Annotated in this window: 51 protein-coding genes, 1 tRNA gene and 1 pseudogene (2 of these 53 running past the window's edge); 34 read left to right on the top strand and 19 right to left on the bottom strand. The window is 73.0% G+C overall.

Annotation, left to right across the window (positions count from 1 at the left end; all coding sequences use genetic code 11):
* Positions 1–10, top strand: the final stretch of a protein-coding gene (locus AQJ30_RS37480) for an Rv3654c family TadE-like protein (protein WP_107119747.1). 458 nt of this gene lie to the left of the window's left edge; only the last 10 of its 468 coding nucleotides appear in the window; the start codon falls outside the window, past its left edge; its stop codon occupies positions 8–10.
* On the opposite strand, the gene AQJ30_RS31870 is transcribed toward AQJ30_RS37480, so the two are convergent.
* Positions 1–2,429, bottom strand: the 5' portion of a protein-coding gene (locus AQJ30_RS31870) for a DEAD/DEAH box helicase (RefSeq protein WP_079084431.1). Its footprint begins 103 nt before the window's first position; the window shows 2,429 of its 2,532 coding nt (coding positions 1–2,429); its start codon is at positions 2,427–2,429; its stop codon lies beyond the left edge, outside the window. The genes AQJ30_RS37480 and AQJ30_RS31870 overlap by 113 nt on opposite strands.
* 82 nt (positions 2,430–2,511) lie before the next feature.
* On the opposite strand from AQJ30_RS31870, the gene bldG reads away from it, so the two are divergent.
* The 14 genes from bldG (at position 2,512) to AQJ30_RS31800 (ending at position 21,122) form a co-directional block, all read left to right on the top strand.
* The gene (gene bldG / locus AQJ30_RS31865) at positions 2,512–2,853 is read left to right on the top strand and encodes an anti-sigma factor antagonist BldG (RefSeq protein ID WP_009189842.1); all 342 of its coding nucleotides are present in this window, start codon (positions 2,512–2,514) and stop codon (positions 2,851–2,853) included.
* 105 nt (positions 2,854–2,958) lie between these two features.
* Entirely contained in the window at positions 2,959–3,390 is a 432-nt protein-coding gene (locus AQJ30_RS31860; protein WP_067240837.1) for an ATP-binding protein, read from the top strand.
* Between the two features lie 295 nt (positions 3,391–3,685).
* Positions 3,686–6,091, top strand: a complete 2,406-nt coding sequence (locus AQJ30_RS31855) for a sodium-translocating pyrophosphatase (RefSeq protein ID WP_067240835.1) — start codon at positions 3,686–3,688, stop codon at positions 6,089–6,091.
* 209 nt (positions 6,092–6,300) lie between these two features.
* Entirely contained in the window at positions 6,301–6,918 is a 618-nt protein-coding gene (locus AQJ30_RS31850) for a small secreted protein (RefSeq protein ID WP_079084430.1), read from the top strand.
* A gap of 111 nt (positions 6,919–7,029) precedes the next feature.
* A complete protein-coding gene (locus AQJ30_RS31845) occupies positions 7,030–8,556 on the top strand; it encodes a DUF7059 domain-containing protein (protein ID WP_067240832.1) in 1,527 nt (508 codons plus the stop codon).
* 321 nt (positions 8,557–8,877) lie between these two features.
* On the top strand, positions 8,878–9,075 hold the full coding sequence (locus tag AQJ30_RS31840; RefSeq protein WP_067240831.1) for a hypothetical protein: 198 nt from the start codon (positions 8,878–8,880) through the stop codon (positions 9,073–9,075).
* Positions 9,076–9,356: 281 nt separating this feature from the next.
* Entirely contained in the window at positions 9,357–12,194 is a 2,838-nt protein-coding gene (gene topA / locus AQJ30_RS31835) for a type I DNA topoisomerase (RefSeq protein WP_067240829.1), read from the top strand.
* Positions 12,195–12,358: 164 nt separating this feature from the next.
* Positions 12,359–15,670, top strand: coding sequence for a dTMP kinase (gene tmk / locus AQJ30_RS31830; RefSeq protein WP_067240827.1), 3,312 nt, complete (start codon positions 12,359–12,361; stop codon positions 15,668–15,670).
* Between the two features lie 115 nt (positions 15,671–15,785).
* The gene (locus tag AQJ30_RS31825) at positions 15,786–16,991 is read left to right on the top strand and encodes a DNA polymerase III subunit delta' (RefSeq protein ID WP_067240826.1); all 1,206 of its coding nucleotides are present in this window, start codon (positions 15,786–15,788) and stop codon (positions 16,989–16,991) included.
* 91 nt (positions 16,992–17,082) lie between these two features.
* Positions 17,083–18,702: an alpha/beta hydrolase gene (locus AQJ30_RS31820; protein ID WP_067240824.1), complete on the top strand. Its 1,620-nt coding sequence runs from the start codon at positions 17,083–17,085 to the stop codon at positions 18,700–18,702.
* An 87-nt stretch (positions 18,703–18,789) separates the two neighbouring features.
* Positions 18,790–18,866 (top strand) — tRNA-Thr (locus tag AQJ30_RS31815).
* Between the two features lie 303 nt (positions 18,867–19,169).
* Entirely contained in the window at positions 19,170–19,331 is a 162-nt protein-coding gene (locus AQJ30_RS31810; RefSeq protein ID WP_245727218.1) for a hypothetical protein, read from the top strand.
* A gap of 12 nt (positions 19,332–19,343) precedes the next feature.
* Positions 19,344–20,222, top strand: a complete 879-nt coding sequence (locus AQJ30_RS31805; protein ID WP_067240822.1) for a DUF2637 domain-containing protein — start codon at positions 19,344–19,346, stop codon at positions 20,220–20,222.
* A 117-nt stretch (positions 20,223–20,339) separates the two neighbouring features.
* Complete coding sequence (locus AQJ30_RS31800) at positions 20,340–21,122, top strand: TetR/AcrR family transcriptional regulator (protein ID WP_245727217.1); 783 nt, start codon at positions 20,340–20,342, stop codon at positions 21,120–21,122.
* A gap of 61 nt (positions 21,123–21,183) precedes the next feature.
* On the opposite strand, the gene AQJ30_RS31795 is transcribed toward AQJ30_RS31800, so the two are convergent.
* From AQJ30_RS31795 to AQJ30_RS31780, 4 genes are all read right to left on the bottom strand, one after another.
* Positions 21,184–21,969 carry an ABC transporter permease gene (locus AQJ30_RS31795; protein WP_067240821.1) on the bottom strand — a complete coding sequence of 262 codons (786 nt, stop codon included), beginning with the start codon at positions 21,967–21,969 and terminating at the stop codon, positions 21,184–21,186.
* Positions 21,966–22,955 carry an ATP-binding cassette domain-containing protein gene (locus AQJ30_RS31790; protein ID WP_245727216.1) on the bottom strand — a complete coding sequence of 330 codons (990 nt, stop codon included), beginning with the start codon at positions 22,953–22,955 and terminating at the stop codon, positions 21,966–21,968. Before AQJ30_RS31790 ends, AQJ30_RS31795 begins: the two co-directional genes overlap by 4 nt.
* Before the next feature lie 190 nt (positions 22,956–23,145).
* Positions 23,146–24,831 (bottom strand): bifunctional 3'-5' exonuclease/DNA polymerase, encoded by a 1,686-nt coding sequence (locus AQJ30_RS31785; protein WP_067240819.1) that lies wholly within the window; start codon positions 24,829–24,831, stop codon positions 23,146–23,148.
* Between the two features lie 80 nt (positions 24,832–24,911).
* The gene (locus tag AQJ30_RS31780; RefSeq protein WP_067240817.1) at positions 24,912–25,676 is read right to left on the bottom strand and encodes a Clp protease N-terminal domain-containing protein; all 765 of its coding nucleotides are present in this window, start codon (positions 25,674–25,676) and stop codon (positions 24,912–24,914) included.
* 79 nt (positions 25,677–25,755) lie between these two features.
* Here AQJ30_RS31780 and AQJ30_RS31775 point away from each other — a divergent pair, with 79 nt between their 5' ends.
* Complete coding sequence (locus tag AQJ30_RS31775; RefSeq protein WP_067240816.1) at positions 25,756–26,931, top strand: DUF2786 domain-containing protein; 1,176 nt, start codon at positions 25,756–25,758, stop codon at positions 26,929–26,931.
* Between the two features lie 106 nt (positions 26,932–27,037).
* Here AQJ30_RS31775 and AQJ30_RS31770 read toward each other — a convergent pair whose 3' ends face one another.
* The 4 genes from AQJ30_RS31770 to rpmB all read right to left on the bottom strand — a co-directional run bounded on the left by AQJ30_RS31770 (position 27,038) and on the right by rpmB (position 28,925).
* Entirely contained in the window at positions 27,038–27,574 is a 537-nt protein-coding gene (locus tag AQJ30_RS31770) for a DUF4232 domain-containing protein (protein WP_067240814.1), read from the bottom strand.
* 93 nt (positions 27,575–27,667) lie between these two features.
* A complete protein-coding gene (locus tag AQJ30_RS31765; protein ID WP_079084429.1) occupies positions 27,668–28,180 on the bottom strand; it encodes a hypothetical protein in 513 nt (170 codons plus the stop codon).
* Positions 28,181–28,383: 203 nt separating this feature from the next.
* Positions 28,384–28,689: a 30S ribosomal protein S14 gene (gene rpsN / locus AQJ30_RS31760; RefSeq protein WP_067240811.1), complete on the bottom strand. Its 306-nt coding sequence runs from the start codon at positions 28,687–28,689 to the stop codon at positions 28,384–28,386.
* Positions 28,689–28,925: a 50S ribosomal protein L28 gene (rpmB, locus tag AQJ30_RS31755; protein WP_067240809.1), complete on the bottom strand. Its 237-nt coding sequence runs from the start codon at positions 28,923–28,925 to the stop codon at positions 28,689–28,691. The genes rpsN and rpmB overlap by 1 nt, the downstream gene beginning before the upstream one ends.
* Before the next feature lie 118 nt (positions 28,926–29,043).
* Here rpmB and AQJ30_RS31750 point away from each other — a divergent pair, with 118 nt between their 5' ends.
* The 4 genes from AQJ30_RS31750 (at position 29,044) to AQJ30_RS31735 (ending at position 31,813) form a co-directional block, all read left to right on the top strand.
* Positions 29,044–29,298 carry a type B 50S ribosomal protein L31 gene (locus tag AQJ30_RS31750; RefSeq protein WP_067240808.1) on the top strand — a complete coding sequence of 85 codons (255 nt, stop codon included), beginning with the start codon at positions 29,044–29,046 and terminating at the stop codon, positions 29,296–29,298.
* Positions 29,298–30,539: a CobW family GTP-binding protein gene (locus tag AQJ30_RS31745; RefSeq protein ID WP_067240806.1), complete on the top strand. Its 1,242-nt coding sequence runs from the start codon at positions 29,298–29,300 to the stop codon at positions 30,537–30,539. Before AQJ30_RS31750 ends, AQJ30_RS31745 begins: the two co-directional genes overlap by 1 nt.
* 6 nt (positions 30,540–30,545) lie before the next feature.
* Positions 30,546–30,785, top strand: coding sequence for a 30S ribosomal protein S18 (rpsR, locus tag AQJ30_RS31740; RefSeq protein WP_067240805.1), 240 nt, complete (start codon positions 30,546–30,548; stop codon positions 30,783–30,785).
* A gap of 767 nt (positions 30,786–31,552) precedes the next feature.
* Complete coding sequence (locus AQJ30_RS31735; protein WP_067240803.1) at positions 31,553–31,813, top strand: DUF397 domain-containing protein; 261 nt, start codon at positions 31,553–31,555, stop codon at positions 31,811–31,813.
* A gap of 130 nt (positions 31,814–31,943) precedes the next feature.
* On the opposite strand, the gene AQJ30_RS31730 is transcribed toward AQJ30_RS31735, so the two are convergent.
* Positions 31,944–32,426, bottom strand: a complete 483-nt coding sequence (locus AQJ30_RS31730; protein ID WP_067240802.1) for an ATP-binding protein — start codon at positions 32,424–32,426, stop codon at positions 31,944–31,946.
* A 375-nt stretch (positions 32,427–32,801) separates the two neighbouring features.
* Here AQJ30_RS31730 and AQJ30_RS31725 point away from each other — a divergent pair, with 375 nt between their 5' ends.
* From AQJ30_RS31725 to AQJ30_RS31700, 6 genes are all read left to right on the top strand, one after another.
* Positions 32,802–33,626, top strand: coding sequence for a helix-turn-helix domain-containing protein (locus tag AQJ30_RS31725; protein WP_067240800.1), 825 nt, complete (start codon positions 32,802–32,804; stop codon positions 33,624–33,626).
* A gap of 244 nt (positions 33,627–33,870) precedes the next feature.
* Positions 33,871–35,331, top strand: coding sequence for an aldehyde dehydrogenase family protein (locus AQJ30_RS31720; RefSeq protein WP_067240798.1), 1,461 nt, complete (start codon positions 33,871–33,873; stop codon positions 35,329–35,331).
* Positions 35,332–35,476: 145 nt separating this feature from the next.
* The gene (locus AQJ30_RS31715) at positions 35,477–36,019 is read left to right on the top strand and encodes a DinB family protein (RefSeq protein WP_067240797.1); all 543 of its coding nucleotides are present in this window, start codon (positions 35,477–35,479) and stop codon (positions 36,017–36,019) included.
* 62 nt (positions 36,020–36,081) lie between these two features.
* Positions 36,082–36,723 (top strand): PadR family transcriptional regulator, encoded by a 642-nt coding sequence (locus tag AQJ30_RS31710; RefSeq protein ID WP_067240795.1) that lies wholly within the window; start codon positions 36,082–36,084, stop codon positions 36,721–36,723.
* Between the two features lie 76 nt (positions 36,724–36,799).
* On the top strand, positions 36,800–37,870 hold the full coding sequence (locus AQJ30_RS31705) for an ATP-binding cassette domain-containing protein (protein ID WP_079084427.1): 1,071 nt from the start codon (positions 36,800–36,802) through the stop codon (positions 37,868–37,870).
* Positions 37,867–38,628 (top strand): ABC transporter permease, encoded by a 762-nt coding sequence (locus AQJ30_RS31700; RefSeq protein WP_067240793.1) that lies wholly within the window; start codon positions 37,867–37,869, stop codon positions 38,626–38,628. The genes AQJ30_RS31705 and AQJ30_RS31700 overlap by 4 nt, the downstream gene beginning before the upstream one ends.
* Before the next feature lie 11 nt (positions 38,629–38,639).
* Here the strand turns inward: AQJ30_RS31700 and AQJ30_RS31695 are convergent.
* Positions 38,640–39,927, bottom strand: a pseudogene (locus AQJ30_RS31695) (ion channel protein).
* A gap of 144 nt (positions 39,928–40,071) precedes the next feature.
* On the opposite strand from AQJ30_RS31695, the gene AQJ30_RS31690 reads away from it, so the two are divergent.
* Positions 40,072–40,833, top strand: a complete 762-nt coding sequence (locus tag AQJ30_RS31690) for a MerR family transcriptional regulator (protein WP_067240792.1) — start codon at positions 40,072–40,074, stop codon at positions 40,831–40,833.
* A gap of 19 nt (positions 40,834–40,852) precedes the next feature.
* Here the strand turns inward: AQJ30_RS31690 and AQJ30_RS31685 are convergent, their stop codons facing one another.
* A complete protein-coding gene (locus AQJ30_RS31685) occupies positions 40,853–41,218 on the bottom strand; it encodes a YbjQ family protein (RefSeq protein ID WP_067240790.1) in 366 nt (121 codons plus the stop codon).
* Between the two features lie 134 nt (positions 41,219–41,352).
* Here AQJ30_RS31685 and AQJ30_RS31680 point away from each other — a divergent pair, with 134 nt between their 5' ends.
* Positions 41,353–42,414 carry a DedA family protein gene (locus AQJ30_RS31680; RefSeq protein WP_079084426.1) on the top strand — a complete coding sequence of 354 codons (1,062 nt, stop codon included), beginning with the start codon at positions 41,353–41,355 and terminating at the stop codon, positions 42,412–42,414.
* Positions 42,415–42,447: 33 nt separating this feature from the next.
* Here AQJ30_RS31680 and AQJ30_RS31675 read toward each other — a convergent pair whose 3' ends face one another.
* Both AQJ30_RS31675 and AQJ30_RS31670 read right to left on the bottom strand, forming a co-directional pair.
* Complete coding sequence (locus tag AQJ30_RS31675) at positions 42,448–44,118, bottom strand: threonine/serine exporter family protein (RefSeq protein ID WP_067240788.1); 1,671 nt, start codon at positions 44,116–44,118, stop codon at positions 42,448–42,450.
* Between the two features lie 127 nt (positions 44,119–44,245).
* Positions 44,246–44,737, bottom strand: coding sequence for an inorganic diphosphatase (locus tag AQJ30_RS31670; protein WP_067240787.1), 492 nt, complete (start codon positions 44,735–44,737; stop codon positions 44,246–44,248).
* 79 nt (positions 44,738–44,816) lie between these two features.
* On the opposite strand from AQJ30_RS31670, the gene dacB reads away from it, so the two are divergent.
* From dacB to folE, 6 genes are all read left to right on the top strand, one after another.
* Complete coding sequence (gene dacB, locus AQJ30_RS31665) at positions 44,817–46,577, top strand: D-alanyl-D-alanine carboxypeptidase/D-alanyl-D-alanine endopeptidase (protein ID WP_067240785.1); 1,761 nt, start codon at positions 44,817–44,819, stop codon at positions 46,575–46,577.
* A 171-nt stretch (positions 46,578–46,748) separates the two neighbouring features.
* Positions 46,749–47,873 (top strand): zinc-dependent metalloprotease, encoded by a 1,125-nt coding sequence (locus AQJ30_RS31660; RefSeq protein ID WP_067240783.1) that lies wholly within the window; start codon positions 46,749–46,751, stop codon positions 47,871–47,873.
* Between the two features lie 271 nt (positions 47,874–48,144).
* Positions 48,145–49,227, top strand: coding sequence for a tRNA lysidine(34) synthetase TilS (gene tilS / locus AQJ30_RS31655; protein WP_067240781.1), 1,083 nt, complete (start codon positions 48,145–48,147; stop codon positions 49,225–49,227).
* A gap of 50 nt (positions 49,228–49,277) precedes the next feature.
* Positions 49,278–49,838, top strand: a complete 561-nt coding sequence (hpt, locus tag AQJ30_RS31650) for a hypoxanthine phosphoribosyltransferase (protein ID WP_067240779.1) — start codon at positions 49,278–49,280, stop codon at positions 49,836–49,838.
* A 206-nt stretch (positions 49,839–50,044) separates the two neighbouring features.
* Positions 50,045–52,084, top strand: a complete 2,040-nt coding sequence (gene ftsH, locus AQJ30_RS31645; RefSeq protein ID WP_067240777.1) for an ATP-dependent zinc metalloprotease FtsH — start codon at positions 50,045–50,047, stop codon at positions 52,082–52,084.
* A 133-nt stretch (positions 52,085–52,217) separates the two neighbouring features.
* Entirely contained in the window at positions 52,218–52,829 is a 612-nt protein-coding gene (gene folE / locus AQJ30_RS31640) for a GTP cyclohydrolase I FolE (protein WP_067240775.1), read from the top strand.
* A gap of 93 nt (positions 52,830–52,922) precedes the next feature.
* Here folE and AQJ30_RS31635 read toward each other — a convergent pair whose 3' ends face one another.
* From AQJ30_RS31635 to folP, 5 genes are all read right to left on the bottom strand, one after another.
* Complete coding sequence (locus tag AQJ30_RS31635; protein WP_067240773.1) at positions 52,923–53,408, bottom strand: DUF3180 domain-containing protein; 486 nt, start codon at positions 53,406–53,408, stop codon at positions 52,923–52,925.
* Between the two features lie 61 nt (positions 53,409–53,469).
* Positions 53,470–54,081 carry a 2-amino-4-hydroxy-6-hydroxymethyldihydropteridine diphosphokinase gene (gene folK / locus AQJ30_RS31630; RefSeq protein ID WP_067240771.1) on the bottom strand — a complete coding sequence of 204 codons (612 nt, stop codon included), beginning with the start codon at positions 54,079–54,081 and terminating at the stop codon, positions 53,470–53,472.
* The gene (folB, locus tag AQJ30_RS31625) at positions 54,078–54,437 is read right to left on the bottom strand and encodes a dihydroneopterin aldolase (RefSeq protein WP_067240769.1); all 360 of its coding nucleotides are present in this window, start codon (positions 54,435–54,437) and stop codon (positions 54,078–54,080) included. The genes folK and folB overlap by 4 nt, the downstream gene beginning before the upstream one ends.
* A 239-nt stretch (positions 54,438–54,676) precedes the next feature.
* On the bottom strand, positions 54,677–55,180 hold the full coding sequence (locus AQJ30_RS31620) for a nuclear transport factor 2 family protein (protein WP_067240768.1): 504 nt from the start codon (positions 55,178–55,180) through the stop codon (positions 54,677–54,679).
* Complete coding sequence (gene folP / locus AQJ30_RS31615) at positions 55,177–56,055, bottom strand: dihydropteroate synthase (RefSeq protein ID WP_067240766.1); 879 nt, start codon at positions 56,053–56,055, stop codon at positions 55,177–55,179. Before folP ends, AQJ30_RS31620 begins: the two co-directional genes overlap by 4 nt.
* Positions 56,056–56,138 lie beyond the last annotated feature (83 nt).

Here is a 56,138-nt window from a genome sequence, read left to right as displayed (position 1 = left end):
AGTTCCGTGAGCAGCCGTACCGCGCCCCGCTTGTGCAAGGGATCGTTGCCGTTGCCGCACTTGGGGGACTGGATGCAGGACGGGCAGCCGGCGTCGCACTCGCAGGAGGCGATGGCCTCGCGGGTGGCGGTGAGCCAGGCGCGGGCGGTGTGGAAGGCGCGCTCGGCGAATCCCGCGCCGCCCGGGTGGCCGTCGTAGACGAAGACGGTCGGGAGCAGCGTGTCGGGGTGCAGGGGGATGGACACGCCGCCGATGTCCCAGCGGTCGCAGGTCGCGAAGAGCGGCAGCATGCCGATCGAGGCGTGTTCGGCGGCGTGCAGGGCGCCGCCGAGGATCTCGGGGTTGATGCGGGCCGCGTCCAGCTGGTCCTCGGTGACCGTCCACCACACGGCGCGGGTGCGCAGCGTACGAGGAGGGAGGTCGAGCTTGGTCTCGCCGAGGACCTCGCCGGTGATGAGGCGGCGGCGCAGGAAGGAGACGACCTGGTTGGTGACCTCGACGGAGCCGTAGCACAGGCGGCCGTCGCCCCAGGGGACCTCGACGTCGGTCTCCAGGACGGAGATCGCCGTGGTGTCGCGGGCGACCGTGGAGTAGGGCGGGGCGGCCTCCTCGACGAGCGCGACGGAGTCCTCCAGGTCCAGTGACCGCACCAGGTAGGTGCGGCCCTGGTGGAGGTGGACGGCGCCCTCGTGGACGGTGGTGTGGGCGGAGCCCGCGTCGACCGTGCCGAGGAGGCGGCCGGTGCCGGCCTCGACGATCTGGATCGGCCGGCCGCCCTCGCCGCGGATGTCGGCGAGGTCGGCGGCCCGTTCGCGGCGGGTCCAGTGCCAGGCCTTGGTGCGGCGGCGCAGCAGGCCGGCGGCCTCCAGCTGGGGCATCAGCTCGGCGGTGGCCGGGCCGAACAGCGGCAGGTCCTCGTCGGTCAGCGGGAGCTCGGCGGCGGCCGCGCACAGGTGTGGGGCGAGGACGTAGGGGTTGTCCGGGTCGAGGACCGTGGATTCCACCGGTTGGTCGAACAGGGCCTCGGGATGGTGGACCAGGAAGGTGTCCAGGGGGTCGTCGCGGGCGATCAGGACCGCCAGGGCGCCCTGTCCGGAGCGGCCGGCGCGGCCCGCCTGCTGCCACAGGGAGGCGCGGGTGCCGGGGTAACCGGCGATCAGGACGGCGTCGAGGCCGGACACGTCGACGCCGAGTTCCAGGGCCGTCGTCGCGGCGAGGCCGAGGAGCTCGCCGGAGTGCAGGGCGCGTTCCAGGGCGCGGCGCTCCTCGGGGAGGTAGCCGCCGCGGTAGGCCGCGACACGCCGGGCCAGGGAGCGGTCGACCTCGCCCAGCCGTTCCTGGGCGATGACCGAGATCAGCTCGGCGCCGCGCCGGGAGCGGACGAAGGCGACCGTGCGGATGCCCTGGACGGCGAGGTCGGTGAGCAGGTCGGCGGTCTCCGCGGTCGCCGTGCGGCGCACCGGCGCGCCCTTCTCGCCCTGCATCTCGGTGAGCGGGGGCTCCCAGAGGGCGAACACCAGTTCACCGCGTGGTGAGGCGTCGTCGGCCACCTCGACCACGGGCAGGCCGGTGAGGCGGCGGGCGGCCACGGACGGCTCGGCGGCGGTCGCGGAGGCCAGCAGGAAGACCGGCGACGCGCCGTAGCGGGCGCAGAGTCGGCGCAGTCGGCGCAGGACCTGGGCGACGTGCGAGCCGAACACGCCGCGGTAGGTGTGGCACTCGTCGATGACGACGTACTTGAGCGACTTCAGGAAGGAGGACCAGCGCGGGTGGGAGGGCAGGATCCCGCGGTGCAGCATGTCCGGATTGGTCAGCACGTAGTTGCCGTACTGGCGGATCCACTCGCGTTCCTCGAACGGCGTGTCGCCGTCGTACACGGCGGGGCGCACGGCGGTGCCGAGCGGTCGGGCGAGTTCCTTCACCGCGCGGCACTGGTCGGCCGCGAGGGCCTTGGTCGGGGCGAGGTAGAGGGCGGTGGCGCCTCGGCCGTTCGGGGCTTTCGACCCCTCCAGGAGGGTGGACAGGACGGGCACGAGGTACGCCAGGGACTTTCCGGAGGCCGTGCCGGTGGCGACGACCACCGAGTCGCCGTCCAGGGCGTGCTCGGCGGCCAGCGCCTGGTGGGCCCAGGGGTGCTCGATGCCCGCCGCCCGGACCGCCGCGATCACCTCGGAGTGAATCCGGTGAGGCCAGACGGCATGGCGGCCCGCACGCGGGGGCAAGTGCTCCGTATGAGTGATGCGCGAGGCCCGGCTCGGTCCCGAGGCGAGCCGGTCCAGGACAGTGCCCGGGGACGGGCGCTGCACGGTGTCCGCCGGGGATCGATCGGATCGGTGATTCTTGGCCATCGGCACCGAGTGTGTCACTGGCGTGACGGACAATGGAGCCAAGGCGTCGTGCACGCCTGCCGGTAAGTGATTGAATGCCATCGCGGCTGGCGAACCGTCCTGGGGGCTTCAAGCCGAGGTGACCCGAGGGGCGACCGCTCGATAGCAAGGTGCTGGAGGATCCGTGGACCTGTCCCTGTCGACCCGTACCGTCGGCGATCGTACGGTCGTCGAGGTCGGTGGCGAAATCGACGTATATACCGCGCCCAAGTTGCGCGAGCAGCTGGTCGAGCTGGTGAACGACGGGAATTTCCACCTCGTCGTCGACATGGAGGGCGTGGACTTCCTCGACTCCACCGGGCTCGGCGTGCTGGTCGGCGGCCTGAAGCGAGTGCGTGCCCATGAGGGCTCGCTGCGCCTGGTGTGCAACCAGGAGCGCATTCTGAAGATCTTCCGCATCACCGGCCTCACCAAGGTGTTCCCCATTCACACCTCGGTCGACGAAGCGGTCGCGGCCACCGACTGATCCGCCGCTCCGGGCCGCGCGCCCGGGCGGCATCAGGTGAACACCGGGGGACCGGGCCCTCGCGCCCGGCCCCCCGACAGCACGCCCGTAGTTCGGAGGGGATGCATGGCCACCGTTGAACTCCGCTTCAGCGCGCTGCCGGAGCACGTGCGGACCGCCCGTCTGGTGGCGGCGGCGGTCGCGCGCAGGTCCGGAGTGGACGAGGCCGTCCTCGACGAGGTCAGACTCGCCGTCGGTGAGGCCTGTTCGCGTGCCGTCGGACTGCATCAGCTCAGCGGGGTGACCGCGCCGGTGAAGGTGTCGCTCATCGAGGAGGAGAAGCAGTTCTCCATCGAGGTGGGCGACGAGGCGCCGCACGCGGTGCCCGGGGCGCGGGGTTCCGGCGGTGCCGAGCCCGACGCGGAGACCGAGGAGGACGAGATGGGCCTCGCGGTCATCAGCGGCCTCGTCGACGACGTCGAGGTCTCCACCGGGGAGCACGGCGGCCTGATCCGCATGACCTGGCCGACGACCCCGGTCACCACTCCACTGGCCTAATCCGTCCCGGACGGAGCAGTCGGCCGGAGTTCTTCTTTCCCAAGGGCCCCACCCACCGGGTGGGGCCCTTCGGCGTGTGCGGACCCGGGCCGGCGTGCTTACAGTGGTCCCGTGAAATGAATCATGGGAAGTGAATCATGGCGCGTGGAATATCGTGAAGCAATTCACGATCAATGCCTTTGAGGCATTACTTGACGCCGAGGCGAATTCCGTTTCCCGCGATCTGTTTTGATCAGGTTCCGGTACCTACAATCCGTCCACATCTTGAGCTCAGCCCAAGCGTCAAGGAGGACGAATGGCGGGGCTTTCTACCCCTCAACGGTTGGACCACACCACAACGTTCGCAGCCGCGGTGCTGACCGACGACAACCGCATCCTCGTGATGGTCATCGGCCTCGTGGCCCTGGCCGCCCTGGTGGTCGCGGGCCTGCTGCTGCGGCAGGTGCTCGCGGCCGGCGAGGGCACCGACAGCATGAAGGAGATCGCCGCGGCGGTCCAGGAGGGCGCCAACGCCTACCTGGCCCGGCAGCTGCGCACCCTCGGCGTATTCGCCGTGGTCGTCTTCTTCCTGCTCATGCTGCTGCCCGCCGACGACTGGAAACAGCGCGCCGGACGATCCCTGTTCTTCTTGATCGGCGCCGCGTTCTCCGCGGCCACCGGCTATATCGGCATGTGGCTCGCCGTGCGCAGCAATGTGCGGGTCGCCGCGGCCGCCCGGGAAGCGACACCCGCGGAAGGCGAACCGGAAAAGGATCTCACCGCCGTCTCGCACAAAGCGATGAAGATCGCTTTTCGTACGGGAGGCGTGGTCGGCATGTTCACGGTGGGCCTCGGCCTGCTCGGCGCCTCCTGCGTGGTGCTCGTGTACGCGGCCGACGCGCCCAAGGTGCTGGAGGGTTTCGGTCTCGGCGCCGCCCTGATCGCCATGTTCATGCGTGTCGGCGGCGGCATCTTCACCAAGGCCGCCGACGTGGGCGCCGACCTCGTCGGCAAGGTCGAGCAGGGCATCCCCGAGGACGACCCGCGCAACGCCGCTACCATCGCCGACAACGTGGGCGACAACGTCGGCGACTGCGCGGGCATGGCGGCCGACCTGTTCGAGTCGTACGCCGTGACGCTGGTCGCCGCGCTGATCCTCGGCAAGGCGGCCTTCGGTGACGCGGGGCTCGCCTTCCCGCTGCTGGTCCCCGCGATCGGCGTGCTCACGGCGATGGTCGGGATCTTCGCGGTCGCGCCGCGCCGCGCCGACCGCAGCGGCATGTCCGCGATCAACCGGGGCTTCTTCGTCTCCGCGGTGATCTCGCTCGTGCTGGTCGCGATCGCGGTGTTCGTCTACCTGCCGGGCACGTACGCCGACCTGGACGGCGTCACCGACACGGCGATCAGCGGGAAGAACGGCGACCCGCGGATCCTCGCCCTCGTCGCGGTGGCCATCGGCATCCTGCTGGCCGCCGTCATCCAGCAGCTGACCGGCTACTTCACCGAGACGACCCGGCGCCCGGTCCGGGACATCGGCAAGACGTCGCTGACCGGACCCGCCACCGTCGTCCTCGCCGGCGTCTCCGTCGGCCTGGAGTCGGCCGTCTACACCGCCCTGCTGATCGGACTCGGCGTGTACGGGGCGTTCCTGCTCGGCGGCACGTCGATCATGCTCGCGCTGTTCGCGGTGGCCCTGGCCGGCACCGGCCTGCTCACCACGGTCGGCGTGATCGTCGCGATGGACACCTTCGGGCCGGTCTCCGACAACGCGCAGGGCATCGCCGAGATGTCCGGCGACGTCGAGGGGGCGGGCGCCCAGGTGCTCACCAACCTCGACGCGGTCGGCAACACCACCAAGGCCATCACCAAGGGCATCGCCATCGCCACCGCGGTCCTCGCGGCGTCGGCGCTCTTCGGGTCGTACCGTGACGCGCTCACGACCGGCGCGCAGGACGTCGGGGAGAAGCTCAGCGGCGACGGCGCGCCGATGACGCTGATGATGGACATCTCCCAGCCGAACAACCTCGTCGGTCTCATCGCGGGCGCGGCGGTCGTCTTCCTCTTCTCGGGGCTGGCGATCAACGCGGTGTCGCGGTCGGCGGGCTCGGTGGTCTTCGAGGTGCGCCGGCAGTTCCGCGAGCGGCCCGGGATCATGGACTTCAGCGAGAAGCCGGAGTACGGCAAGGTCGTCGACATCTGCACCAAGGACGCCCTGCGCGAGCTGGCCACGCCCGGTCTGCTCGCCGTCATGGCGCCGATCTTCATCGGGTTCACCCTGGGGGTCGGGGCGCTCGGCGCGTACCTGGCGGGCGCGATCGGCACCGGCACGCTGATGGCGGTGTTCCTGGCGAACTCCGGCGGGGCGTGGGACAACGCCAAGAAGCTCGTCGAGGACGGCCACCACGGCGGCAAGGGCAGCGACGCCCACGCGGCCACGGTGATCGGCGACACGGTCGGCGACCCCTTCAAGGACACCGCCGGCCCGGCGATCAACCCGCTGCTGAAGGTGATGAACCTGGTCGCGCTGCTCATCGCGCCCGCGGTCATCAGGTTCTCCTACGGCGACGACAAGAACGTCGGCGTGCGGATCCTGATCGCGGTGCTGGCGGCCCTCGTGATCGTCGGCGCCGTGTACGTCTCCAAGCGGCGCGGCATCGCGGTCGGCGACGACAATGACGCCGAGCGGCCCGCCAAGTCGGCGGACCCGGCGGTGGTTTCGTAGGAGCGGCCCCCAGGACGGGTTCCGAGGGTCTGCTCAACGGGCGGGCGGACGGCGCGGGTTGACGCGCCGGACGCCCGCCCCGTCCGTGTGGGCCGCGTCTCGCCGTGAGGCTTCTCTCCTCCGGGGCGAAACACCGCAAGCACGGGCACAACGGTCATCCGTTCTGGGGTGGTCGCCCGGTCTGCGTGTATGTTCCGGGGCCGAGAGCCATGGAAGGGACGCAACCGGTGAACAAGAAGCTCGCGGCCGTACTGTCCGGCGGTGCGGTACTGGGACTGGCGCTGACGGGATGCAGCAGCAGCGGCGACGACGGGAACAAGGAGCTCGACGCCTGGGCCAAGCAGGTCTGCGACGCGCTGCCCGCCCAGGACGCGAAGGTCGACGCGGCCAACGAGGCGATCAAGAAGGCCGCCACCGACAACAACGCGCCGGCCACCGTGCAGAAGACCGACTCCCAGGCCTTCCAGGACATGTCCGACGCCTACAAGGCGCTGGCCGGCGCCGTCGACTCCGCCGGTGCGCCCCCCGGCGTCGAGGACGGCAAGAAGAAGCAGTCGGACGCCGTCGCCGCGCTCAACGCGCTCTCCACCTCCTACGCCGATCTGAAGAAGAAGATCGACGTCCTCGACACCAAGGACCAGGCGAAGTTCGCCGAGGGCCTCCAGGACATCGCCACCCAGCTCGGCACGCTCAGCAAGAGCGGCAACACCGCCCTGAAGAACCTCGAAGAGGGCGACGTCAAGTCGGCCATGGCCAAGCAGGAGAGCTGCAAGAAGGTCGCCGCGTCGTCGTCCACCGGGGCCTCGCCGCAGACGACGCAGGGCTGATCCAGCCCGGCCCCTCGACGCGGCCCCGGCCGGACTTCCCACCGGGATTCCGCCCGGGCCGCACCCGCGACGCGACGCGAAGGCGCGAGGGGGACGGGACACAATGGGGGCGTGAGTAACGCCACCCTGTCCCCCCTGCCCTTTGCCGACCACGAGGTCGCCGCCCGGCTGCGCGAGGCCCTGCTCGCGGCCTCCTTCACCGCCGACGGCCTGCTCGACCTGCTCGGCGCCCCCGCGTACGCGGCCCTGGCCCGCAGCGAGACCGTGCCCGCGCTGCGGGCGACCCGCGGGGACACGCCGCTGGAGACCCTCGTCCGGCTCTTCCTGCTCCAGCAGCCCGTGCCGCACGCGCGCGTGGAGGGCGTACTGCCCGTGCACGCGTGCGTGGCGGGCGGCTGGCTCATCCGCGTCGGCGACGCCGGGGGCGACCTGGCCGCCACCGTGGACGTACGGCCGTACGGCGGGCCCGACGGCGAGGACTGGTTCATCGTGTCGGACCTCGGCTGCGCGGTCGGCGGCGCGGGCGGCATCGGCAACCGCGACGAGGGCGTGGTCCTGGGCGTCGGCGGCGCCTCCACGACCCTCGCCGGCATCACCGTCCGTACGCCCGTCGCATCCGCGCTCGACCTGGGCACCGGCTCCGGCATCCAGGCGCTGCACGCGTCCCGGCACGCCACGCGCGTGACCGCGACCGACCTCAACCCGCGCGCACTGCACATCACGGCGCTGACCCTGGCGCTGTCCGGCGCCCCGGCCGCGGACCTGCGCGAGGGCTCTTTGTTCGAACCGGTCCGGGACGACGAGTCGTACGACCTGATCGTCTCCAACCCGCCCTTCGTGATCTCGCCGGGCGCCCGCCTGACGTACCGCGACGGCGGGATGGGCGGGGACGATCTGTGCCGCTCGCTCGTTCAAGGGGCGGGGGAACGGCTGAACGAGGGCGGGTTCGCGCAGTTCCTCGCCAACTGGCAGCACGTGGAGGGGGAGGACTGGCAGGACCGGATCAGGTCGTGGGTGCCGCGCGGCTGCGACGCGTGGATCGTGCAGCGCGAGGTGCAGGACGTCACGCAGTACGCCGAGCTGTGGCTGAGGGACGCCGGTGACCACCGCGGCGACCCGGCCGAGTACCAGGCGCGCTACGACGCCTGGCTGGACGAGTTCGAGGCGCGCAAGGTCAAGGCGGTCGGCTTCGGCTGGATCACGCTGCGCCGGACCTCGGCCGCCGAACCGGTGATCACGGCCGAGGAGTGGCCGCACCCGGTCGAACAGCCGCTCGGGGACACGGTCCGGGCGCACTTCGAGCGCCTGGACTACCTGCGCGCGCACGACGACGCCGCGCTGCTCGCCGGGCACTTCCGGCTGGCCGGGGAGATCGTCCAGGAGCAGGTCGGCCTGCCCGGGGCCGAGGACCCCGAGCACGTCGTGCTGCGCCAGAACCGGGGCATGCGGCGGGCCACCAAAGTGGACACCGTCGGCGCGGGCTTCGCGGGCGTGTGCGACGGCACGCTCAGCGCCGGCCGCATCCTGGACGCCATCGCGCAGCTGGTCGGCGAGGACCCGGTGCTGCTGCGCGACCGCACGCCCGCACAGATCCGGCTGCTGGTGGAGCAGGGGTTCCTGGAGCCGGCGCCGCGGTGACGGACGACGGGCTCCGCAGAGGGCGGGCGACGGGCTCCCGGTAGGAATCCGGCCGAAAAGCACGCGCCGCCCGCCCGCCGGCGGCGCCCCTCGGCCGGTCCCCGCGCCCGGCCAGTTCCCCGCGCCCCCAGCCTGCTCCCTCCGCCCCGCCTTGTTCTCCCCACCCCCGCCGCCCCTTCCCCCGCCCCCGGCCCGTTCCTCCCGCCCCCGCACACCCCCGTCGACCCCCCGTTCACCTCAGGTTCTCCCGGACGCCGCCCGCGCGTGTCAGTCTCCGAGGGCTGGACACGGGCGGGCGGGAGAAAAAGGGGCGGGGCGGGCATGGACGGCGGACCGGCGGTGTTCACGGGCGCGGTGTTCGCCCTGTTCGGACTGGCGCTGCTGGCCTGGACCGCGGTGCGGGTCCGGCACCGCGAACCCGTCGCGCACGGTGTGAGCCCTGTCGCATCGGCGGCCCTCGCGACCCTGGCCGCGCTGCTCTCGCTGGCCGCCGGCGCGTGGTGCCTGTCCCGGCTCTGAAGAGCGGGTCGCACCGGCCGTGAGCACCGGATCGGGGTGGTGGCGCGGTGCGCCGTACCGTTGAGGGGGAGGCCTGCGTTCCGGTCGGGTGGAAAAGCACCGGTCGGCAGTCCGGGCGGCAGGAATGGCGGTAGTCGGGTTACCGTTCGAGTGGCCGTTGCGGGCTTTTCCCGTTTGACACGGGGGCGGGATGTACCGTCACACTCCGCAGCGTCACCATGACCGTGCCCCGGGACGAAGGCCTGGGGAGGCCCCAGCGTCGACCGGAGAGAAGAGCGAAGTTGTCCCCGACCAGCGAGACCGCGAAGGGCGGCCGCCGACTCGTCATCGTCGAGTCGCCTGCCAAGGCGAAGACGATCAAGGGCTATCTCGGCCCCGGATACGTTGTCGAGGCGAGCGTCGGGCACATCCGCGACCTCCCCAACGGCGCCGCCGAGGTGCCCGAGAAGTACACCGGCGAGGTGCGCCGCCTCGGCGTGGACGTCGAACACGACTTCGAGCCGATCTACGTCGTCAACGCCGACAAGCGGGCGCAGGTCAAGAAGCTCAAGGACCTGCTGAAGGACTCCGACGAGCTCTACCTCGCCACCGATGAGGACCGCGAGGGCGAGGCCATCGCGTGGCACCTGCAGGAAGTGCTCAAGCCCAAGGTGCCGGTCAAGCGGATGGTCTTCCACGAGATCACCAAGTCCGCGATCCAGGCCGCCGTGGCCAACCCGCGCCAGCTCAACCAGCGCCTGGTCGACGCCCAGGAGACCCGCCGCATCCTCGACCGCCTCTACGGCTACGAGGTGTCGCCGGTCCTGTGGAAGAAGGTCATGCCGCGCCTGTCGGCGGGCCGCGTCCAGTCCGTGGCGACCCGGCTCGTCGTCGAGCGGGAACGCGAGCGCATCGCCTTCCGTTCCGCCGAGTACTGGGACCTGACGGGCACCTTCTCGACCGGCCGCGCGGGAGACCCCTCGGACCCGTCGACCCTGGTCGCCCGCCTGCAGACCGTCGACGGCAGGCGCGTCGCGCAGGGCCGCGACTTCGACTCCCTGGGGCAGATCAAGGGCGCCAACACCCTCCACCTCGACGAGGCGAACGCCCGCGCCCTCGCCGCCGCCCTGGAGGACACCCGGTTCGCGGTGCGCTCCGTGGAGTCCAAGCCGTACCGCCGCTCGCCGTACGCCCCGTTCCGTACGACGACGCTGCAGCAGGAGGCGAGCCGCAAGCTCGGCTTCGGCGCGAAGGCCACCATGCAGGTCGCGCAGAAGCTGTACGAGAACGGCTACATCACCTACATGCGTACGGACTCCACGACGCTGAGCGACACGGCGGTCTCCGCCGCCCGCGCGCAGGTCACGCAGCTGTACGGCGCCGACTACCTGCCGCCCCAGCCGCGCACGTACGCCGGCAAGGTCAAGAACGCGCAGGAGGCGCACGAGGCGATCCGCCCCTCGGGTGATCGTTTCCGCACCCCCGCCGAGACCGGTCTGACCGGCGACCAGTTCAAGCTGTACGAGCTGATCTGGAAGCGCACGGTCGCCTCGCAGATGAAGGACGCGACCGGCAACAGCGTGACGGTGAAGATCGCCGGCACCGCGGCCGACGGCCGGGACGTCGAGTTCAGCGCCTCCGGCAAGACGATCACCTTCCACGGCTTCCTCAAGGCCTACGTGGAGGGCGCCGACGACCCGAACGCCGAGCTGGACGACCGCGAGCGCCGCCTGCCGCAGGTCGCCGAGGGCGACGCGCTGTCGGCCGAGGAGATCACCGTCGACGGGCACGCGACCAAGCCCCCGGCGCGCTACACCGAGGCCAGCCTGGTCAAGGAGCTCGAGGAGCGGGAGATCGGCCGCCCGTCGACGTACGCGTCGATCATCGGCACGATCCTCGACCGCGGCTACGTGTTCAAGAAGGGCACGGCCCTGGTGCCGTCCTTCCTGTCCTTCGCCGTGGTCAACCTCCTGGAGAAGCACTTCGGGCGGCTCGTCGACTACGACTTCACCGCCCGCATGGAGGACGACCTCGACCGCATCGCGCGCGGTGAGGCCCAGGCCGTGCCGTGGCTGAAGCGGTTCTACTTCGGCGAGGGCACGGTCACCGGCGCCGCCGCCGACGCCGGCAACGGCGACGGGGACCACCTCGGCGGCCTCAAGGAGCTGGTGACCGACCTGGGCGCCATCGACGCGCGCGAGGTGTCGTCGTTCCCGGTGGGCAACGGCATCGTGCTGCGGGTCGGCCGCTACGGGCCGTACATCGAGCGCGGCGAGAAGGACTCCGAGAACCACCAGCGCGCCGACATCCCCGAGGACCTGGCGCCCGACGAGCTGTCCGTGGAGCTGGCGGAGGAACTGCTGGCCAAGCCGAGCGGCGACTTCGAGCTGGGCACCGACCCGGCGACCGGCCACCAGATCATCGCCAAGGACGGCCGCTACGGCCCGTACGTGACCGAGGTGCTGCCCGAGGGCACGCCGAAGACCGGCAAGAACGCGGTCAAGCCGCGCACGGCCTCGCTGTTCAAGTCGATGTCGCTGGACACGGTGACCCTGGACGACGCCCTGCGGCTGATGTCGCTGCCGCGCGTCGTCGGCACCGACGCCGAGGGCCAGGAGATCACCGCGCAGAACGGCCGCTACGGCCCGTACCTGAAGAAGGGCACGGACTCGCGGTCCCTGCAGTCCGAGGACCAGCTCTTCACGATTACGCTGGAGGAGGCGCTGGCGATCTACGCCCAGCCCAAGCAGCGCGGTCGGGCGGCCGCCAAGCCGCCGCTGAAGGAGCTGGGCGAGGACCCGGTCAGCGGCAAGCCGGTCGTGGTGAAGGACGGCCGCTTCGGGCCGTACGTCACCGACGGGGAGACCAACGCGACCCTGCGCTCCGGCGACAGCGTCGAGGCGATCACCCCGGAGCGCGGCTACGAGCTGCTCGCCGAGAAGCGCGCCAAGGCCCCGGCCAAGAAGACGACGAAGAAGGCGGCCGCGAAGAAGGCCCCGGCGAAGAAGGCGGCTGCGACCAAGACCGCCGCCAAGAAGACGGCCGCGAAGAAGACGACCGCCAAGTCGGCGGCCGCCAAGACGACGGCCACCGCCAAGAAGACCGCGGCGGCTTCGCGGGCGGCGGCCTCCGAGGACTGAGTGCCCGCTCCGCCGGCCCGGTGATCCTCTGGTCCTCTGATCCTCCGCCAGTTCTTCACCGCGGCTCCACGATCCGCGCGCCCCGCCCCACTTCGGTGTGTCGGGGCGTGCGTGCGTTCGGGCGTGTCCCACTCGGTGTCAGCCGCGGCCGATAGGCTGAATGCATGACCCGAGCCGAGCAGCCAACGGCCCCCACACCCGCCCCGGACGACGCCCTGGTGGTGGACTCCCGCGAACGCGCCGTGCGCGCCCTGTTGCGTCAGCCGACCGTACGGCGACTGTGGAGCGCCCAGCTCGTGGGCGGTGTGGGCGACGCCCTCGCCCTCCTGGTGCTGGTCCTCCTCGCCCTCCAGGCGGCCATCGCCCAGGGCTCCTTCGGGGGCGGCTACCGGGGCGTGGCCTTCGCCGTGACGACCGTCTTCGCGGTGCGTGTTCTGGCCACCCTGCTCTTCGGGGCGGTGCTGCTCGGACCGCTGACCACCCTCACCGCGAAGGACGGCCCGCTCGACCGGCGCTGGACCATGGTCGGCGCGGACGGCCTGCGGGCCGCGCTGCTGATCGTGGCGCCGCTGTGGATCGACTGGACGCCGGACAACGCCCTCGCGCTGCTCCTCGTCACCGTCTTCGTGCTCGGGGTCGCCGAGCGGTTCTGGACGATAGCGCGCGAGAGTGCGGCGCCCGCGCTGCTCCCGCCGCCGCCCCCGGAGGGCGCGACGGTACGGCCGCTGCCGGACCACCTCGACGCCCTGCGCCGCCTGTCGCTGCGCACCGGCTTCCTGGCCATCCCGCTCGGCGCGGCCGCGCTGGTCGTGGCAGGCCTCGTCAACAACCTGCTGGGCGCGGGCATCGACTGGTTCGCCCAGCACCAGGCGGCCCTCGCCTCGTACGTGGCGGCGGGACTGTTCGCCGCGGCCCTGTCCGTCGTGATCTACCTGGAGCTGCCCGACACGCGCACGCCCCGCGCGCGTTCGCCGCTCGAAGGACTGCGCAGGCCGCGCACGGCCGCCGGGGTGGACGCCGGCCGCACGCGCGCGATCCCGCTGCTGGTGCTCGCCTGCGCGGCGGTCGCCGGTGCGATCTCCGCGGCGGTCGCCGTCGCCGTGCTGCACGCCAAGGACCTGGGCGGCGGCCCCGTGCTCTACGGCCTGCTGGTGCTCGGACTGACCGGCGGGGTCGTCGTGGGCATCCGTACGGCGCCGTCCGTGCTGCCCGCCCTGTCGCGCCGCCGCCTGCTGTCGCTGGCCATCGCCTTCACCGGCGTCGCCCTGCTCGTGGCCGGACTGGTGCCGGACGTCACCAGCGTGCTGCTGATCGTCACGCTGGCCGGGGTCGGCGCGGGCGTCGCCGCCAACGTCGGGCACACGCTGCTGGACCAGGAGGCCGAGGAACTGCGCAGGGCGCGCACGACGGAACACCTGCACGCGGTGGTCCGGGTGTTCGTGGCGCTGGGCGCGCTGATCGCCCCACTGGTGGCCGCGCTGATCGGGCCGCACCGGCTGGAGAACGGCAAGTTCGTCTTCGCGCACGGCGGCGCGGCGTTCACGCTGATGCTGGTGGGCGCCCTGCTGCTGCCGGTGGCCGTGCTGGTGCTGGCCAAGCTCGACGACCGCTCGGGCGTCCCGCTGCGCAAGGACCTGCGGGACGCGGTCCTCGGCGGCGACGAGCCGACGCCGGCGCCCGCGACGAACGGTTTCTTCATCGCCCTGGAGGGCGGCGACGGCGCCGGTAAGTCGACGCAGGCCGAGGCGCTCGCCGAGTGGATCCGCGCCAAGGGCCACGAGGTCGTCCTCACGCGCGAGCCGGGGGCCACCCCGGTCGGCAAGCGGCTGCGGTCGATCCTGCTGGACGTCTCCAGCGCCGGCCTCTCGCACCGCGCGGAGGCCCTGCTGTACGCGGCGGACCGCGCCGAGCACGTGGACACCGTGGTGCGCCCGGCGCTGGAGCGCGGCGCAGTCGTCATCTCCGACCGCTACGTCGACTCGTCCGTGGCCTACCAGGGCGCGGGCCGCGACCTGTCCCCGGTGGAGATCGCGCGCATCTCGCGCTGGGCGACGAACGGGCTGGTGCCGCACCTGACGGTGCTGCTCGACGTCTCGCCGGAGACCGCCCGCGAGCGGTTCACCGAGGCGCCGGACCGGCTGGAGTCCGAGCCGGCGGAGTTCCACGCGCGCGTGCGCTCCGGGTTCCTCACGCTGGCCGCGTCCGACCCCGGCCGCTACCTCGTCGTGGACGCAGGCCAGGAGCCGGAGGCCGTCACGACGGTGATCCGCCACCGCCTGGACCGCATGCTCCCGCTGTCCGAGGCCGAGATCGCGGCCCAGGAGGAGGCCCGGCGCAAGGCCGAGGAGGAGGCGCGCCGCAAGGCCGAGGAGGAGGCCCGGCGCAAGGCCGAGGAGGAGCGCCTGGAGCGCGAGCGCCAGGAGCAGCTCGCCAAGCTGCGCGCCGAGGAGGAGGAGCGCAAGCGGCGCGAGCTGGAGGAGGCGCAGCGCCGCGAGGCCGAGCGGCAGGCGGAGGAGGCCCGGCAGCGGGCCGAGGAAGCGCGCCGGCGCGCCGAGGAGGAGCGGCAGCGGCTGCTCGCCGAGGAGAAGGCCCGGGCCGAGGAGGAGGCGCGCCGCAAGGCCGAGGAGGAGCGGCGCCGCCAGCAGGCCGAGCACGAGGCCAGGCTGCGTGCCGAGGCCGAGGCGCGGCGGCTGGAGAAGCAGCGCAAGGCCGAGGAGGCACTGCTGCGGGCCGAGGAGGCCCGGCGGGCGGCCGAGGAGGCCGCCGCGGTGGCCCAGGCCGGACCGAAGCCGGTGGCACCGCGTCCGGCCGCGGCGGCCGCGGCCGCCTCTGACGCGCTGACCGTGCCGACGCCCGTGGTGTCCTCGCCGGGCACGTCGGACGACACGACGGTGCTGCGCCCGGTGCGCGGGGACGAGGAGCCGGACGCGCGGGCCGGCGGCGCGGTCGCCGACGCCGAGGTGACGGCGGAGCTGCCGCAGCCGAAGGTCGCGGCGGGGCCGGCCGGGTCGTCCGCGTCGGCGCCGGAGTCGAAGGCGAAGTCGGAGGCGGAGTCGGAGTCGGAGGAAACGGCAGTGCTGCCGCCCGTCTCGGCGCAGGAAGAGACCGCGGTGCTGCCGCCCGTCTCGGCGCAGGAGGAGACGGCCGTGCTGCCTCCGGTGTCGCCGCAGGAGGAGACGGCGGTCCTTCCCCCGGTGCGCGACGAGGAGCCGGTGGACCGCCGGGTGCCGCCCGGATTCTTCCGCGACGAGCCGGCCGGCCCGGCCCGCACCGAGGAGGCCCGGGCGGACGACCGCACGCGTGAGCTGCCCCAGCTCGACGAGGACGGCACCCCGCGGCGCCGGACCCGTTCCGACTGGGCCGAGGAGACGCCCCTCGACGACCTGCCGACCCTGGCGGACGAACTGCTCGGCCCGCACCGCGAGGAGGACGAGCCGGACGAGGGCCGCGGGCGCGGCTGGGGGCGCCGCCGCTGAGGTTCCCGGTGGGGGGCTGCACCGACGGCGGACCCGCTGACGGCGTCCGCTGTCAGTGCCGCCCCCCACAATGGAAGCCGCGACACCGAGCACCACGGAAGGGCGGCGCCGAGCGATGACCGTGTGGGACGACCTGGTCGGGCAGGAGAAGGTCTGCGAGCAGCTGGCCGCGGCCGCCCGGGACGCCGACGCGTTCGTCACGGCGATCTCGACCGGCGCCCCGCCGCCCGAGGCGTCGAAGATGACGCACGCGTGGCTGTTCACCGGACCTCCGGGGGCCGGCCGCAACCAGGCCGCCCGCGCCTTCGCCGCCGCCCTCCAGTGCGTCAGCCCCGACCGGGCCCTGGGCGGGGTCCCCGGCTGCGGCTTCTGCGACGGCTGCCACACCGCGCTGATCGGCACGCACGCGGACGTCACGACCGTCGCCGCCGTCGGCACCCAGATCCTCGCCGAGGACATGCGCGACACGGTCCGCAAGTCGTTCACCTCGCCGGCGAACGGCCGCTGGCAGGTCATCCTCGTCGAGGACGCCGAGCGCCTGAACGAGAAGTCGGCCAACGCCGTCCTCAAGGCCGTCGAGGAGCCCGCCCCCCGCACCGTCTGGCTGCTGTGCGCCCCGTCCATCGAGGACGTGCTGCCCACGATCCGCTCCCGCTGCCGCCACCTGAACCTGCGCACGCCCTCGGTCGACGCGGTCGCCGACCTGCTGATGCGCAGGGAGGGTGTCGAGCCCGCCGTCGCGATGGCCGCCGCCCGCGCCACGCAGGGCCACATCGACCGCGCCCGGCGCCTCGCCACCGACCCCGCCGCCCGTGAGCGCCGCGCCGCCGTGCTGAAGCTGCCGCTGCGCGTCGAGGACGTCGGCGGAGCCCTGAAGGCGGCCCAGGAACTGGTCGACGCGGCCGCCGAGGACGCCAAGGCGCTCGCCGAGGAGCTGGACGGCAAGGAGACCGAGGAGCTGAAGGCGGCGCTGGGCGCGGCCCAGGGCGGCCGGCTCCCGCGCGGCACCGCGGGCGTGATGAAGGACCTGGAGGACAAGCAGAAGCGCCGCCGCACGCGGACCCAGCGCGACAGCCTCGACGTCGCCCTCACCGACCTCACCGCCTTCTACCGCGACGTGCTCGCCCTCCAGCTCGGCTCCCGCGTCGCCATCGCCAACGCGGACGCGGAGGACGCCCTGGAGCGGCTGGCCCGCGCGAGCACCCCCGAGGCGACGCTGCGCCGCATCGAGGCGGTCGCCGCGTGCCGCGACGCCCTGGACCGCAACGTCGCGCCGCTGCTGGCGGTGGAGGCGATGACGATGGCGCTGAGAGCGGGCTGAGCGCGCGGGACGGCTGAGGAGGGTGTCACTCGTCCGAGGGGCATCCGTCGCGCAGAGCACCTAACTGATTGCGCAGAGTTACGCTCGCTTGATGCACGCCCTGCGCTCCCCCCGCCCCCGCACTCGCACCGGCCACCGAAGGTGCCGGCCCCTCACCGGTCTCGGTCTGCTCGCCGTAGCCGCACTGCTCGTCCCGGCCTGCTCCGCCCAAGGCGCCAGCACTGCCGCGGGCTCGACCAGTACCGCCGCGGCCCAGGCGGTGCTGACCCCGCTGCCGACGGCGACGCCGTCGGCGCTGGCGCCGTACTACGGCCAGAAGCTGAGCTGGCGCGACTGCGGTGTGCCCGGATTCCAGTGCACCACCATGAAGGCGCCGCTCGACTACGCGAAGCCGGACGGTGGCGACGTACGGCTGGCGGTGGCCCGCAAGAAGGCCACCGGCCCGGGGAAGCGGATCGGGTCGCTGCTGGTGAATCCGGGCGGCCCGGGCGGCTCGGCGATCGGCTACCTCCAGCAGTACGCGGGCGTGGGCTACCCGGCTCCGGTGCGCGCCCGCTACGACATGGTGGCCGTCGACCCGCGCGGCGTGGCCCGCAGCGAGCCCGTCGAGTGCCTGGACGGGCCGAAGATGGACGCGTACACGCAGACCGACGTCACGCCGGACGACCAGCGGGAGAAGACCGAGCTGGTCGACGCGTTCAAGACGTTCGCCGAGGGGTGCGGCGCCGACGCCCCGACGCTGCTGCGGCACGTCTCCACGGTCGAGGCGGCGCGGGACATGGACATCCTGCGGGCCCTGCTCGGCGACGAGAAGCTGCACTACGTGGGGGCGTCGTACGGCACGTTCCTCGGCGCGACGTACGCGGGGCTGTACCCGAAGCGGGTGGGCCGGCTGGTGCTGGACGGCGCGATGGACCCGTCGCTGTCGGCGCGCCGGATGAACCTGGACCAGACGAAGGGCTTCGAGACGGCGTTCCAGTCGTTCGCGAAGGACTGCGTACGGCAGTCGGACTGCCCGCTCGGCGGCCGCGGTACGACGCCCGCCCAGGTGGGCCGCAACCTCACGGCGTTCTTCGACCGGCTCGACGCCCGCCCGATCCCGACCGGCGACGCCGACGGCCGCACGCTCGGTGAGTCGCTGGCCACGACCGGGGTGATCGCGGCGATGTACGACGAGAGCGCGTGGGGCGAGCTGAGCGAGGCGCTGACCGCGGCGGTCAAGCGCGGCGACGGCTCCGGCCTGCTCGCCCTGTCGGACAGCTACTACGAGCGGGACCCGGACGGCCGGTACAGCAACCTGATGTTCGCCAACGCGGCCGTGAACTGCCTGGACCTGCCGCCCTCCTTCGACACCCCGGACCAGGTGACGAAGGCGGTGCCGTCGTTCGAGGCCGCGTCGCCGGTCTTCGGCGAGGGCCTGGCCTGGTCGTCGCTGAACTGCGCGTACTGGCCGGTCGGGCCCACGGGTGAGCCGCACCGCATCGAGGCGAAGGGCGCGGCGCCGATCGTCGTGGTCGGCACCACCCGCGACCCGGCGACCCCGTACCGCTGGGCCCGGTCCCTGGCCGGCCAGCTCGCCTCCGGCCGCCTGCTGACCTACGAGGGCGACGGCCACACCGCGTACGGCCGCGGCAGCTCCTGCATCGACACCGCGATCGACACCTACCTGCTGCGCGGCACGCCCCCCGCGAAGGGCAAGCGCTGCGCCTAGGGCGGGGGCCAGGGTGTGGTCGGAGCACCCTGGGAAACTGTGTAGACTTACCGACGTTGCCGATCGCACCATGGTGCGGAACGGCGCGCCGCCTTAGCTCAGATGGCCAGAGCAACGCACTCGTAATGCGTAGGTCTCGGGTTCGAATCCCGAAGGCGGCTCCACCAGACCCCAGTCCGGAAGCATTCGGACTGGGGTCTTTGTCATTTTCGTGGTTCCCGAGCCCGGTCATTGACCTGAAGTATCCGAATTAGGGGTCGTCGGAATAGTGCTCGTCTGTCAATTCCCTCACCCGTTCGCCACAGTATCCGTGTCACCCGGGCGCCGTTAGGTGGGATATGACGAAGGCAACCGGGGATGGGTGCTTCGACCTCAGGGCGACCGAGGGACGAGCGGGTCAACTGATCGAGCGGGCTGCCGTACTGGGGGCGTACACCTACGTCCCGGCTCCAAGGGGTTCGGCGGCCGTGACCAACGGGGCGCTGATCAGGGACGGAAGGGCGGTGACCCTCCGGGTGACCGAGCCGCTGCTGCGGGACTTCGTGGAATCGATGCTCTGCATGGAGGCCGATCTGGCCCGCCGCTGGATGACCGCACAAGGCCATTCGCCTTTTCCCGGCGCGGAATAGTCGGTCCGTATCATGTACGACGAACGAACGGGCCCGTGGGGATTCCAGGATCCCGGGCAGCAATTTCATGACGTCGGCACGGGCCGCCACCGGGCGGCCTCGGACGTCTTCGTCGACCGGGCGGACACCGCGGACCTGATCTGGGACCCGGCGGAAGAGCTCGCCTTCATGCTGCAGGACGCCATGGAGCGCGACGGCGAGCCGCGGCCGAAGATCCCCGCGGCGCGCGAGGAGGCCTCCCTCGTCGACCCGGCGCCCGGTACGCCGCTGCGCAACCTCCAGGACCTCACCGCGGAACTGCCGCCCCTGCGGCACGCGCCCGCGGGACACCGGAAGGTCCGGAAGCGCCGGCGCATCAGCAGCCTCCGGCTGGTCAGCCTGTCCATCACGGGAATGGTGGCCGTCATGGCATCGGCGGTGAGCCTGTTCGGCGGCATGGTCGCCTACAGCCCCCTGCACCTGCTGGCGGTCACCCGCACGGGAGGCGGCATGGCCGCGTGGTGGCCGCTGCTCGTGTACGGGCCGTGGCTGGTGGCGGCCCTCTCGGTGCTGCGGGCCGCCGTGCACCAGCGGCGTGCCGTCCACTCCTGGTGCGTGGTGCTCCTGTTCTCGGCGACCGCGCTGCTGATCTGCGTGCTCCAGTCGCCCCGGTCGCTGACCGGCCACGTCGCGGCGGCCCTGCCGAGCGTCGCGTCGCTGGCCTGCTTCCAGCAGCTGGTCCGGCAGATCACCCTGACCCGCCCGCCCCGGCGCGCCGTCGTACCGAGGCACCGGCAGCGGCCCCCCGCCCAGGAGGCGCAGACCGCGCAGGCCCCGGACGCGGGACCGGGGGAGGTGCGGCCCGGGCGCGGTGCCGCCGGTGGGCGGACGGGGGAGCGGGGCGGCAGGTGAGCGCCGCCCGACGGGCGGGCGCTGCGGGCGGTCGCTCCGGGTGCCGTCCGCGTCCGCGACCGCGTCCGCGCCCGCGCTGAGCACGGTGAGAACGCTGTACGCACTTAGCATGGGCCCATGGCCGAACCACACGACGTGCACCGCCCGAGCGGCGACCGCCCGAGTGACCCGGGCGACCTGAACGACCCGCAGCCGATCATCTGGATGCGGCCCGAGCGGGGAGCGCGCGGGCCGGTGCCGGCGTACAGCCGTGAGCGCATCGCCGAAGTGGCGATCGCGCTGGCCGACGGCGAGGGCATCGAGGCGGTGACGATGCGCCGCATCGCCAAGGAGCTGGGGACCGGGGCGATGACGCTGTACCGGTACCTGCCGACCAAGGAGGACCTGTACGCCGTCGTGATCGACCAGGCCCTCGGGTACGAGCCGCAGGAGCCGACCGGTGACGTACGGGCCGACCTCGCCACCTTCGCCCGGCGCTACCGGGAGACCCTGCGCCGGCACCCCTGGCTCGCGCACGCCGTCGCGAGCCGGCCGGTCATGGGACCCAACATGCTGCGCGGCAACGAGCGCGACCTGGCGCTGGTCGACGGCCGGGGGCTGGGCATCGACGAGATGATGCAGGTGGTGAACCTGATCCGGCACTGGGTCACCGGCGCCACGCAGGCCGAGACGGCCGAGCGGGAGGCCGCCCTGCGCTCCGGCATGGACCGCAGGACGTGGCAGCAGCGGATGGGCCCGTACATCGGGGAGCTGCTGGCCACCGGCCGGTTCCCCTACCTCGACCGGATGGTCCGCGAGGCCCGCTACCCCAGCCGCGACGAGCGGTTCGAGACCGGGCTGGCCGTCCTGCTGGACGGCATCGAGGCGCGCTTCCCCGCGCTCGCCGGGCGGCGGGGCTGAGAGCTCCCGCCGCTCCCGCCGCTTCCCCCCGCTCCCACCGCACCGGCCGCGGCTTCGCGCGTCAGAGTCCCGCGCGGGTGAACCGCCGTACCGACAGGGGCACGAAGACCGCCAGGAGGAACGCGGACCACAGCAGGGTCGCGGCCAGCGGGTGGGTGAGCGGCCAGGAGCCGCCCGCTGCCGCCGCGCCCGGGTTGCCGAACAGCGACCGGCAGGCGGCGACCGCCGCGCTGAGGGGGTTGCCCTCGCAGACGACCCGTAGCCAGCCCGGCATGCCGTCCGTCGGCACGAACGCGTTGGACAGCATGCTCAGCGGCAGCGTGAGCGGCGCCAGCGCGTCGGCCGTCTGCGCGGAGGGCATGATCAGGCCGAGGTAGGTGCCGACCCACGACATCGTGTACCGGAACAGCAGCAGAACCCCGATGGCGCCGAGCGCGTGGCCGAGGCCGTGGTGGGCCCGCCAGCCGAACGCCAGCCCCGAGGCCATCAGGATCAGCAGGCCGAAGAGGCCGGTGACGGTGTCGGCGCCGGTCTGCCCGACGGGCACCGCGGCGCGCGCGGTGGGCATCGAGCGCAGCCTGTCGGTGACCCCGCGGCCCTGGTCGGTGGCGACGTCCACCATCGCGGACGACAGCGCGAACACGCCGGTCATGACGAAGAGGCCGGGCATCAGGTACTCGCGGTAGTTGCCGCCGCCGGGCACCTTGATGGCGCTGCCGAAGACGAAACCGAAGAGCACCACCATGACCGCGGGCATCACCAGCATCGCGACCAGGGTGCCGGGCTGGTGCCGGAGGTGGAGCAGCTTGCGCTCCACGAGGGTGAGTCCGTCCGCCAGGACGATCATGCCGTCGCCCCTTCCTTCGCCCGGTCGTGCCGCCGCATCCCGGTCGCGCCCCCGTCGGCTCCACCGGTTCCGGTGGTGCGGCCGGTCAGCGTGAGGAACACGTCGTCGAGGCTCGGGCGGCGGACGCCGACGTCCTGGACCGCCACGCCGGCCGCGTCCAGCTCGCGCACCAGCCGCGGCACCGACGGCGCCCGGCCCGGCACCCCGGTGACGATCCGCAGGTCCTCGACCGCCGGCCGGCCGCCGGTCAGCCGTTCCAGGACGGCCACTGCACCCGCCAGGTCGGCCTCGCCGCCCACCTCGACGTCGACGTGGCTGCCGATCCGCGCCTTCAGCTCGGCGGGGCTGCCCTCGGCGATCACCCGGCCGCGGTCGACCACGGCCACGGCGGACGCCAGCTGGTCCGCCTCGTCCAGGTACTGGGTGGTGAGCAGCACCGTCGTGCCCTCGGCGACCAGCTCGCGCACGATCGCCCAGATGTCCAGGCGGCTGCGCGGGTCGAGTCCGGTGGTGGGCTCGTCCAGGAAGAGCACCGCGGGGGCGCGCAGCAGGCTGGCGATCAGGTCGATGCGCCGGCGCATGCCACCGGAGTACGTGCCGACCAGCCGGTCGGCCGCCTCGGTCAGCTCGAACCGCTCCAGCAGGTCGTCGGCGCGGTGGCGGGCGCCGCGGCGGCCCAGCCGGGCCAGCCTGCCGAAGATCCGCAGGTTCTCCCGGCCGGTGAGCTTCTCGTCTACGGCGGCGTGCTGTCCGGCCAGGCCGATGGCCTCGCGGACCGCGTCGGGCCGTGCGGCCACGTCGTGTCCGGCGACCGTGGCCCGGCCCGCCGTGGCGCGGGTCAGCGTGCTGAGGATCCGTACGACGGTGCTCTTGCCGGCGCCGTTCGGGCCCAGCAGTCCGTGGACGGTGCCCGGTGCCACGGTCAGGTCCAGGCCGGACAGGGCCTCCACGTCGCCGTAGCGCTTGCGCAGGCCGTGCACGGACACGGCGGGCGAGTCCCCGTTTCCCGGTTGTCCCAGGTTTCCCACGTTCCCCTCACTCTCTCCTCCGGTGATCGACTTTCTGAGTACGGCGTACGCGGTCACCGTACGCAGGTGAGTACGGCGTACGCAATAGGGGCGTTCAGGGGCGGTGGGTCAGTCGGTCAGCCTGTTGCTGCCAGGGGAAGAGCAGGCCTCACTTGGCGTCGGCGTAGCACTCCACCACGGCCGTCGTGAACGGGAAGCGCACCGGCGTCTCCCCGAACGTCAGGCGGCCGGCCGTGCGCGACGCCTCGCGGATCGCCGCTACGACCGCCTCCGCCTCCTCCTCGGGGCAGTGCACGATCACCTCGTCGTGCTGGAAGAAGACCAGCTCGGCCGCCAGGCCCGCGCAGGCGCGGCGCAGCGCGGCGAGCAGCAGCAGGGCCCAGTCGGCGGCGCTGCCCTGGACGACGAAGTTGCGGGCGAACCGGCCGCGGGCGCGGGCATCGGTCGAGGCGTACCCCGGCACCCACGGGCGGTCGTCGGTGCCCTCCTCGCCCGTCGGGATGCCCGCCTCGTCCTCCGCGTCCTCGCCGGTCCGGGCCGCGGGCGGGCAGGTGCGGCCCAGCCAGGTGCGCACCAGCCGGCCCTCCTCACCGGCCCGGGCGGCCTCGTCGACGTACGCCACCGCGCGCGGGAAGCGGCGGCGCAGGGCGGCGAGGTTCTTCAGGCCGTCGCCGGAGGTCTGGCCGTAGACGGCGCCGAGCACGGCGAGCTTGGCCTGGGCGCGGTCGCCGGAGAAGGCGCGGTCGGACACCGCCTGGTAGAGGTCGCTGTCCCGGCCGGCCACCTCCATCAGCCCGGGATCGCGGGAGATCGCGGCGAGCACGCGCGGCTCCATCTGGTCGGCGTCGGCGACCACCAGCCGCCAGCCGGGGTCGGCGACCACGGCGCGCCGGATCACCTTGGGGATCTGCAGGGCGCCCCCGCCATTGGTCACCCAGCGGCCGGTGACCGTGCCGCCCGCGTGGAACTCCGGCCGGAAGCGTCCGTCGCGCACCCAGTCCTGGAGCCAGGACCAGCCGTGCGCGACCCAGATGCGGTACAGCTTCTTGTACTCCACCAGGGGTTTCACCGCCGGGTGGTCCAGCGACTCCAGCTCCCAGCGGCGGGTGGACCTGACCTTGACGCCGGCCTGCGCGAACGCCTTGACCACGTCGGCCGGCAGGTCGGGCCGCACCCGGCGGCCGAAGGCGGCGGACACCTCGTCGGCCAGCTCGGCCAGGCGCCGCGGCTCGCCCCTTCCGGCGTACCGCTCGCCCAGCAGGTCGTGCAGCACCGCGCGGTGGACGTCCGCGCGCCACGGCAGCCCGGCGCGGTTCATCTCGGCGGCGACCAGCATCCCCGCCGACTCGGCGGCGGTCAGCAGCCGCATCCGGTCGGGGTGCTCGGCCCGGTCGTGGCGCCGCTGCTGCTCGGCGTAGACCGCGAGCAGGTCAGCCAGGCGCACCGGGACGCCCTGCGGCTCGAACAGCGGCGACTGGGAGCCGGGCTCGGCCGAGCGCGGCGGCGGGTCGCGCGGGACCGGTCCGCCGCGCAGCCGGGCCAGGGCGGCGGCCGCGGAGCGCGGCTCGCCGCCCCTCCCCTCGTGGCCCAGGAGGAGGGTCTCGGCGTCCTCGACGTCGTAGCACCGCTCGACTCGCACCCCCGTGGCGAGCAGACGCGGGTACACCTCGGCCGTGGAACGCCAGACCCATCGGGTCACGTCGGGCCGTCGGCGTACGGCCTCGACGAGATCCGCCTCCCGGACGACCGGGCCGGCGGGCAGCCCGTCCCGGCCGAGGGGGGCGAGCTCCACGCCGCCGTCCTCGGCCGGGGCGAGCGCCCAGCGGTCGGTCATGCGGTCAGTGTGGCAGGGGGGTCTGACAATGGCCCTGACCTGCGCTGTCATGCCTCCGGAGGGCGTGGGGCGCTCCGGGGTCACGGGCCCTTCGGCGCCTCGGGCGGGTCGGCCTCGGCCTGCCGCGCCACCAGCTGTGCCAGGGTCTCGGCGACGTACCGCTCGGTCGCCGCCTTCTCGATGCCGAGTCCGCTCAGGACGCCCTCGCCGTTCTCGTGCTCCAGCAGGGCGAGCAGCAGGTGCTCGGTGCCGACGTAGTTGTGGCCCAGGCGCAGGGCCTCGCGGAACGTCAGCTCCAGGACCTTCTTGGCGTCCGGGCCGTACGGCACGAGCTCCGGGGCGTCCTCGGTGGCGGGCGGCAGCGCTGCCCTGGCCGCCTCGCGCACCGCGTCCAGGCCGACGCCCTGAGCGGTGACCGCGCGGGCGGCCAGCCCTTCCGGCTCGGCGAGCAGGCCGAGGACCAGGTGCTCGGGCAGGCCCTCGGTGGCGCCGGCCGCCTTGGCCTCGTTGTGGGCGCTGACGACGACGTTGCGCGCGCGGGGGGTGTAGCGGGCGAAGCCCTGGCTGGGGTCGAGGTCGGTGGACTCCTTCGGCACGAACCGCTTCTGGGCGGCCTGCCGGGTGACGCCCATGCTGCGGCCGATGTCGGTCCAGGAGGCGCCGGAGCGCCGCGCCTGGTCCACGAAGTGCCCGATGAGGTGGTCGGCCACGTCCCCGAGGTGGTCCGCGGCGATCACGGCGTCCTGGAGCTGCTCGAGGGGCTCGGTGTGGACCTTCTTGATGGCGTCGATGAGGTCGTCCAGGCGGACGGGAGTGGTGACGGCGGGGTTGGGGTTCGTCGACATGTGTCAACCGTAGGTTGACAGCGGCGAGCCGTCAACCCGCGGTTGACAGTCCCTTCCGCGCGCGTGCCACCATCGACGGGTGAGCAGCAGCGACACCCCCACCGGCCCCTCCACCGTGGAGCGCGCCTTCCGCACGGCCCTCTACGACAGCGCCGACGCCTCCCTGGACAGCGGCGCCTCCCTGCTGGCCGCGGACCCCGCGGCGGACGCCGAGCTCGTGCGCCGGGGGGAGGAGTTCGTGGCGGCCCTGTGGGCACGCGGCTGGCAGCCCGCCGACGTCGTGCGGGTGGTCCGGCGCGAGCTCGGGGACGCCCCGGTGTGCCTGCTCGCGGAGCTGATCCGCGCGCAGGCGCCGCGCGACCGGGTGCGCGGGCGCCGCTGGCGCGACCAGCTCGCCCAGCTCGACGAGGTGCTCGCCGAGGCCCCGCCCCGCCCGGACCGCTTCTCGCACGCGACGGCGGTCCTGGAGCTGTACCGCCTGTTGCTGCGCCTGCCCGCGCTGGAGCCCTTGCAGGACGCGCCGCCGCACGGGTCGGGCCGGACGAACACCGCGGGCGGCTCCGGCGGCTCCGGTGGCTCCGGCGGGCGGATGCTCGCCCGGATCCGCGCCCTGCTCGCCAAGGCGGAGGCGACCGGGTTCCCCGAGGAGGCGGAGGCGCTGAGCGCGAAGGCGCAGGAGCTGATGGCCAAGCACAGCGTGGACGAGGCCCTGCTGGACGCCGCGGCGCCCGCACCCGACGCGCCCGGCGCCTGCCGGATCGGGGTCGAGCCGCCGTACGAGCAGGCCAAGGCGGTCCTGCTGGACGCGGTGGCGTCCGCGAACCACTGCCGGGCCGTGTGGAACGAGCCGTTCTGCTTCTCCACGGTCGTCGGCTTCGAGGCCGACCTGGAGGTCGTCGAGCTGCTCTACACCTCGCTCCTGGTGCAGGCCCAGTCGGCGATGACCCGGGCGGAGGCCGCCCAGCGGGCCGGCGGGCGCAAGCGGACCAAGACCTTCCGGCAGTCGTTCCTCGCCGCGTACGCCCATCGCGTCGGCACCCGGCTCGCTGAGGCGGCCGGGTCCCAGGTGACCGACGACCTGCTGCCGGTGCTCGCCTCCCGCGAGGTCGCGGTCACCGCGGCGGCCGACCGGCTGTTCCCGGACACGGTCAGCACGCGTCTGCGCGGGGTGAGCGACGAGGCGGGCTGGACCGAGGGCGCCCGCGCCGCCGACCGGGCGCAGATGCGCTCCCGGCCGCGGCTGCCGTCGGAGTGACCGGGCCGCCGTACACGCACCCGCGCGTGGACGCGTCCCCGCCCGCGCCCACGGGGACGTCCACGCACGCGTGGGCACGCGGGCGGCCGTCGAACTCCTGCCGGGATCAGTCGCCCGCCTGCTGGAACCCGCTCACCGTGGCGTCCACCGCGCCGTCGTCCTTGCGCGCGACGTCGCCGTAGGTCCAGTCGAAGTCGACGGGGTCGCCGGTGCCGTTCGGCAGGGCGTAGGAGGCGGTCTTGGCGGCGACGCTCTTGCCGCCGTCGCCCCGCACGTAGGTGATCGTGAACGACGCGGTGCCCTGCTCCGGCAGCGTCAGTGCCTGGGCCGGCGCGCTGGGGTCCTGGGGGACGTCGACGGCCGTGTCGGCGTGCAGGCGGACCACGGGGAAGCCCTTCAGGGTGCACTCGGCGCCCTTGTTGGTGAGCGTGACCGTGACGGTGCCGGTGTCCCCGGCCGCCGGCGCCTCGCTCACCGGGCCCACCTGCGCGTCCAGCCCGTCGGCCGCGCAGCCGCCCGAGGCGGCGGCGGACGGGGTGGACGGGGGCTTCGCGTCGTCGTTGCCGGAGTCGCCGCCGTTGTCGCAGGCGGTCAGCAGCAGGGCGGCGGCGAGGGTGGTGACGGTGATGGGAACGGCGCGCATGAAGGGGTCCTCGGATGTCGTGACGGTGCTCGAAGGATCATCACGCATGATCACCCCCGTCCGCCGCCCGCCCCCGCGGTCGTGACCGGACCGCTACGAGCCCAGTCCCGTCGTCGGCAGCCCCGACGGCCAGCCGCCGCCGCTCTCCGCCTTGGTGTACGTCTCCTGACCGGCGCCACCCTGCCAGGTGACCCGGAGCGTCGAGCCGTTGACGGAGTCGACCGTGCCGGTGGTGCGGGTCTTCTTGCCGCTGGCGCAGGACAGGCGGATCGTCCGGGCCCCCGCCTGCCCGCCGGCGCTGCCGCTGCACACGGTGCCGCCGGTCGCGTACAGCGCGGCCTTGCCGCCGGTCACCATCAGCACGACGGCCTCGCCGTCGACCGTGCCGAGCCAGCTGCCCTCCAGGGAACCCGCGGCGGCGGTCGCCGACGCCGAGGGGCTGCCGTCCGTGCCGTCGGCCCCTCCGGTGTCCGCCGTCGCCGTGGCGCTCGGCGTGGGGGACGCCTTGCCGTCGGGGTCACCGCCGTCGTCGCTGCACCCGGCCAGCACGAGCGCACCGGTCAGCGCGGCGGCGGCCGCCCACGTGCACCGGCGGGAGTACGTCACCGAAGTCACTGCACACTCCAAGCTGTCGCCGGCCGGCCCACCCGACCGGGAGGTCCGCAGCAAGCTACCAGCAGGGGGCGCACGACGACCCCGAGCGCCGTCGCTGCACCTTCTGCGTCCCGAGCCGGTCATCGACCGGCCCATCCCCGCCGCTCAGCCCTTGCTCGGCACCCCGCTCAGCGCGAAGCCTTCCGCACCCCCGCTCACCACGACGCCTTACGCACCCCTGGCAGGTACCCCGCGTGTGCCTGCTCCCGCAGGTGCACCCGCGCCAGCCCGAACGCCCGGAAATAGCCGCGCGGACGCCCGTCGACCTGGTCGCGGTTGCGCACACGCGTGGCGCTCGCGTCGCGTGGCTGGCGGGCCAGCTCCCGCCGGGCGGCGAGCCGTTCCTGCGGAGTGCAGGAGGGCCGGCGGAGGACCTCCTTCAGCTCGGCCCGGCGCGCGGCGTACCGCGCGACGACCGCGCGCCGCTGCTCGTTCTTGGCGATCTTGCTCTTCTTGGCCATCAGACCCGCACCCCCCGCGCGCGGATGCGGGCGACGGCCGCCTCGACGCCGATCGCGTCGACCGTGCGGATGCCCCTGGCGCTCAGCCGGAGGCGTACGTACCGCCCCTCGCCCGGCAGCCAGTACCGCTTGGTCTGCACGTTCGGGTCGAAGCGGCGCGACGTGCGCCGGTGGGAGTGGGAGACGCGGTTGCCGAAACCGGGACGGGCCCCGGTCAGCATGCAGTGGGCGGACACGGTGACGTACCTCTCCTCGATCGCTTGACGCTAATGGTATTCATTTTCAGTAAGGTACCAGTATCGCGGCCGTACCGAGCGCCGCGTCGACTTCCCTGAGGAGCGCTGAACCACCGTCATGCGCAACGGAATCCACCCCGCCTACGGCCCCGTCGTCTTCCGTGACCGGGCCGCGGGCCACGCCTTCCTGACCCGCTGCACCATGACGAGCGAGAAGACGGTCGTCTGGGAGGACGGCCGCACGTACCCGGTCGTCGACGTGGAGATCTCCGACGTGAGCCACCCCTTCCACACCGGTACCGCCCGTGTCCTGGACACCGCGGGCCGCGTCGAGCGCTTCGAGCGCCGGTACGGGAGCGGGGAGAAGGGCTGATGCTCCCGGTCGTGATCGTCGGCGGGCTGCACGCCGACGCCCGCCGGGCGACCGTCGCCCGGCTGCTCGCCGACGTGCCCGGCGCCGTGGTCCTCCACCACGACCTCACGACGGCCGCGTCCGGCACGGTCGTCCGCACGGTCCGCGACGCCGCCGGCCTCCGGTCGGCGGGGGAGGCGCCGCTCGTCAACGACTGTGCCTGCTGTGCGTTGCGCGAGGACCTCGTGCCGGAGTTGCGCCGGCTCGCCGAGGACGGCGCCACCCGGCTAGCGGTGGTCGAACTGTGGGACTCCGTCGAGCCCAGGCCGATGGCCGAGGTGGTCGTCGCGGGCGGTCTCACCCTCATGGGGGTGGTCACCGCCGTCGACCCGGCTCTGCTGCTGCCCTGCCTCGGCAACGGCGACGACCTGGCCGAGCGCGGCCTCGCCGCGGCCGCCGAGGACCGGCGCACCGTCGCCGACACCTTCGCCCGGCAGATGGAGTATGCCCCCGTCCTGGCCGTCGTGGACTCCCCGGAAGCGGACGACGAGGACCGCGAGCTGCTGCGCCAGCTCCACCCGACGGCCCGCCGTGTCCCGGTCCCGAGCGGTGCGTCCGCCGATCCGGCGACTCCCGGCGCACCGGAATCGGCACCTTCGTCTGCACGTGCATCGAACCCTCCCGCACGGCTGACCTCGGCGGACGGCCGCATTCCCGCTGCCCTCTCCCCGCTGGCCGCGGCCGTCCTCGCCGGGTTCGACGTCGAGGCCGCGGCCGCCGCCCAGCACCCCGCGTGCGCGCTGCTGCCCGCCGAGGCCGACGCGCACGGCGTGAGCACCCTCGTCTGGCACCGGCGCCGCCCCTTCCACCCCGAACGGCTCTACCGGGCCCTGGAGGACCTGACCTGCGCGGCGGCCCGCAGCCGGGGCCGGTTCTGGCTCGCCGACCGGCCGGACACCCTGCTGCACTGGGACGCGGCCGGCGGGGCGCTGTGCGTCGAGCCGGCCGGACCCTGGCTCGCCTCCCTGTCCGACGCGGCGTGGGACGGGGTGCCGCCGGTGCGCCGGGCCGCCGCCGCCCTGGACTGGCACCCCGAGCACGGTGACCGCGGCCAGCACCTGGTCTTCACCTCGCCGGGCCTGGACCGCGAGGGCCTGACCCGGCTGCTGGAGTCCTGCCTGCTCACCGACGCCGAATACGCAGCCGGGCGCGACGCCTGGAAGCGGCTGCCGCCCGCCTTCGACCCGCTCCTGGAGGTCTGACCCGCCATGCCCCGCCGCACCGACCGCAGCCGCACACCCGGGAAGAACCGGCCCAACCCGCTCGACCGTGCGGGTGTCACGTACGTCGACTACAAGGACACCGACCTGCTGCGGACGTTCCTCTCCGACCGCGGCAAGATCCGCAGCCGACGCGTCACCCGCGTGACGGCCCAGCAGCAGCGCCTCATCGCCCGCGCCGTCAAGAACGCCCGGGAGATGGCCTTGCTGCCGTACGGGAGCCGCTGACCGCGACCCCGTCCGGAGCGACCCCACCGACCGACGCCCACCTTCCGCCCCGCCGACCGACGCCCGCCCTGACCCGCCCCCGGAACCTCCCCTCCGGGGGCGTCCGGTTTCCGCCCCTTGGATGCGCTCATCGCCGTACGGGATCCCCCGCATCGGTACGGCTGTCACCCGTCTTCGGGGGCGACGCGTCTCGGCCACGCGGCGCACCGCGCTCACCCGGGCGCCGACGTCCGCGCCCGGTCGTAGCACCGGCGCACCTCGCCCCTACGTCGTACGGCGCTCTCCGCCGTGCGTACCGGAGCGCCTCGGCCGGGCGGAGGGCCCGGGGTCCGCGTGCGCCGCGCGGCGCAGCACGGCGCGGTCGCCCTCCCCGGGCCGGTCACGGCGCCGCGGCCCGGCGTGGTCGCCGCCGGCGGTGACCGCGCCACGGAACGGACGCCTTCCGTCCGGCGGACGGCGGGGGTCCGCCCGGCCCGGCGCCACGGATCTTCACATCCGCGACGGAACAACGGGGGCGCCCCGTGCGTCTGTTCCTAGTGAACGGGGGTCGGTCACCGCATGTGCCGTGCCCCTCGGGGCAGACGCTGGAGCAGATCCCTAGACATCGCACCGGTCCGGTAAAGCGTGCGTCAAGGCTGTAACCACAGGAACACCGCGCGTGCACGTGCATCTGCTCATGCAACTGCACATGAACGGGGTTATGATCCCCGACAGTTGACCACCGCACCAATGGCCACACGAGCCAGTGCACCAGCAGGGAGCGACCTGTGGACCACGATGTTGACGGGGGGCGCGACGTGTACAACGGCATGGCGGCCACACACCTGCACGGCGTCGCGTGGCAGAAGAGCAGACACAGCAACTCGCAGGGATCCTGCGTGGAGTTCGCGCGGCTGCCCGGCGGTGACGTGGCGGTGCGCAACTCGCGCTTCCCGGACGGCCCGGCGCTCGTCTACACCCGGGCCGAGATCGAGGCGATGCTGCTCGGCGTCAAGGACGGGGAGTTCGACCACCTGATCGCGGGCTGACGCCCACGCCCGACGCACACGCCGACGTCCCCGCACGGCCGCGCCCACCGGAGCGGGCCGCGACGCGCGTAGAGGAGCGCCCACACAAGGTCGTGCGGAGGCCCCGGTGCCCCCGGACGCCGGATCGCGTCTACTCGGCCGGCGTGTGCAGCCGGAACAGTGCCCAGACCACCTTGCCGCCCAGCGCGCCGTTCAGCGGCTGCCAGCCCCACCCGTCGGCGAAGGAGTCCACCAGGAACAGGCCACGGCCCGACTCGGCCGCGAAGTCGTCCGCCTCGCCCGCGACCGGCCCCTCACGGCTGGGGTCGCGCACCGCGCAGACCAGCCGGCCGGTCCAGTGCATCAAGTGCAGCCGGACGAAAGGGTGTCGGTCGACGGGGCACGGGGCGTCGTGGGACGACAGGCCGTGCCGCAGGGCGTTGGTGACGAGTTCGGAGACGACCAGGCATATGTCGTCGAAGCGGTCGCCGACGTCCCACTGTCCGAGCGTCTTCCGGGCGAACCCGCGCGCCTCGCCCACCGCTTCGAAGCGGGCGGGCAGGGCACACGAGGCAGCGTTGGACACGGCCGCGGGATCCAGCGGCGGAAGGCCCTGCCGTAACGGCTCGAGCATGGTCGATCCATTCGTCCCCATGCGAGGCACTCCCGGGAATTCGCGGTCGTTGCGATGCAGCGGTGGCGCGGGACCATGGTTTCGGATGCGTACACCAGATGCAAGGGCAGATGCACGTGCACGTGACCGAAATCGACCCGCCCGTACCGCTTCTTGGCCATTTTTTCCGCCATCTTCGTGCACATCGACGGCCGGTGGTCGCGTCCTCCGCCCTCTTCCCTTGTGCGCCGCCGTGCGTATGCTTTGGCTTCTTTCCGTCTCTGTAATCGGACGAGTACTGCTCGAAGTGTTTTAGTGGCAGACTCCTGCCCCTGAAGACGGTTGGGGAGGCTGGCGAACGTGAGCGCGGGAGAGCCCGGATCGGTGGTGCGACGCATGCTGCTCGGCTCGCAACTCAGGCGGCTGCGTGAGTCGCGCGGCATCACGCGCGAGGCTGCGGGGTACTCCATTCGTGCCTCGGAATCGAAGATCAGCCGGATGGAGCTGGGCCGGGTGAGCTTCAAGACACGTGACGTCGAGGACCTGCTGACGCTGTACGGCATCACGGACGAGGCGGAGCGCGCGGCGCTCGTCGGACTCGCCCGCGAGGCCAACGTGGCGGGCTGGTGGCACAGTTACTCGGACGTGCTGCCGAGCTGGTTCCCCACCTACGTCGGCCTGGAGGGCGCGGCCTCGCTGATCCGCGCCTACGAGGTGCAGTTCGTGCACGGCCTGCTCCAGACCGAGGCGTACGCGCACGCCGTCGTCAGCCGGGGCATGAAGGACGCGAGCACCGCCGACATCGACCGCCGGGTGGCACTGCGCCTGGAGCGGCAGAAGTACCTCGTCTCCGAGAACGCCCCCGACGTCCACATCGTCCTCGACGAGGCCGCCCTGCGCCGCCCCTACGGCGACCGCGAGGTGATGCGCGGCCAGCTCCAGCACCTCATCGAGATCTCCGAGCGCCCCAACATCCGCCTCCAGGTCATGCCGTTCAGCTTCGGCGGCCACGCGGGCGAGTCCGGCGCCTTCACGATCCTCAGCTTCCCGGAGTCCGACCTGTCCGACGTGGTCTACCTGGAGCAGCTCACCAGCGCGCTGTACCTGGACAAGCGCGAGGACGTCGCCCAGTACGAGAACGCGCTGCGCGAACTCCAGCAGGACAGCCCGGGTCCCGACGCCAGCCGGGACCTCCTGCGGGGCCTGCTCCAGCTGTCGTAGGACGCGCGGTGCCGTCGTAGGTCAGGGCGGTGCCGTTTCGTAGGTCAGGTGCGGTGCCGTCGTGGAACCGCGCGGTGCCGTCGCAGGCCCGCGCCGGTCCGTCGCGCCCGGGGGGACAGACCCCCGCATCCCGCCCGTCGCCTCGCCTTTTCCGTCAACGCGCCCTCCAACTCACGCCGGACATAAGTACGATGACGCGAGATCAGAGCCTTCGTGCTCCGACGGCAAGGGATTGAGGGATCACATGTCGTCCTGCTTCACCGACCTGGCCCTGCAGTACATCGACGGCGAATGGCGCCCGGGCACCGGCTCCTGGGACATCATCGACGTCAACCCGTACGACGGCACGAAGCTGGCCTCGATCACCATCGCCACCGTCGACGAGGTGGACCAGGCCTACCGCGCGGCCCAGCGGGCCCAGCAGGCGTGGGCGACCACGAATCCCTACACCCGCCGTGCCGTCTTCGAGCGCGCCCTGCGCCTGGTCGAGGAGCGCGAGCAGGAGATCACCGAGGCGATCATCGCCGAACTGGGCGGCACGCACCTCAAGGCCGGGTTCGAGATCGGGCTCGCCAAGGAGTTCCTGCGCGAGGCCGCCCAGTTGACCCTGCGCTCCGAGGGCCGGCTGCTGCCGTCGCCGATCGAGGGCAAGGAGAACCGCCTGTACCGCGAGCCGGTCGGCGTGGTCGGCGTGATCAGCCCGTTCAACTTCCCGTTCCTGCTGTCGATCAAGCCGGTCGCCTCCGCGCTCGCCCTCGGCAACGGCGTCGTGCTCAAGCCGCACCAGGACACCCCGGTCGTCGGCGGCACCTACATCGCGCGGATCTTCGAGGACGCGGGCCTGCCGGCCGGGCTGCTCAACGTCGTGCTGACCGACATAGCCGAGATAGGCGACGCCTTCATCGAGCACCCGGTCCCCAAGGTCATCTCCTTCACCGGCTCCGACAAGGTCGGCCGGCACATCGCCACCGTCTGCGCGGCCCAGCTCAAGCGCACGGTGCTCGAACTCGGCGGCAACAGCGCCCTGGTGGTCCTGGACGACGCGGACATCGACTACGCCGTCGACGCGGCCGTCTTCAGCCGCTACGTCGACCAGGGCCAGGTCTGCATGGCCGCCAACCGCGTCCTGGTGGACCGCTCGGTGGCCGAGGAGTTCACCGAGAAGTTCGTCGCCAAGGTCAGGACGCTCAAGACCGGCGACCCGAGCGACCCGCAGACCGTCATCGGCCCGGTGGCCAACTCCCTCCAGGCGAACGCCGTGTCGGCCGCCGTCGACCAGGCGGTCGCCGAGGGCGCCACGGTCCTGGTGCGCGGCGGGGCGACCGACAACCTCGTCGAGCCGTCCGTGCTGACGGACGTTCCCGCCGACTCGGCGCTGCTGCACAAGGAGATCTTCGGCCCGCTCGCGCTGCTCGTCCCCTTCGACGGCGAGGAGGAGGCCATCCGCATCGTCAACGACACGCCGTACGGCCTCAGCGGCGCCGTCCACACCGCCGACGTCGAGCGGGGCGTCGCCTTCGCCAAGCGCGTGGACACCGGGATGTTCCACGTCAACGACGGCACGATCCACGACGAGCCGCTGGTGCCGTTCGGCGGCGAGAAGCACTCCGGTATCGGCCGGCTGAACGGCGAGACGACCCTGGACGCCTTCACCACCCTGAAGTGGATCTCGGTGCAGCGCGGCCGGAGCCGGTTCCCCTTCTGAGCGGTCCCAGGGGTCTGCGGGAGTCGTGGAACCCTTCGGGGGACGTCCCCGGGTTGAGGACAGCGGCTGACCGCAAGGGTCCGTAACGTCGTCCGTGTCAGGCAGCAAGGGCCTGGCGGTGGGACCCGACGAAAGGCGGCCGAAAATGGTCACTCACGTGCGAGCCGAGGCGCAGGGCGACGAGCGGGGGGCGCTGCTGTCCTTCCTCGCGGAGCAGCGCGGCGGCATCCGCCGGGCGGTGCTGGGGCTGACCGAGGAGCAGGCGTCCAGCCGCCCGAGCGCCAGTGAGCTGTCCCTGGCCGGGCTGGTCAAGCACGCCGCCGAGGTGGAGCAGGGCTGGATCTCCCGCGCCAAGGGCGTGCCGCCGGCCGTGAAGCGGGACCGGTCGAACTGGCACGAGTGCTTCGTCCTGGTCGGCGACGAGACGCTGCCCGGGCAGCTGGCGTACTGGGAGGAGGTCGCCGCCGAGACGGAGGAGTTCATCCGCTCCGCGCCGAGCCTGGACGACACCTTCGCGCTGCCGAACGAGCCGTGGTTCCCGCCGGACGAGCGGGTCTCGCTGCGCTGGCTGTGCCTGCACCTGATCCGCGAGACCGCGCGGCACGCCGGCCACGCCGACATCATCCGGGAGTCCCTGGACGGCAAGACCGCCTTCGAGCTCGTGGCGCTGGAGCAGGGCGGCTCCTGAGCGCGCCGGGCCCGCGGCCGCCCCGGTCCGGCGCGGCCCGCACGAGTCCTACGCTGGAGCCCATGTCAGCGATCCGTCTCCTCGTGCTGGGCGCGGTGCGCCAGCACGGGCGGGCCCACGGCTACCAGGTCCGCAACGACCTGGAGTACTGGGGCGCCCACGAGTGGTCCCACGCCAAGCCCGGCTCGATCTACCACGCGCTGAAGCAGATGGCCAAGCAGGGGCTGCTGCGCGCGCACGAGACGGCCCCGTCCACCGCCGGCGGCCCGCCGCGCACCGAGTACGAGATCACCGAGGCCGGCACCGAGGAGTTCCTGCGCCTGGTGCGCGAGGCGCTGACCTCGTACGACCAGAAGGTGGACGTGAAGTCCGCGGCGATCGGCTTCATGGTCGACCTGCCGCGCGAGGAGGCGGTGGCGCTGCTGAAGGAGCGGATCGAGCGGATCGCGCAGTGGCGCGCCGCCGTCACCGAGCACTACGTCCCCGCGGACGGCCCCGAACAGCTCGGGCACATCGGCGAGATCATGCACTTCTGGGTCCACACGGCCGACGCCGAGTCGGCGTGGACCCGCGGGCTCGTCGAGCGGATCGAGGGCGGGGCGTACACCTTCGCGGGGGAGGGCGAGCCGTTCGTCGGCGTCCTGGCCGACGGCCAGGAGAACCCGTACGCGACGGGGGACCGGCACCCGCAGGACGATCACTAATCAAGTTTGACGAGTAGGGCCGGCCGCAGTACGGTGAAAGCAAGTAGTCAAGTTTGACTAAACGGGAGGGCGCGCTGTGACCGACGACCCCGCGATCACCGTCGAGGGAGTCCGCAAGCGGTACGGCGGCAAGGCCGCGCTGGACGGACTGGACCTGCTGGTCGCCCCCGGCACCGTGCACGCGGTCCTCGGACCCAACGGCGCCGGCAAGACCACCCTGGTGCGCATCCTGGCCACCCTGCTGCGGCCCGATGCCGGCCGGGTCGAGGTGGCCGGGCACGACGTGGTGGGCGGGGCCCGCGCGGTCCGCCGCGCCATCGGCCTGCTGGGCCAGCACGCGGCCCTGGACGAGGAGCTGGGCGGCCGGCAGAACCTGGAGATGTTCGGCCGCCTCCACCACCTCGGTGCCCGCCACGCACGCGTGCGCGCCGACGAGCTCCTCGCGCGCTTCGGCCTCACCGACACCGGCCGCAAGCCCGTCCGCGCCTACAGCGGCGGCATGCGGCGCCGCCTGGACCTCGCCGCCGCCCTCGTCACCGAGCCCCGCGTGCTGTTCCTGGACGAGCCCACCACGGGCCTCGACCCGCGCGGCCGCGCCGAGGTGTGGGCCTCGGTGCGCTCCCTGGTCGGCGGCGGCACGACCGTGCTGCTCACCACGCAGTACCTGGAGGAGGCCGACCAGCTCGCCGACCTCGTCTCGCTCGTCGACCGCGGGCGGGTGGTCGCCGAGGGCACGCCCGACGCGCTCAAGTCCCGCACCGGCGGCGACCGCATCGACGTGGTGCTGCGCGACGCGGGACAGCTCGGCGCCGCCGTCGCGCTGCTGCCGGTGGCCCGCGACGACCTCCGCGTGGACGCCGACCGTCGGCTGATCAGCGCCCCGGTCACCGACCGCATGGCCGCCCTCTCCGGCGTCGTACGGGCGCTCGACGAAGCGGGGATCGAGGCCGAGGACATCGCCCTGCGCCGGCCCACGCTGGACGAGGTGTTCCTGCACCTGACCGGACCGCGGGACGGGGCGGAGGAGCGGGACGGCACGGAGGCGCGGGACGGGGTGGCGGGACGCGACCGCGCGGGGGACGGCGACGGGACGGCGGGACGCGACCGCACGACGGACCACGACCGCACGAAGGGCAGGGCCGCATGAACGCCGACGCGCTGACCGACTGCTGGACCATGACCCGCCGGGAGCTCGCCCACTGGGCCCGGCAGCCCGTCCGGCTGGTCGTCGGGGTGGCCTTCTCCGTGATGCTGCTGCTGATGTTCGGCTACCTGATCGGCGGCGGCCGCGGGGTGCGCGGCGACTACCTCGACTACCTGCTGCCCGGCATGCTCGCGCTCACCATGGTCTTCGGGCTGGAGAGCACGATGCTCGCCGTCACCCAGGACCTGAACAAGGGCGTCATCGACCGCTTCCGGTCCCTGCCCATGGCCGACGGCGCCGTCCTGGTCGGCCGGGCGGGCGCCGACATGCTCCAGTCGGTGCTGTCCCTGGCCGCGCTGGCCGGGGTGGGCCTCGCGCTCGGCTGGCGGCCGCACGGCGGCCCCGGCGCCTTCCTGGCCGCCGTCGGCCTGCTGCTGCTCCTGCGCTTCGCGATGCTGTGGATCGGCATCCACCTGGCCCTGGTCGCCGGGAAGCCGGAGCTGGTGCAGGCCGTGCAGATCCTGGTCTGGCCGGTCGGGTTCCTGTCGAACGCGCTCGCCGCGCCCGGGTCCATGCCGGGCTGGCTGGGCACGGCCGTGGAGTGGAACCCGATGTCCCGGACGGCCACGGCCGTGCGCGACCTGCTGGGCGCCCCCGGCGGGGAGGACGGCCACCTGACGGCGGCCATCCTGTGGCCGCTGGCGCTCCTCGCGGTCTTCTTCCCGCTGGCGGTACGCACGTTCACCCGCCTGGGCCGCTGACCGTGCGGTGGTCAGCGCACCGGGGTCCCGTCAGGCCGCAATTGCATCTGCGGTCGTCCCGTCACCAGCAGCCAGGCCCGGCAGCGAGGCGATGCACAGCAGGGCGAGCACGGTCGGCGAGGAGACCAGCACCGCGGCGGTGAACAGGCTCACCCAGCCCTGCCGGGTGACCGCGAGCAGCACGCCGAGCACGGCCGTCGCCACCCCGAGCGCCGGGTGCACCGCCGGCACGAGCGCGTGCGCGCACAGGCCGAGGGCGGTGCCGACGAACACCGACGGGAAGATCCGCCCGCCGCGGAAGCCGCAGGACGCGGCGACGAGCATCGCCGCCAGCTTCACCACCGCCATGGTCGCGAAGCCGCCCGCCGACCAGCCCTCCGGGTCGCGCGCCAGCTCCCCGATCTCGTCCAGCCCCTTGAAGAGCGTCAGGTGCCCGCCCGCGGCCGCCAGCAGGGCCAGCACGACCCCGCCGGCCGGGAGCGCCAGCATCGGGTGCCGCAGCCGCCGGAAGGCGCCGTGGACGTACGGGAAGAGGTACACCGCGCACAGGCCGAGCAGCGCGCCCGCCGAGGCGACCACGAGGGCGGCGAGCAGGTCGGTCCAGTCGGGGCGGCCGAGCGGCGGCAGGTGCAGGTCGAAGCTCGGGTGGGCCACCAGCGTCGTGGTGATCGCACCGGCCGCGGCGGCGGTCAGCGGCGCGAACAGGTTGTCCCACAGCAGCCCCTGCACCCGGCGGCCCGCCAGCGCCTCGGAGATGACCAGTGCCGCCGCGACCGGCGTGCCGAACAGCGCGCCGATCGTCGCCGCCTCCGCCAGCGCGCCCCACAGCCCGGTCGGGGCGCGGGGGAGCACCCGCGTGCCCAGCCACACCGCCAGGCCCACGTTCACCGCGATGATCGGGTTCTCCGGGCCGAGGCTCGGACCGCCGGCCAGCATCAGGGCGGTCGCGAGCAGCAGCCCGGGCAGCACGACGGGCGGCAGCACGGGCGCGTCGAGGCCGGTGGTCGCCGGATCGGGACCCGCGTGCCCCGGGATGCGCCACACCACCAGGCCCACCGCCACGCCCGTCGCGACGAGCATCACCGTCATCCACAGCACCGAGTAGCGGCCCACGCCCAGGGCGTCCGGCAGGTCCGTCCACAGCACGTCCTGGAGCTGTTCGGCCGCCGCGCTCACCCCGATGAAGATCAGACTCGCCGTCACGCCCACCACCAGGGCGGGCAGCAGCGACCGCAGCAGCACGCGCGCGGGGGCCGCCGGAGCGGTGGAGGGCGCCTGCCGCGCGGAGTCCTGGGCCACGCGATCACGATAAGCAGACAAAAGGGACGCGACCTCCCAAGCGCGGCCCTCGGGGGAGCGCCGGGCAGCCCCGCCGGGGGAAAGCCGCTTGCACCTCACGCGGCGTGAGGACCCACTGTGGAGCGCGCAAGGAAAGGAGCGGAAGTGAGCCATTCCGTCGGACAGGTGGCCGGCTTCGCCGGGGTCACGGTGCGCACCCTGCACCACTACGACGCCATCGGCCTGCTGGTGCCGAGCGAGCGCAGCCACGCCGGCCACCGGCGCTACGGCGACGCGGACCTCGACCGGCTCCAGCAGATCCTGTTCTACCGGGAGCTCGGCTTCCCCCTCGACGAGGTCGCGGCCCTGCTCGACGACCCGGACGCGGACCCGCGGGAGCACCTACGCCGGCAGCACGAGCTGCTGACCGCCCGGATCGAGAAGCTGCGGAAGATGGCCGAGGCCGTGGAGCACGCCATGGAGGCACGCACGATGGGTATCAACCTCACGCCCGAGGAGAGGTTCGAGGTCTTCGGTGACAAGGACCCCGAGCAGTACGCCGAGGAGGCCGAGCGCCGCTGGGGCGGCACGGAGACCTACGCCGAGTCGCAGCGCCGCGCCGCGTCCTACACCAAGGGCGACTGGCAGCGGATGCGGGCCGAGGTGGCCGACTGGGGCGAGCGCTACGCCGCCCTGATGGCCGCGGGGGAGGCGCCGGCCGGCGAGGCGGCGATGGACCTCGCGGAGGAGCACCGGCTGCACATCGACGGCTGGTTCTACCCCTGCTCGTACGCCGCGCACCGCGACCTCGGCGACCTGTACGCCGCCGACGAGCGCTTCAAGGCGTTCTACGACGCGATGCGGCCCGGCCTGGCCGAGCACCTGCGCGAGGCGATCCGGGCGAACGCGGCCCGGCACGGCGGCTGAGCCGCTCCTGGGCCCGGGATCACTCCTGGGCCAGGATCACCGCCGTGCCGTACGCGCACACCTCCGTGCCGACGTCGGCCGCCTCGGTCACGTCGAAGCGGAAGGCCAGCACCGCGTTGGCGCCCCGCGCGCGTGCCTGCTCGACGAGCCGTTCCATCGCCTGGTTGCGGGTCGCCACCAGCGTCTTCGTCAGGCCCCTCAGCTCGCCGCCGACCATCGACTTCAGGCCGGCGCCGATCTGGCTGCCCAGGTGCCGCGAGCGCACGGTCAGTCCGAAGACCTCACCGATGACCTGCTGCACCCGGTGCCCGGGCACGTCGTTCGTCGTGACGACCAGTACGTCGGGGCGGGGGTCCTGCCCACCGCCGTGGTCCTCGATGCTCATGGACACAGCTTTGTGCCGGGGCGCCCACAGTGCATCCTGAGGGGGCCCATGGAACCTGGGCCCGGTCGGCTGCGTTGATACGTTGAGGCAGCCAGCCCCCCGCCCGCACCCCCACCCGCAGGAGCCACAGACCCGTGACCACGCTTGCGCTCGGCCCCGAGTGGCTCAGCCCGGACTACCTGATCGAGACGTTCAGCCTGCCCGGCATCCTGCTGATCGTCTTCGCGGAGTCCGGGCTGTTCGCCTTCCTGCCCGGCGACTCCCTGCTGTTCACGGCCGGTCTGTTCGTGGCCGAGGGCACCTTCATCAGCCAGCCGCTGTGGCTGGTGTGCACGCTGATCGTGCTGGCCGCCGTCCTCGGCGACCAAGTGGGCTACATGATCGGGAAGTTCCTCGGTCCCAAGCTCTTCGGCCGGCCCAACTCCAAGCTCTTCAAGCAGGAGAACCTGGACAAGGCCCACGAGTTCATGGAGAAGTTCGGCCCGAAGGCCATCGTGCTGGCCCGCTTCGTGCCCATCGTGCGCACCTTCGCCCCGATCGTGGCGGGCGCCGGCCGGATGAAGTACCGCACGTTCCTGGTCTACAACGTCATCGGCGGTGTCGCGTGGGGCACCGGCGTCACCCTGGCGGGCTACTGGCTGGGCCAGATCGGGGTCATCAAGAACAACGTCGAGGCCATCCTGGTCCTCATCGTCCTGGTGTCGGTCGTCCCGATCCTCATCGAGTACCTGCGCGAGCGCGGCAAGAAGAAGAAGCGCGCGGCGGCGCAGGCCTCCGAGGAGCCCGAGGCCCCGCGACACCAGCACCAGCACCAGATGATGGACGACGCCACGACCCAGCTCCGCCGCATAGAGCCGGAGCCCCGGCACCCGCAGCAGGCCCGGCAGCACCAGCAGCCGTACCCGCAGCAGTACGAGCCGCAGCCTCAGCACCAGCAGGCGCCGTACGCCAACGACCAGGGCTACCAGCAGGGTTACGACCAGAACGAGTACTACGGCGGTCAGTACCCCCAGCAGCAGCACCAGCACCAGCACCAGCCGCAGCAGCAGCCGTACGGCGCCCAGCAGGGCGGCTACCCGCAGCAGGACGACGGCCCGTACCAGCAGCGCGACAACGGCCCGTACCCGCAGCAGGACAACGGCCGCTACCAGCAGCAGAACAACGGCCCGTACCCGTACGACCAGGGCGGGTACTGACCGGCCCGGGCGGCGGTCCGTCAGCCGCCCGGCTCAGAAGCCGCGGGTCCGCTTCGCCGCCCTGCGCTTCTCCACCGAGACGCGCAGGAACAGCCGGGAGACCTCCGACCCGAGGTTGACGCCGATCGCGATGGCCATGGCCAGCGCCGCCGCCTTGGTCAGCGACACCAGCCCGCGGTCCACCTCGTTCTGCGCGATGGCCAGCAGCCCGAAGTACGTGGCGGAGCCCGGCAGCAGCGGCCCGATCGCCGCCGTCGTGTACGGCAGCGCCGACGCGAACCGGTAGCGCGAGAGCAACTGCCCGAACAGGCCCACCAGGCCCGCCGCGGCCGCCGTGGAGGCCACCGGTGAGATCTCGCCCGTGTAGCGCATCGCGCCGTAGACGACCCAGGCGACACCGCCGTTGAGGGTCACCGCGAGCACCGTGGACCGCTCCTGCTGGAGCAGCACCGCGAAGGTCAGCGACAGCACCATGGACGCGACGGTCTGCACCACCGGCCGCTGCGCCCCGACCAGCGCCGCGTCGGGGTTGAGGTGGGCGCCCAGGCTCACGCCCACGTAGAGCACCACCAGCACCCCGACGACGATGCCGACGAAGAAGTACATGACCTCCAGCAGGCGCGCGGCCGCGGTGATGTAGAAGCCGGTCAGCCCGTCCTGCACACCCGCCACCAGCGCCCGCCCCGGCAGCAGCGCGAACAGCCCACCGGTGATCACCCCGGACGCGGCCACGTCGACGTGGGCGAGCGTCAGTGCGACCCCCAGCGCCGCGGGCGGCATCGCGGCCACCAGGAACTGGTAGAACTCCGGCAGCCCGCGCCCCGCGCACAGCCAGGCCAGCCGGTCGCCGAGCATGGCGCCGACCGCCGCCGCCAGGAACACCAGCACCCCGCCGCCGACCAGCACCGAGGCCGCTCCCGCGAGCAGCCCGCTGGCCGAGGTGAGCACCCAGGTGGGGTACGGGTGCCGGTTGCGGCGGATCTCCGCGAGGCGCCGGTAGGCGTCCTCCAGCGACAGGTGGGTCTCCGGGTCACTCAGGTCGTCCACGAGCCGGAACACGGCCGCCAGCCGCGTGTAGTCGCTGCCCCGGCGGCGCACCGTGCGCGACGCCGTCACCGGGTCCTCCACCAGCGACGGCTGGTAGGAGATCGACAGCAGCGTGAAGGTGACGGTCGGCTCGCAGCGGTCCAGGCCGTAGCTGCGGCACACCGCGAACATGGCCGCCTCGACGTCCTCCGCGCCCTCCCCGCCGGCGAGCAGCAGCTCGCCGATGCGCAGGGTCAGGTCCAGCACGCGCGGAACGGCCGGCCCCTCGTCCTCCGCCTTCGAGCGGTGTTCCAGCGCGGGCCGCTCGGTCACCGGCATGCGCAGCATCGCCCGCATCCGGTCCTGCCAGGGCACGTCCTTGGCGAGGCTCACCGCAGGCATCCCGGCGGGCGGCGTGAACGCGGCCGGCGCGCTGCGCGCGTCGTACGTGCTCGGCAGGCTGAACGCCGACCCCTCCGGCTCGGCGGTGGTCACGTGCGGCGCGTCCAGCCCTCGCGGGAGGGCGAACTCCGACGTGGTCTCCGCCTCACCACCGGTCCTGTGGACCGCCAGCCCCTCGGGGAGGGCGAACTCCGAGGTGATCTCCGACGTCGACTCGCCGTCGTAGCCACTCCTCGCCTCGTCCGACTGCGGCTTGCGGTCCTCCGCCTCCGTCACTGAGCAACGCTCCCTGAACGACACATTCCGTATCCCTCAGTATGCGCACGGAGATCCATTCGACACACGAAGGGGCCGCACGCGCACGCGTGCGACCCCTCGGTGTGCCTGCTCAGAGAATCAGAGCTCAGTGGCCGCCCTGCTCCTTGAAGCGCTTGTACGACCGCTCGATCTCCGTCTCGGCGTCCGTGCGGCCGACCCAGTTGGCGCCCTCGACGGACTTGCCGGGCTCGAGGTCCTTGTAGACCTCGAAGAAGTGCTGGATCTCCAGACGGTCGAACTCCGACACGTGGTGGATGTCGCGCAGGTGCTCCACGCGCGGGTCCGTCGACGGGACGCACAGCAGCTTGTCGTCGCCGCCGGCCTCGTCGGTCATCCGGAACATGCCGATCGCGCGGCAGCGGATCAGGCAGCCCGGGAAGGTGGGCTCGTCCAGGATGACCAGCGCGTCCAGCGGGTCACCGTCCTCGCCGAGGGTGTTCTCGACGAAGCCGTAGTCGGTCGGGTAGGCGGTCGAGGTGAAGAGTCGACGGTCCAGGCGGATCCGACCGGTCTCGTGGTCCACCTCGTACTTGTTCCGCGAACCCTTCGGAATCTCGATCGTGACGTCGAACTCCACCGGTGGCTCCTCCATGATCAACACATACTTCGGGTGATTAAGTGTCCCTCACGCAGGTGTGTGATCGCGAAAGGGGCTGGTGGTCGTGCCAGAACTGAGGCCTTGGCGGGCCGCGGGACCGCACGCGGCACGGGTCGCCGCCGCCCTACGCCCCCGTCTGGCCCGGGTCGCGGCGGCCGTGGCACCACCGCTCGCCCGGCTGCGGCGGAACGTCTCCGCGCGGGTCACGCCGTCCGGCGCACCGCGGGACACGGACGCCGCCGGCCCCCGGGTGGCCCGGGTCGCGCGGGCCGTCCAGCCACGGGTCGCACGGCTGGTGCAGGCCACGAAGGCGCGGGTTGGGCACCTGCGCGGCTCACGCCCGAAGCCCGGCCCGCACTGGCGCTACACCGCGGGTGCGACGACCGTCGGGCTGGCCCTGGCCGCCGGTGTGGTCACCGCCGCCGGCCCCTGGGACTCCACCGGTCAGCGTACGGCCGAGCGGGACCACGCCGTCGCCCTCGACCGCACGGGTGGCACAGATCACGGACCCGCGCACGGCCCGACGCACCCCGGGGACGCCGTACCGCGCCCCGCGCCCAGCGCCGCCGCCGTCCTCACCGGCCTCGGCGGCGCCACCGGCAACACCGTGAAGTCCGCGCCGCAGTCCGCCCCGGACCCGGCCGCCGTCGCCACCGTCCTCGGCCCCCTCCTCGGCGACCCGGCGCTCGGCCCCCTGCACACCGCCGCCGTCGTCGACGTGGCCACCGGACGGCTGCTCCACGGCTCCGGCGCCGACCAGGCCCTGACGCCCGCCTCGACCACCAAGATCGCCACCGCCGTCGCCGCGCTGTCCGCGATGGGCCCCGACCACCGCCTCACCACGCGCACTGCCCTCGAACCCGACACCGGCGAACTCGTCCTGGTCGGCGGCGGCGACCCCACCCTCACGGCGCGCCCCCGCGCCGACGGCTGGGCGAGCCTGCGCACCCTGGCCGGCTCGACCGCGGCGGCGCTGAAGAAGCGCGGCATCCAGCGGGTCACGCTGTCGTACGACACCACCCTGTTCGCCGGGTCCGGTCGGCACCCCATCGGGGACAACCCCAACCTCGCCCGCGTCACCGCCCTGGCGGCGGACGAGGCCCGCACCGACGACTCCACCAGCGGCCCCGTACGGCGCTACCCCGACCCGGCGGCGCAGGCCACGAACGAGTTCGCCGCGTTCCTCAACGCGGCCGGCATCGCCACCTCGCCCCCCGGCCCCTCCAAGGCGTCCACCCGCGCCGAGACCCTCGCGACGGTGTCCTCCCCGCCGCTGTCCGCGCTGGTCGAGCGGATGCTCACCAACAGCGACAACGACATCGCCGAGGCCCTGGCCCGCCAGACCGCCCTCGCGACCGGCACGCGCGCGGACTTCGCCGGCGGGGGCGCGGCGATCGGGGCGCAGCTGAAGAAGCTCGGACTGCCGCATGCGGGGGCCGTCTTCCACGACGGCAGCGGGCTGGACCGGACCGACAAGCTCACCGCGCGGCTGCTCACCGCCCTCCTCACCAAGGCGGCCGACCCCACCCGGCCCGGTCTGCGGGCCGCCCTCACGGGGCTGCCGGTCGCCGGGTTCACCGGCACGCTGTCCACGCGCTACACGGACGGGCCGGCCGACGGCGCGGCGGGCGTGGTGCGCGCCAAGACCGGCACGCTGACCGGCGTCAACACCCTGGCCGGCACGGTCGTCGACCAGGACGGACGCCTGCTGGCGTTCGCGTTCCTCACGGCGGACCCGGAGAGCCCGGGGCCGGCGGGGCCGGTGCAGGCGGCGCTGGACCGGGCGGCTACGGCGCTGGCGGCGTGCGGCTGCGGCTGAGCGGGGCGGTTCGTGGGGGTGGGCCGCGGTTGTCGTCGGGGTGCGGGGCCGGTGGGGGCTGGTCGCGCAGTTCCCCGCGCCCCTTCGGTGGGAGCAGCGAAGGACGTTGAGCAGTAGCCCCTGGTGCTCCGTGCTCTGCCCCAAGGGGGAGGGCTCACGTACGGTTGACGCATGACGAGCATCGGTGGTGCCGAGATGGTCGACTGGAATCTCGCGGTCGCGACCGCGACCCGGCTCGTGCGGCCGGGCCCCGAGGTGAGCCGCGACGAGGCCAGAGCCGTCGTCGCCGAGCTGCGCCGTCACGCCAAGGCCTCCGAGGAGCACGTCCGGGGCTTCACCCGGATGGGCACCGAGGAGATCCACGACACCCCGGTCCTGGTCGTCGACCGCCCCGGCTGGGTCCGGGCGAACGTCGCGGGCTTCCGGGAGATCCTCAAGCCCCTGCTGGAGAAGATGCAGGAACGTCGCGGCAACAGCGCCGGCGGCGCGGTCCTCGGCGCCGTCGGCGGCAAGGTCACCGGCGTCGAGCTGGGCATGCTGCTGTCGTTCCTGTCCTCCCGCGTCCTCGGACAGTACGAGACCTTCGCCCCGGCCACCCGCGACCTGCCGGCCGGCGGGAGCGGCGGCGGCCGCCTGCTGCTGGTCGCCCCCAACATCGTCCACGTGGAGCGCGAACTCGACGTCGACGTCCACGACTTCCGCCTGTGGGTGTGCCTGCACGAGGAGACGCACCGCACCCAGTTCTCCGCCGTGCCCTGGCTGCGCGACCACCTGGAGGGCGAAATCCAGTCGTTCTTGGCGGAGACCGACGTCGACCCCATGACCTTCCTGGAGCGGATCCGCGAGGCGGCCCAGTCGCTGGCCGGCGGGCGTCCCGAGGCGGAGGAGGACGACGGCGGCCGGTCCCTCGTCGAGCTCGTGCAGTCCCCGGCGCAGCGCGAGATCCTCGGCCGCCTCACCGCGGTGATGTCCCTCCTGGAGGGCCACGCCGACTTCGTGATGGACGGCGTCGGGCCCGCCGTCGTGCCGAGCGTCGCCGAGATCCGCGAGAAGTTCCAGCAGCGCCGCGCCAAGGGCGCCTCCCGCCTGGACACCGCCCTGCGCAAGCTGCTCGGCCTGGACGCCAAGCTCCGCCAGTACCGCGACGGCGAGCGCTTCGTGCGGGCCGTCGTCGACGAGGTCGGCATGGACGGCTTCAACCGCGTCTGGACCAGCCCGAACACGCTCCCCACCAAGGCGGAGATCTCCCGGCCGGCGGACTGGATCGCGCGCGTGCACCGCCCCGCCGGGTCCTGATCCCACCCGCCGGGCAGAAACGGCGGGCAATTCACGGGCAACGGCGAGCAACGACGGGCGCGGACGGGAAACGACGGGCGAGGACGTGGAGGGACGCGGAAGGAATCGGCCGACGGCAGACGAACGCCGCTCCAATCACCCGTCCGAGGGACCGTGAGGCTCCCGCAGGCGTGCAATGCTCGGGGAGCGCCCCGGTTCTGTCACCATCTACACACTCTGCGTGACCGGACTTCGGGCTCACCCCCCGAAAACTTCATGAAGGGAACCGGACATGGGTCCCCATCCTGCGGTCGCGGCGATACGCCTGGCGGTCCGCCGCGTCCTCCACGACATCCTGACCGAACAGACCTCCGCGCAGCGCCCGGTGCCGACCCCGGCGGCCGCCGGATCCCCGGCGCCGTTCGTCCCGGCCGCCGCGCACCCCCCGCACGAGCGCCCGCAGTCGCCGCTCGTGCTCGTGGCATGCTCCGGCGGGGCCGACTCCATGGCCCTCGCCTCCGCCCTCGCCTTCGAGGCGCCCCGGCTCGGCATCCGCGCGGGCGGCGTCACCGTCGACCACGGCCTGCAGACCGGCTCCGACCAGCGCGCCGCCGAGGTCGTCCAGCGCCTGCGCGAACTCGGGCTCGACCCCGTCGAGTCGACCGCCGTCACCGTCGGCCGCGAGGGCGGCCCGGAGGCCGCCGCGCGCGACGCCCGCTACGCCGCCCTCGACGCCGCCGCTCGGCGCCACGGCGCCGCCGCGGTCCTCCTCGGCCACACCCGGGACGACCAGGCCGAGACCGTCCTGCTCGGTCTGGCCCGCGGCTCCGGCATCCGCTCCCTGTCGGGCATGGCCGCGGTCTCGGGGGCCGGCGGCCGTTACCGGCGCCCCTTCCTCCACCTCGACCGGCAGACCGCCCGCAAGGCCTGCATGGCCCAGTCGCTGCCCGTCTGGGACGACCCGCACAACGCCGACCCCGCCTACACCCGGTCCCGGCTGCGGCACGAGGGCCTGCCCGCCTTGGAGAAGGCGCTCGGCAAGGGCGTCGTGGAGGCCCTCGCCCGGACGGCCCAGCTCTCCCGCGACGACGCCGACGCCCTCGACACCTGGGCCCGCCAGGCCGAGGCCGCCGTACGGGACGCCACGGGCCTGCTGGAGTGCGCCAAGCTCTACGCCCTGCCGCCCGCCGTGCGCCGCCGGATCCTGCGCCGGGCCGCGATCGAGGCCGGCGCTCCCGCCGGTTCCCTGTTCGCCCGCCACATCGAGGAAGTCGACCGGCTGATCACCGGCTGGCGCGGCCAGGGGGCCATCAACCTCCCCGGCCGGGTCGTCGCCCAGCGCCAGGGTGGCAGACTGGTGATTCGGCAAGGCTGAATCCGACCCCCTGCGGCGGAGCGCGACAGCCGGTGGGACGACCGAAAGTGATGCGGGTGGACGCGAAAGACATGGGTGCCGACCTCCAGCAGGTGCTCATCACCAAGGAAGAGATCGACGCGAAGCTGGCCGAGCTGGCCGCGAAGATCGACGCGGAGTACGCGGGCAAGGACCTGCTCATCGTCGGCGTCCTGAAGGGCGCGGTGATGGTCATGGCCGACCTCGCCCGGGCGCTGTCCACCCCCGTCACGATGGACTGGATGGCGGTGTCCTCGTACGGCGCGGGCACCCAGTCGTCCGGCGTCGTGCGGATCCTGAAGGACCTCGACACCGACATCAAGGGCCGGCACGTCCTGATCGTCGAGGACATCATCGACTCCGGCCTGACGCTGTCCTGGCTGATCAACAACCTCGGCTCGCGCGAGCCGGAGTCGCTGAAGATCTGCACCCTGCTGCGCAAGCCGGACGCCGCCAAGGTCGCCATCGACGTGGAGTGGGTCGGCTTCGACATCCCGAACGAGTTCGTCGTCGGGTACGGGCTCGACTACGCGGAGAAGTACCGCAACCTGCCGTTCGTCGGGACGCTCGCGCCCCACGTCTACGGCGGCTGAGTCCCCTTCCCGTCCGGTCACTGGGCCGGACGGGCCGGTTCGGCCCGGCGACCGGGAACCCCAGCGGGTCCCCCGCCGTTGGACCATGCGGACGGCCTCCCGGCTCTCCGGTGCGGCTTCGGCCCACGATGCTGGGGTACCGTCAGAAGAACTGTCTTATCAAACTCACTATGGCAGGAGGGACGGGGCGGCTCCGCTCCGTATGGATGGACGTGAAGCGATACTTCCGTGGGCCGGTCATGTGGATCGTGCTGGCCGTCCTTGCCGTGGTCGTGTTGATGCAGGTCGTCGGCTCGTCCGGCGGCTACAAGACGGTGGACACCGGCCAGGTCGTGGCAGCGATCAACGACAACAGGGTCGAGTCGGCCAAGCTCACCACCGGTGACGAGCAGACCATCAAGGTCACGCTCAAGGACGGCGAGAAGGTCGAGGGCAGCTCGAAGATCCAGGCGAGCTACATCGGCGACCAGGGCGTGACCATCGCCAACACGCTGCAGACCAAGTACCAGGACAAGCAGATCACGGACGGCTACACCGTGGCGCCGTCCAAGCAGAACCCGTTCGTCGGGATCCTGCTCTCCCTGCTCCCCTTCGTCCTCATCGTGGTCGTCTTCCTGTTCCTGATGAACCAGATGCAGGGCGGCGGCAGCCGCGTGATGAACTTCGGCAAGTCGAAGGCCAAGCTCATCACCAAGGACACCCCCAAGACGACCTTCTCGGACGTCGCGGGCTGTGACGAGGCCGTCGAGGAGCTCCAGGAGATCAAGGAGTTCCTGCAGGAGCCGGCGAAGTTCCAGGCCGTCGGCGCCAAGATCCCCAAGGGCGTGCTGCTCTACGGCCGTCCCGGCACCGGCAAGACGCTCCTCGCGCGCGCCGTGGCCGGCGAGGCCGGGGTGCCGTTCTACTCGATCTCCGGTTCCGACTTCGTCGAGATGTTCGTCGGTGTCGGTGCCTCCCGCGTCCGCGACCTGTTCGAGCAGGCCAAGGCGAACGCCCCGGCGATCGTCTTCGTCGACGAGATCGACGCGGTCGGCCGCCACCGCGGCGCCGGCCTGGGCGGCGGGCACGACGAGCGCGAGCAGACCCTGAACCAGCTCCTCGTCGAGATGGACGGCTTCGACGTCAAGGGCGGCGTGATCCTCATCGCCGCGACGAACCGGCCCGACATCCTCGACCCGGCGCTGCTGCGGCCCGGCCGCTTCGACCGCCAGATCGCGGTCGACCCGCCGGACCTCCAGGGCCGTCTGGAGATCCTCAAGGTCCACCAGAAGGGCAAGCCGGTCGCGCCCGACGTCGACCTCGCCGCGGTCGCCCGCCGCACGCCCGGCTTCACCGGCGCGGACCTGTCGAACGTGCTGAACGAGGCGGCCCTGCTGACGGCCCGCAGCGACAAGAAGCTGATCGACAACTCCATGCTGGACGAGGCGATCGACCGTGTGGTGGCGGGCCCGCAGAAGCGGACACGGATCATGTCGGACAAGGAGAAGAAGATCACCGCGTACCACGAGGGCGGACACGCCCTGGTCGCGGCGGCCTCGCCGAACTCCGACCCGGTGCACAAGATCACCATCCTGTCCCGCGGCCGTGCCCTGGGCTACACGATGGTCCTGCCGGACGAGGACAAGTACTCCACCACGCGCAACGAGATGCTGGACCAGCTGGCCTACATGCTCGGTGGCCGCGCGGCGGAGGAACTGGTCTTCCACGACCCGACCACGGGCGCGGCGAACGACATCGAGAAGGCCACGGCCACGGCCCGCGCCATGGTCACCCAGTACGGCATGACCGAGCGGCTGGGCGCCATCAAGTTCGGCGGCGACAACACCGAGCCGTTCCTCGGCCGTGAGATGGCTCACCAGCGCGACTACTCGGAAGAGGTCGCCGCGCTGGTGGACGAGGAAGTCAAGAAGCTCATCGAGAACGCGCACAACGAGGCCTGGGAGATCCTGGTCGAGAACCGCGACGTCCTCGACAACCTCGTCCTGAAGCTGCTGGAGAAGGAGACGCTGGGCAAGGAGGAGATCGCCGAGATCTTCGCCACCATCGTCAAGCGTCCGGCGCGGCCCGCCTGGACCGGCTCCTCGCGGCGCACGCCGTCCACCCGTCCGCCGGTGCTCTCCCCCAAGGAGCTCGCCCTGACGAACGGCGCCAACGGCGCGACGCCCGCGATCTCCACGGTCAAGTCCACGGCGACGGAGTCCGCCCCGGTGGCGGAGCCCGCTCCGGAGGACCGCCCGGACAGCTGACCAGGCCCGGAATGGATGCCGCGCCCCCCAGGTTCTAGCCTGGGGGGCGCGGCTGTTCGTGTGACCGCCCGGACCGACCGCCCCCGCAGCGCGTGACCCACACGTGTGACCCGCAGAGGAACGAGGCACGAAGATGACCGACCCCGTCACGCTGGACGGCGCCAGCGGCGGCGCCAGCGGCGAGTTCGACGAGAAGCGCGCCGAGAACGCCGTGCGCGAGCTCCTGCTGGCGGTCGGCGAGGACCCGGACCGCGAGGGCCTCAAGGAGACGCCGGCGCGCGTGGCACGGGCCTACCGGGAGATCTTCGCGGGGCTGTGGCAGAAGCCCCAGGACGTCCTGACGACGACCTTCGACATCGGCCACGACGAGATGGTCCTGGTGAAGGACATCGAGGTGTTCTCCACCTGCGAGCACCACCTGGTCCCGTTCCGGGGCGTCGCCCACGTCGGCTACATCCCGTCCTCCAGCGGCAAGATCACGGGCCTGTCCAAGCTGGCCCGGCTCGTCGACGTCTACGCCCGGCGCCCCCAGGTGCAGGAACGTCTCACCACGCAGATCGCGGACTCCCTGATGGAGATCCTGGAGCCGCGCGGCGTCATCGTCGTCATCGAGTGCGAGCACATGTGCATGTCGATGCGGGGCATCCGCAAGCCCGGTGCGAAGACCCTCACCTCGGCGGTGCGCGGCCAGCTGCGGGACGCCGCGACCCGCAACGAGGCGATGAGCCTCATCATGGCGCGCTGACGCGCGCCGCTCGTGGCCGGACGTGAGCCGGTCGGTGCCCCCGCCGCCCGCTTCGCGCGGCGGGGGCACCGGCTCAGGCCGGTTCAGGCCCGGTCAGGCGGCCGACGTGGCGCCCTTGTCGTGGTCGTCGTCCTCGGGGAGCCTGCAGACGCGTTCCAGGAAGATCCCGGCCGCTATGACGCCGATGCCCGCCAGGACCGAGAAGCCGGCGTAGATGGCCTGGTCGCGGCGGGCGGGGATGTCCAGGGACTCCAGCAGGACCACGCCCGTGCCGCCGTACATGCCCGCGACCAGCGCCGCGACCAGGGCGCTGGCCTGGCCGAAGACGACGGCGCGGGCCGCCATCAGCGGGTCGACGCCCTTGGCCTCGGGGCGGCGCTCGCGCTGGGCGCGCAGGCGGGCCCGGAGCGAGAGCGCCGTGGCCAGCAGGACCACCGCGATCAGGGCCAGCACGATGGGCGCGGCCAGGGGGACGCTGGGGAGGGTCCCGAGCGAGTTCCAGAGGCGGGCGCCCGCCCAGGACAGGACACCGGCCACGACGAACACGCCGGCCAGCAACCTGATGCGCAGCTCTCTCACGGTGATCCTTCAGCTCCCCCGGCCGGGCCCGGCGTACGTGTGGTGTCCTCGACCTTAACGACTACTCGGGCAGCCGGAGTTCCAGGTCGGCGCGGGGCGCGACACCCTCGCGGGTGACGCCGCCGAGGAGGTCGGCCACCGGGCCGCGGCCGGGCAGCTGGGCGGCGGGCTCCACGTCGTGCCACGGGGCGAGCACGAAGGCCCGTTCGTGGGCGCGCGGGTGGGGGAGCGTCAGGTGCGGGTCGTCGGAGACGACCTCGGCGTAGGCCACGATGTCGACGTCCAGGGTGCGGGCGCCCCAGCGCTCCTCGCGGACCCGGTGGAAGGCCTCCTCGACGGCGTGCGCCCGCTCCAGGAGGGACGACGGGGGCAGGGTGGTCTTCAGCAGCACCACGGCGTTGAAGTACGACGGCTGGCTGCCCGGCTCGACGCCCCAGGGCTCGGTCTCGTACACCGGGGAGACGGCCTTCACGCGGACGCCCGGGGTGTCCTCCAGGGCGTCGATGGCGCCCTGGAGGGTCTCCAGGCGGTTGCCCAGGTTGGAGCCGAGGGAGATCACGGCCCGCTGCGGGTTGTGCAGCGTGGTGTCGGCGGCGTCGACCTGCTCGACGACCGAGGCCGGCACCGGCTGGACGGTCGGGTCCGTCGGACCCTGCGTGAAGGACGCGGTCATGCTCGGCTCCGGATGATGGTGACGGTCACGTCGTCGAACGGGACGGTGATCGGCGCGTCCGGTTTGTGGACGCGGACCTCGACCTCCTGGACCTGCTCGTGCTTCAGGCACGTCTCGGCGATGCGCTCGGCGAGCGTCTCGATGAGGTTGACCGGCTCGCCCTCGACGACGGCCACGACCTCCTCCGCCACGATGCCGTAGTGCACGGTCTTCGCCAGGTCGTCGTCGGCCGCGGCCGGCCGGGTGTCCAGTCCCAGCACGAGGTCCACGAGGAAGGTCTGGCCCTCCTCGCGCTCCTTGGGGAACACGCCGTGGTGCCCGCGGGCCTTCAGGCCGCGCAGCGCGACACGATCCACGCGAATCACTCCTGCAATCGTCGGTGACGGCCGGTCGCTGCCGCGTGCGGGCGGCTCGCCGGCCTCGAACGAATCTACCTGCGGCCACCGACAGCGGCGGGCCGCGGGGGCGCCCGCGGGTGTCGGACCGGCCGGTTCCGCCGGGCGTTCCCCCCGGGGAACCCCGGTGGCTCACCGGTCGGTGGCCGCTCCTGCCGCCGGCGGGTGATCCCCACCACGCCCCGAGGAGCGTCTACCCCTCAGGAGGGGGTCTCCTCGTCCTCGGCCTCGTCGTTTTCGGCCAGAACCGGCGAGGCGTGGTGCGACCACAGCTTCCAGCCGTCGGGCGTGCGGCGGAACACGTTGGTGGCGACGACCAGCTGCCCGACGAGCGGGCCCAGCTCCTCGCCGTCGTCCGGGGCGGGGCCGCCGCTGAGGATGTTCTCGGTGCAGGTCACCACGGCGGTGTCGCCGGTGACCGAGACGTGCACGTCGGTGAGGAAGAACTGGATGTAGTCGGTGTTCGCCATGATCAGCGCGTACGACCGCAGCACCTCGCCCCGGCCGGTGAGGACCGGCCAGCCCGGGTGCACGCAGGAGACCACGCCGGTGTCGGCCGGGTCGTGGTACGTCTCGTCGACGCCCAGGTCGGCCGGGGTGAGCCAGAGCGAGGACACCTGTTCGAAGTCGCCGCGCTCGAGCGCCTCGTAGAAGGCGGCGTTGGCGGCCTCGACCCGCTCCACGTCCGTGTGCGCGGCGGTCACCGGGTCCCACCCGCCTGCCGGGCGCCCTCGAGGGCGCGCGCGACCCGTACGGCGTCGGCCGTGGCGTGCACCTCGTGGACGCGGACGGCCCAGGCGCCGGCCTGCGCGGCGAGGGCGGAGACGGCCGCGGTGGCCGCGTCCCGCTCCCGCGCGGGCGGGGGCGCGCCCTCGGGGCCGGCGAGCACCCGGCCGAGGAACCGCTTGCGGGAGGCGGCCACCAGCAGCGGGTGGCCCAGGGCGCGCAGGCGGTCGAGGTGGGCGAGCAGGGTCAGGTCGTGCCCGGCCTCCTTGGAGAAGCCGAGGCCGGGGTCGACGACGATCCGGTCCGGGGCGATGCCCCCGGCGAGAACGGCCTCCACGCGCGCGTGGAGCTCGTCGACCACCTCGGAGACGACGTCGTCGTAGACGCCGCGGACGGCGCCGCCCTCCAGGAAGCCGCGCCAGTGCATGACGACGAAGGGGGCTCCGGCGTCGGCGACGACGGGGACCATCGCGGGGTCGGCGAGGCCGCCGCTGACGTCGTTGACGAGGGCGGCGCCGGCCGCGAGGGCCTGCTCGGCGACGGAGGCGCGCATGGTGTCGACGGACACGACGACGCCCTCGGAGGCCAGGCCGCGGACGACGGGGATGACGCGGCGCAGCTCCTCGGCCTCGTCCACGCGCGTGGCGCCGGGGCGGGTGGACTCGCCGCCGACGTCGACCAGGTCGGCGCCCTCGGCCACCAGGGTGAGGCCGTGCTTGACGGCGGCCGTGGTGTCGAACCAGCGGCCGCCGTCGGAGAAGGAGTCGGGCGTGACGTTGACGACGCCCATGACCGCGCACCGGTCCCACTCGGGAAGACCGGCGACCCGCCCGCGTCCGCTCTGCTTGCTCATACGTTCAGCCTAGGCCCAGGGCACGACAGGCTGTGCGGCACGCACGCGTGGTGCGGGTGGGTGAGGGGGGTGAGGGGCGGGGG

It is taken from the genome of Streptomyces longwoodensis (assembly GCF_001514125.1).
GTDB lineage: Bacteria > Actinomycetota > Actinomycetes > Streptomycetales > Streptomycetaceae > Streptomyces > Streptomyces longwoodensis.
The sequence above is the reverse complement of the archived record's forward strand: the minus strand, read 5'-3'. Positions and strand labels throughout refer to the sequence as shown.

What these genes read in the sequence shown, in the direction of transcription:
- AQJ30_RS31745 (WP_067240806.1), top strand. Translation starts at nt 29,298, where the DNA reads ATGCTCCCGGTCGTGATCGTCGGCGGGCTGCACGCCGACGCCCGCCGG.
- AQJ30_RS31710 (WP_067240795.1), top strand. Translation starts at nt 36,082, where the DNA reads ATGTCAGCGATCCGTCTCCTCGTGCTGGGCGCGGTGCGCCAGCACGGG.
- AQJ30_RS31730 (WP_067240802.1), bottom strand. Translation starts at nt 32,426, where the DNA reads ATGCTCGAGCCGTTACGGCAGGGCCTTCCGCCGCTGGATCCCGCGGCC.
- folE (WP_067240775.1), top strand. Translation starts at nt 52,218, where the DNA reads ATGACCGACCCCGTCACGCTGGACGGCGCCAGCGGCGGCGCCAGCGGC.
- AQJ30_RS31660 (WP_067240783.1), top strand. Translation starts at nt 46,749, where the DNA reads ATGACGAGCATCGGTGGTGCCGAGATGGTCGACTGGAATCTCGCGGTC.
- folP (WP_067240766.1), bottom strand. Translation starts at nt 56,055, where the DNA reads ATGAGCAAGCAGAGCGGACGCGGGCGGGTCGCCGGTCTTCCCGAGTGG.
- AQJ30_RS31780 (WP_067240817.1), bottom strand. Translation starts at nt 25,676, where the DNA reads ATGTCGACGAACCCCAACCCCGCCGTCACCACTCCCGTCCGCCTGGAC.
- AQJ30_RS31770 (WP_067240814.1), bottom strand. Translation starts at nt 27,574, where the DNA reads ATGCGCGCCGTTCCCATCACCGTCACCACCCTCGCCGCCGCCCTGCTG.
- AQJ30_RS31715 (WP_067240797.1), top strand. Translation starts at nt 35,477, where the DNA reads ATGGTCACTCACGTGCGAGCCGAGGCGCAGGGCGACGAGCGGGGGGCG.
- AQJ30_RS31785 (WP_067240819.1), bottom strand. Translation starts at nt 24,831, where the DNA reads ATGACCGACCGCTGGGCGCTCGCCCCGGCCGAGGACGGCGGCGTGGAG.
- AQJ30_RS31855 (WP_067240835.1), top strand. Translation starts at nt 3,686, where the DNA reads ATGGCGGGGCTTTCTACCCCTCAACGGTTGGACCACACCACAACGTTC.
- AQJ30_RS31750 (WP_067240808.1), top strand. Translation starts at nt 29,044, where the DNA reads ATGCGCAACGGAATCCACCCCGCCTACGGCCCCGTCGTCTTCCGTGAC.
- rpsN (WP_067240811.1), bottom strand. Translation starts at nt 28,689, where the DNA reads ATGGCCAAGAAGAGCAAGATCGCCAAGAACGAGCAGCGGCGCGCGGTC.
- AQJ30_RS31720 (WP_067240798.1), top strand. Translation starts at nt 33,871, where the DNA reads ATGTCGTCCTGCTTCACCGACCTGGCCCTGCAGTACATCGACGGCGAA.
- AQJ30_RS31825 (WP_067240826.1), top strand. Translation starts at nt 15,786, where the DNA reads ATGACCGTGTGGGACGACCTGGTCGGGCAGGAGAAGGTCTGCGAGCAG.
- folK (WP_067240771.1), bottom strand. Translation starts at nt 54,081, where the DNA reads ATGACCGCGTCCTTCACGCAGGGTCCGACGGACCCGACCGTCCAGCCG.
- AQJ30_RS31840 (WP_067240831.1), top strand. Translation starts at nt 8,878, where the DNA reads ATGGACGGCGGACCGGCGGTGTTCACGGGCGCGGTGTTCGCCCTGTTC.
- tilS (WP_067240781.1), top strand. Translation starts at nt 48,145, where the DNA reads ATGGGTCCCCATCCTGCGGTCGCGGCGATACGCCTGGCGGTCCGCCGC.
- ftsH (WP_067240777.1), top strand. Translation starts at nt 50,045, where the DNA reads ATGGACGTGAAGCGATACTTCCGTGGGCCGGTCATGTGGATCGTGCTG.
- AQJ30_RS31800 (WP_245727217.1), top strand. Translation starts at nt 20,340, where the DNA reads ATGGCCGAACCACACGACGTGCACCGCCCGAGCGGCGACCGCCCGAGT.
- AQJ30_RS31805 (WP_067240822.1), top strand. Translation starts at nt 19,344, where the DNA reads ATGTACGACGAACGAACGGGCCCGTGGGGATTCCAGGATCCCGGGCAG.
- AQJ30_RS31850 (WP_079084430.1), top strand. Translation starts at nt 6,301, where the DNA reads ATGGAAGGGACGCAACCGGTGAACAAGAAGCTCGCGGCCGTACTGTCC.
- AQJ30_RS31700 (WP_067240793.1), top strand. Translation starts at nt 37,867, where the DNA reads ATGAACGCCGACGCGCTGACCGACTGCTGGACCATGACCCGCCGGGAG.
- hpt (WP_067240779.1), top strand. Translation starts at nt 49,278, where the DNA reads ATGCGGGTGGACGCGAAAGACATGGGTGCCGACCTCCAGCAGGTGCTC.
- AQJ30_RS31725 (WP_067240800.1), top strand. Translation starts at nt 32,802, where the DNA reads ATGCTGCTCGGCTCGCAACTCAGGCGGCTGCGTGAGTCGCGCGGCATC.
- tmk (WP_067240827.1), top strand. Translation starts at nt 12,359, where the DNA reads ATGACCCGAGCCGAGCAGCCAACGGCCCCCACACCCGCCCCGGACGAC.
- rpsR (WP_067240805.1), top strand. Translation starts at nt 30,546, where the DNA reads ATGCCCCGCCGCACCGACCGCAGCCGCACACCCGGGAAGAACCGGCCC.
- AQJ30_RS31820 (WP_067240824.1), top strand. Translation starts at nt 17,083, where the DNA reads ATGCACGCCCTGCGCTCCCCCCGCCCCCGCACTCGCACCGGCCACCGA.
- AQJ30_RS31685 (WP_067240790.1), bottom strand. Translation starts at nt 41,218, where the DNA reads ATGAGCATCGAGGACCACGGCGGTGGGCAGGACCCCCGCCCCGACGTA.
- AQJ30_RS31795 (WP_067240821.1), bottom strand. Translation starts at nt 21,969, where the DNA reads ATGATCGTCCTGGCGGACGGACTCACCCTCGTGGAGCGCAAGCTGCTC.
- AQJ30_RS31860 (WP_067240837.1), top strand. Translation starts at nt 2,959, where the DNA reads ATGGCCACCGTTGAACTCCGCTTCAGCGCGCTGCCGGAGCACGTGCGG.